At 39.4% G+C, this 51,594-nt stretch carries 39 protein-coding genes and 1 tRNA gene (1 of these 40 cut by a window edge); 33 read left to right on the top strand and 7 right to left on the bottom strand.

Annotated features, from left to right (window positions below; translation table 11 throughout):
- The first annotated feature begins 572 nt into the window (after positions 1 to 572).
- Entirely contained in the window at positions 573 to 7,838 is a 7,266-nt protein-coding gene (locus HT711_RS08085; RefSeq protein WP_173249983.1) for a YSIRK-type signal peptide-containing protein, read from the top strand.
- A gap of 521 nt (positions 7,839 to 8,359) precedes the next feature.
- Here the strand turns inward: HT711_RS08085 and HT711_RS08080 are convergent.
- On the bottom strand, positions 8,360 to 8,701 hold the full coding sequence (locus HT711_RS08080; RefSeq protein ID WP_164226856.1) for a type II toxin-antitoxin system RelE/ParE family toxin: 342 nt from the start codon (positions 8,699 to 8,701) through the stop codon (positions 8,360 to 8,362).
- On the bottom strand, positions 8,691 to 8,978 hold the full coding sequence (locus HT711_RS08075; protein WP_173235028.1) for a type II toxin-antitoxin system RelB/DinJ family antitoxin: 288 nt from the start codon (positions 8,976 to 8,978) through the stop codon (positions 8,691 to 8,693). The genes HT711_RS08080 and HT711_RS08075 overlap by 11 nt, the downstream gene beginning before the upstream one ends.
- Before the next feature lie 325 nt (positions 8,979 to 9,303).
- Here HT711_RS08075 and HT711_RS08070 point away from each other — a divergent pair, with 325 nt between their 5' ends.
- The 6 genes from HT711_RS08070 to HT711_RS08045 all read left to right on the top strand — a co-directional run bounded on the left by HT711_RS08070 (position 9,304) and on the right by HT711_RS08045 (position 20,158).
- The gene (locus HT711_RS08070) at positions 9,304 to 10,296 is read left to right on the top strand and encodes an ATP-binding cassette domain-containing protein (protein ID WP_173249981.1); all 993 of its coding nucleotides are present in this window, start codon (positions 9,304 to 9,306) and stop codon (positions 10,294 to 10,296) included.
- Between the two features lies 1 nt (position 10,297).
- A complete protein-coding gene (locus HT711_RS08065) occupies positions 10,298 to 11,116 on the top strand; it encodes an ABC-2 family transporter protein (RefSeq protein ID WP_000594187.1) in 819 nt (272 codons plus the stop codon).
- Position 11,117: 1 nt separating this feature from the next.
- Positions 11,118 to 11,903, top strand: a complete 786-nt coding sequence (locus HT711_RS08060) for an ABC transporter permease (protein WP_173235024.1) — start codon at positions 11,118 to 11,120, stop codon at positions 11,901 to 11,903.
- Between the two features lie 100 nt (positions 11,904 to 12,003).
- Positions 12,004 to 12,076, top strand: a tRNA-Thr gene (locus HT711_RS08055).
- A 722-nt stretch (positions 12,077 to 12,798) separates the two neighbouring features.
- On the top strand, positions 12,799 to 19,368 hold the full coding sequence (locus tag HT711_RS08050; RefSeq protein ID WP_173233637.1) for a S8 family serine peptidase: 6,570 nt from the start codon (positions 12,799 to 12,801) through the stop codon (positions 19,366 to 19,368).
- Between the two features lie 481 nt (positions 19,369 to 19,849).
- Positions 19,850 to 20,158 carry a hypothetical protein gene (locus HT711_RS08045; RefSeq protein ID WP_173213850.1) on the top strand — a complete coding sequence of 103 codons (309 nt, stop codon included), beginning with the start codon at positions 19,850 to 19,852 and terminating at the stop codon, positions 20,156 to 20,158.
- A gap of 239 nt (positions 20,159 to 20,397) precedes the next feature.
- On the opposite strand, the gene HT711_RS08040 is transcribed toward HT711_RS08045, so the two are convergent.
- The gene (locus tag HT711_RS08040) at positions 20,398 to 20,757 is read right to left on the bottom strand and encodes a DUF3397 domain-containing protein (RefSeq protein WP_173213848.1); all 360 of its coding nucleotides are present in this window, start codon (positions 20,755 to 20,757) and stop codon (positions 20,398 to 20,400) included.
- Positions 20,758 to 20,848: 91 nt separating this feature from the next.
- On the opposite strand from HT711_RS08040, the gene HT711_RS08035 reads away from it, so the two are divergent.
- From HT711_RS08035 to HT711_RS08020, 4 genes are read left to right on the top strand one after another with little or no spacing between them, the layout of a single operon-like run.
- Positions 20,849 to 21,805, top strand: coding sequence for a TIGR01212 family radical SAM protein (locus tag HT711_RS08035; protein ID WP_173233639.1), 957 nt, complete (start codon positions 20,849 to 20,851; stop codon positions 21,803 to 21,805).
- The gene (locus tag HT711_RS08030; protein ID WP_173233641.1) at positions 21,789 to 22,346 is read left to right on the top strand and encodes a class I SAM-dependent methyltransferase; all 558 of its coding nucleotides are present in this window, start codon (positions 21,789 to 21,791) and stop codon (positions 22,344 to 22,346) included. Before HT711_RS08035 ends, HT711_RS08030 begins: the two co-directional genes overlap by 17 nt.
- Positions 22,339 to 22,593, top strand: coding sequence for a hypothetical protein (locus HT711_RS08025; protein WP_000361085.1), 255 nt, complete (start codon positions 22,339 to 22,341; stop codon positions 22,591 to 22,593). Before HT711_RS08030 ends, HT711_RS08025 begins: the two co-directional genes overlap by 8 nt.
- 11 nt (positions 22,594 to 22,604) lie before the next feature.
- The gene (locus tag HT711_RS08020) at positions 22,605 to 24,659 is read left to right on the top strand and encodes a cation:proton antiporter (RefSeq protein WP_173249979.1); all 2,055 of its coding nucleotides are present in this window, start codon (positions 22,605 to 22,607) and stop codon (positions 24,657 to 24,659) included.
- On the opposite strand, the gene HT711_RS11315 is transcribed toward HT711_RS08020, so the two are convergent.
- Entirely contained in the window at positions 24,660 to 24,851 is a 192-nt protein-coding gene (locus tag HT711_RS11315; RefSeq protein WP_240148996.1) for a hypothetical protein, read from the bottom strand.
- 32 nt (positions 24,852 to 24,883) lie between these two features.
- Here HT711_RS11315 and HT711_RS08015 point away from each other — a divergent pair, with 32 nt between their 5' ends.
- The 13 genes from HT711_RS08015 (at position 24,884) to HT711_RS07955 (ending at position 43,607) form a co-directional block, all read left to right on the top strand.
- On the top strand, positions 24,884 to 25,744 hold the full coding sequence (locus HT711_RS08015) for a YihY/virulence factor BrkB family protein (protein WP_173233645.1): 861 nt from the start codon (positions 24,884 to 24,886) through the stop codon (positions 25,742 to 25,744).
- A gap of 209 nt (positions 25,745 to 25,953) precedes the next feature.
- Positions 25,954 to 26,664 carry a thiol-disulfide oxidoreductase-associated membrane protein CcdA2 gene (gene ccdA2, locus HT711_RS08010; protein ID WP_173217733.1) on the top strand — a complete coding sequence of 237 codons (711 nt, stop codon included), beginning with the start codon at positions 25,954 to 25,956 and terminating at the stop codon, positions 26,662 to 26,664.
- A 20-nt stretch (positions 26,665 to 26,684) separates the two neighbouring features.
- Entirely contained in the window at positions 26,685 to 27,251 is a 567-nt protein-coding gene (locus HT711_RS08005; RefSeq protein ID WP_173233648.1) for a redoxin family protein, read from the top strand.
- Between the two features lie 10 nt (positions 27,252 to 27,261).
- Positions 27,262 to 28,374: a peptide-methionine (R)-S-oxide reductase MsrB gene (msrB, locus tag HT711_RS08000; RefSeq protein WP_173233650.1), complete on the top strand. Its 1,113-nt coding sequence runs from the start codon at positions 27,262 to 27,264 to the stop codon at positions 28,372 to 28,374.
- A 70-nt stretch (positions 28,375 to 28,444) separates the two neighbouring features.
- Positions 28,445 to 29,182, top strand: coding sequence for a response regulator transcription factor (locus HT711_RS07995; RefSeq protein ID WP_173213831.1), 738 nt, complete (start codon positions 28,445 to 28,447; stop codon positions 29,180 to 29,182).
- A complete protein-coding gene (locus tag HT711_RS07990) occupies positions 29,179 to 30,870 on the top strand; it encodes a sensor histidine kinase (protein ID WP_173213828.1) in 1,692 nt (563 codons plus the stop codon). The genes HT711_RS07995 and HT711_RS07990 overlap by 4 nt, the downstream gene beginning before the upstream one ends.
- Positions 30,871 to 30,985: 115 nt before the next feature.
- Positions 30,986 to 31,549 (top strand): TIGR01440 family protein, encoded by a 564-nt coding sequence (locus HT711_RS07985; RefSeq protein ID WP_173233652.1) that lies wholly within the window; start codon positions 30,986 to 30,988, stop codon positions 31,547 to 31,549.
- Between the two features lie 21 nt (positions 31,550 to 31,570).
- Entirely contained in the window at positions 31,571 to 38,449 is a 6,879-nt protein-coding gene (locus HT711_RS07980) for a ZmpA/ZmpB/ZmpC family metallo-endopeptidase (protein WP_173213826.1), read from the top strand.
- A gap of 69 nt (positions 38,450 to 38,518) precedes the next feature.
- The gene (pabB, locus tag HT711_RS07975) at positions 38,519 to 40,240 is read left to right on the top strand and encodes an aminodeoxychorismate synthase component I (RefSeq protein ID WP_173213824.1); all 1,722 of its coding nucleotides are present in this window, start codon (positions 38,519 to 38,521) and stop codon (positions 40,238 to 40,240) included.
- A complete protein-coding gene (locus tag HT711_RS07970; RefSeq protein ID WP_164226712.1) occupies positions 40,241 to 40,858 on the top strand; it encodes an alpha/beta hydrolase in 618 nt (205 codons plus the stop codon). It begins immediately after the preceding gene.
- 49 nt (positions 40,859 to 40,907) lie between these two features.
- Complete coding sequence (locus HT711_RS11435) at positions 40,908 to 41,600, top strand: excalibur calcium-binding domain-containing protein (RefSeq protein WP_173249977.1); 693 nt, start codon at positions 40,908 to 40,910, stop codon at positions 41,598 to 41,600.
- Between the two features lie 110 nt (positions 41,601 to 41,710).
- Positions 41,711 to 42,670, top strand: coding sequence for an ROK family glucokinase (locus HT711_RS07960; RefSeq protein WP_033684051.1), 960 nt, complete (start codon positions 41,711 to 41,713; stop codon positions 42,668 to 42,670).
- Between the two features lie 97 nt (positions 42,671 to 42,767).
- Complete coding sequence (locus tag HT711_RS07955) at positions 42,768 to 43,607, top strand: thymidylate synthase (RefSeq protein WP_173233662.1); 840 nt, start codon at positions 42,768 to 42,770, stop codon at positions 43,605 to 43,607.
- A gap of 155 nt (positions 43,608 to 43,762) precedes the next feature.
- Here the strand turns inward: HT711_RS07955 and HT711_RS07950 are convergent, their stop codons facing one another.
- Positions 43,763 to 43,933, bottom strand: coding sequence for a DUF3042 family protein (locus HT711_RS07950; RefSeq protein ID WP_001051780.1), 171 nt, complete (start codon positions 43,931 to 43,933; stop codon positions 43,763 to 43,765).
- A gap of 120 nt (positions 43,934 to 44,053) precedes the next feature.
- On the opposite strand from HT711_RS07950, the gene miaA reads away from it, so the two are divergent.
- Genes miaA through HT711_RS07925 form a run of 5 tightly spaced genes read left to right on the top strand, consistent with a single transcriptional unit; the run spans position 44,054 to position 48,505 of the window.
- A complete protein-coding gene (gene miaA, locus HT711_RS07945; protein ID WP_173233664.1) occupies positions 44,054 to 44,938 on the top strand; it encodes a tRNA (adenosine(37)-N6)-dimethylallyltransferase MiaA in 885 nt (294 codons plus the stop codon).
- Positions 44,931 to 46,169 (top strand): GTPase HflX, encoded by a 1,239-nt coding sequence (hflX, locus tag HT711_RS07940; RefSeq protein WP_173233666.1) that lies wholly within the window; start codon positions 44,931 to 44,933, stop codon positions 46,167 to 46,169. Before miaA ends, hflX begins: the two co-directional genes overlap by 8 nt.
- Positions 46,162 to 46,785: a cystathionine beta-lyase gene (locus tag HT711_RS07935; RefSeq protein ID WP_173249975.1), complete on the top strand. Its 624-nt coding sequence runs from the start codon at positions 46,162 to 46,164 to the stop codon at positions 46,783 to 46,785. The genes hflX and HT711_RS07935 overlap by 8 nt, the downstream gene beginning before the upstream one ends.
- A 14-nt stretch (positions 46,786 to 46,799) precedes the next feature.
- A complete protein-coding gene (rnz, locus tag HT711_RS07930) occupies positions 46,800 to 47,729 on the top strand; it encodes a ribonuclease Z (protein WP_138700711.1) in 930 nt (309 codons plus the stop codon).
- A gap of 20 nt (positions 47,730 to 47,749) precedes the next feature.
- A complete protein-coding gene (locus HT711_RS07925; protein WP_173233670.1) occupies positions 47,750 to 48,505 on the top strand; it encodes an SDR family oxidoreductase in 756 nt (251 codons plus the stop codon).
- A gap of 53 nt (positions 48,506 to 48,558) precedes the next feature.
- Here HT711_RS07925 and HT711_RS07920 read toward each other — a convergent pair whose 3' ends face one another.
- On the bottom strand, positions 48,559 to 49,467 hold the full coding sequence (locus HT711_RS07920) for a LysR family transcriptional regulator (RefSeq protein ID WP_173233672.1): 909 nt from the start codon (positions 49,465 to 49,467) through the stop codon (positions 48,559 to 48,561).
- 62 nt (positions 49,468 to 49,529) lie between these two features.
- On the opposite strand from HT711_RS07920, the gene HT711_RS07915 reads away from it, so the two are divergent.
- From HT711_RS07915 to HT711_RS07905, 3 genes are all read left to right on the top strand, one after another.
- Positions 49,530 to 49,799 (top strand): YqgQ family protein, encoded by a 270-nt coding sequence (locus HT711_RS07915; RefSeq protein ID WP_033689072.1) that lies wholly within the window; start codon positions 49,530 to 49,532, stop codon positions 49,797 to 49,799.
- A complete protein-coding gene (locus HT711_RS07910; protein WP_000259256.1) occupies positions 49,799 to 50,179 on the top strand; it encodes a rhodanese-like domain-containing protein in 381 nt (126 codons plus the stop codon). The genes HT711_RS07915 and HT711_RS07910 overlap by 1 nt, the downstream gene beginning before the upstream one ends.
- A gap of 86 nt (positions 50,180 to 50,265) precedes the next feature.
- A complete protein-coding gene (locus HT711_RS07905; RefSeq protein ID WP_001088017.1) occupies positions 50,266 to 50,499 on the top strand; it encodes a hypothetical protein in 234 nt (77 codons plus the stop codon).
- A gap of 41 nt (positions 50,500 to 50,540) precedes the next feature.
- On the opposite strand, the gene HT711_RS07900 is transcribed toward HT711_RS07905, so the two are convergent.
- Positions 50,541 to 51,266, bottom strand: coding sequence for a 16S rRNA pseudouridine(516) synthase (locus tag HT711_RS07900; RefSeq protein WP_173233674.1), 726 nt, complete (start codon positions 51,264 to 51,266; stop codon positions 50,541 to 50,543).
- Positions 51,267 to 51,427: 161 nt separating this feature from the next.
- Here HT711_RS07900 and typA point away from each other — a divergent pair, with 161 nt between their 5' ends.
- Positions 51,428 to 51,594, top strand: the 5' end (the start) of a protein-coding gene (typA, locus tag HT711_RS07895) for a translational GTPase TypA (RefSeq protein ID WP_000164108.1). Its footprint extends 1,675 nt past the window's final position; the window shows 167 of its 1,842 coding nt (coding positions 1-167); it begins with the start codon at positions 51,428 to 51,430; the stop codon falls past the right edge of the window.

The following is a 51,594-nucleotide window of genomic DNA, read 5'->3' as shown; positions in this document are numbered from 1 at the left end:
AAACGATAAATACCAGGTTAAAAATTGAAGCACCAAAAGCATTGAAGAAACGTGACAAAGTCAAGAGTCGATAAGCTTGATTTCTAAACAATAGTTTCATAGATAATCTCCCTTCTTGTTCAAATACTCAATGAAAATCAAAGAGCAAACTAGGAAGCTAGCCGCAGGCTGTACTTGAGTACGGCAAGGTGAAGCTGACGTGGTTTGAAGAGATTTTCGAAGAGTATAAATTTAAGTTACTGCTGTTATTCTTAGGGTCCCGTGTTTCAATACAATACTCTTTAAGCGTATGTAAATTGGTTTTATACTAAAGCATTGATCATCGTTAATGAAAAATAGAAAAATCTCTAATAAAATTAAAAAACACTCATTCAAACTCAATAATTACCAGTTATAATACTTGAATGCTACAAATATAAATGCTATAATGAATTTAAGTGTGTACAATTATTTAGCAATCTTTTTTAAGATATTCTCCTCTTAATATTACTAAAAAATTTAAGGGGGGGCTTTTTATTTGCCCTAATGCTTTAAATCAACACGAATAAAATAAATCAAGGAGGTTGAATCTCATGAAGAGAGATCAACAAGATTTTAGAACTGAAAGATACCTTCGGTATGGTATTCGTAAGTATAGTTTTGGGGCAGCATCAGTGGCGATTGCGGCTGGTTTGATGTTTCTTGGAACTGGCGCGGTATCAGCAACAGAAGTAGAAGGAGGTAATGAAACATCTTCAACAACGACTCCAACACCAACTATAGGCGATGAGGGGGCTAATCACGGTGCTAACTCATCTAAATCCACTACTTATGACGCAGAGCCAGTTCTAACTAGAGATGCTAGTGAAGATACTGCCTCATCCCAAGCTAGCGATGAGAATACCGAAGCAGCGGCAACTAGCTCCTCTACAGAAACAGTTGCAGATAAGACTATTCTTAAGGATACAATCTCTGACTTGGAACTAGGATTATCTAAGATTGCTCGTTCTAAAGTTCCAGCATCTACTATTGCAAATGCAGAGAAAGTACTGGCAGATGCGAAAGCAATTCTTGCCAAAGGAAATGCAAGCCAATCAGAAGTGAACACAGTTGCTAAAGCGAGTCGTTCACAAGTCTCGATTATTGCAAGTATGCCTAAAGTTCTTGGAGAAACACCAGCTGCAGTGGAAAATAAGGTAGAAGCAGCACCAGCTACCCCAACAGCAACTGAAGCTGAAAAACGAGTTGAGGCAGCAAATGCAGAGTTGGCAACAGTGCAAGAAGACCTTGCTCGCTACTTACCGCAAGCAGAGAAGTTGGCTACAGATTCTGTAGTGATAGAAAGTGCAAAAGCAACTCTTCAACTGATCAAATCAAGCCTTGTGGATGCAAATATCACAATCCCTGAACTTGAAAAACGTGTGCAAGAAGCAAAACGTGTACGCAATAGCCTTGTAAATCTTGTAACAGGTTCCAACTCAGGTAGTCGTGACAGTCGCAATGGTCAAGCGATGAAAGAGGGAAGTCAGCTTCTGGCAGCTAGCGACTATATTTCAACTCCAAATGAGAATGGAACTTACACAACTATAGCTCACTCTCCAACAAAAGAGGATCATACTGGTGCAGATATCTATACATTTACTTCTACTGCAGCAAAGCAGGGAGATGTTTCTACTGACCTAAAGAATGGAGATATCAGCACTTTAGAAACTGTGGTTTATTCTACTCAACGTGACGGGGAAGCCAAAGATGCTAGTAACGCAGGTAATGGAGTTAACAATAGAGGACGTATGGATTATCCTCTAAGCAAGAAACAAGCAGAAGACTTGGCAGTAGAGGCAGATTTTTGGAAAAATAAAAAACGTATAGACGGTTCGACGATTTCGGGTGGCAACAATTCAAAATATCAAGCTAACGGTGGATATGAGTATCTAGCTACCCACATTTATCACTATGCCTATGAACAAGGTCAAGACCGCGTTTATATCAATAAAATCAAGGATCGTTTTGACCTAACAGGTAATGCTAAGGAAGCTGGTTGGACTATCTCAAAAGTTGAACCGACAAACTTACCAAGTGGCTTAAGTTACAATGCTGCTACTGATACGATTGAGGGCAAGATTGTTGTAAGTAATATTGCAAATGGGGTATACGATACACGAACCTATGTGACTTATACCAATACCAAAACCAATGCAAGTGTGCGTGTATTTTATCGAAACGTCCGTGGGGGTTGGATTGGTTGGCAAGATACTACGCCACCTACTATAGGAAGTGATAATACAGTTCATAAGGGAACGGTCGGAGAAGAGATTTCACCTGTAGACATCCATTACAATGATAATTCTGGTTCCCGTATAACCACTGAAAGAGCCAATGTTTCCTATACGTTGGCTAATGGTACAGATATCTCAATTCGTACTCAATATGGTAATGGGATTTCTGGAATTTCAGGAAATATCTCAACAAGTGGGTCAACGGTAGCTACAGCTATCCCTGGTTTGACTTATAAACCAAACGCAGGGACTACTCCTATTACTGAAAATGGTAAAATTGTTGGCTATGATGGGAAAGGGCTAATCTCTGGAACACCAACAAAGGCAGGTGTTTACCATGTGACTGCCTACGCGAAAGATTATAACCGTACAGAACGAGCAAGTGGTGTTTCTCCGAGTTGGAATCTTGATACACAAGAAGGTCGTGGAGAATTGACCTTTGTCATCGCACCTAAGGTAACGGTAAAGAACATAGCTACTTATGATACAACCGTACCGGTTACGATTTCAGATGGGGCAACCTATGCAGAAATTAAGACACCAGATGGCTCCAAGACTATCTTAAAAACAAATAAGGATGGCAAGTGGATTGTACAAGAGGGAACAACGAATACCGCGGTTTCTGTTGGAACTGAAGTTGGAACGGTAGGGAATGAATTTTCTCTATCAGTAAAACCTGAAGCGACGGCAACAGCTGGAGTTTCTAAGATTTCTGTATATGCTAAAACTGAAAATGTTACGGCTAATCTCATGAGAACCAAGGTGGAGTTGAACTCTGTAAACGGTACGAAGTATATAGCAGTTCTCAATCCTAAATCAGGTCGTTATGAATTAGCTGACTCTGATGCAACGGTGCGAACAGAGTTAAATGATGGCAAAGGTAATTACACAATCACCAAACGAGAAGTTTCAACCCGTGCCCAAACAGATGGCTCCATGAAGTTTGACTTGTACGAATATAACAGAAAATACAACAATGCTGACAAAGTGACTGCTGTTAACAGTGCTGATTTAACTGAGACAGTTTATAGCAAGGATAACACAAAAAACACTGCTACAGGTAATGGTATGTACATTACTGTTCAGTATGATAAAAATAGTAATGAATGGTCAGCAAGTGATAAGTCTACAGTAAAAGCCCATAAGACTGGTGATGATACATGGGAAATTGAAACTAGTTCGGGTTATACTGGGACTGTTAAGGGAATTATGGCTGAAAATACCAGCACTTCTACAATCATCAACTCGAAACCAACTGCTGCATCAACTTCTTACGAGAGTACCTTGAATACAACTGTTAACCTAATCGACCGCCCTGCAGCTGATACTGCGGTAGTTACTAGTGCTAACGTGAGTGTCAGAGATACTGAAGATAATAAGTTAGCTACAAGTACTGCAGAGCCTGCATTCAAGGAAAGTCATAAAACAAAAGTAACAAGTATTACTGTTAAAGATCCAGATGGCAACACTGTATTTGCAGAGACTACATCTGGAGATGCAGCCAACTATCCAACTGAAACATCTCTCAAACTGACAAAAGTTGGTAAATATAGTGTTACCATCAATGTCGTAGATAGTAATACAAACTTGGTTGATGAAACAACTGTAGGAGATACGACTGCTGGTACTGATCACGGAGTGAACACTTCTACAGCGACTACAACTTACACTATTACTGTTAAAGCTGGTATTGTAGGAACGCCTGCAACTACTAGCGATATTCAAGGAGCGGTTCAGAAAGGCACTCCAAGCTTCAATTTTGATGACGAAGAGAAAACTAAGATTTCTGCTACCACAAATGGTACAAAAGTTTATAGCTTAGAGTCAACAAATGCTACAGATAATACAGGAGCTACTGTAGGTACTTATGCAATCAATGAGGCTACGGGTGAAGTAACCTTTACTCCTAATCCAACATTTGTTGGAACACCAAATCCAGCCAAGGTGACTTTGACCTTGACAGTAGACGGAGTTGCCCCATTAACATCTAAGGCGGCTTACACACCAACAGTTATCGGAGTGAAGCCAGAAGGAACTAAGGTATCTTCAACAGATATTCAAGGGGAAATTCAAACAGGTAAACCGACCTTTACCCCAGGTTCTGCAGAAGTAAACGGAGCTAGAAAAACAGTCCCATTGAAGGCTGATAGCTATAAACTTCTTGATAGTACAGGTACAGAAGTAGCGGATGGCGCAACAACTCCAGCTTACGCTGCGGCAGATAATGGTAATGTTAAAGCTGGTGATGTGATTGGAACCTTCGGTATTGACAAGTCAACAGGTCTCGTGACCTTTACGCCAACCAATAAAGCTTATGTTGGAGCAGTAAAACCTGTCCAAGTTCTTGTTTCAGATAACAATGGTACGCAACCAGAAGACGATAAACGTGGTGAATACACACCAAACATTCTAGGTGTTACCCCAACTGCTAGCGAAGCTTCAACTACAGGTATTCAGGGAGCTGTTCAAAAATCTGAAGTTGTTCTTAATGCCAAAGATGAAAATGTAAACACCTTGAACTTTAGCAAAGGTAGTGAGATTGTAAATGGAACTGAAAAATCTGTTGATTTAAATGAAGCTACTCTGACTCTAGTAGGAGCTGATGGTGAAGGTAAAGTATCGGTAGCTGGTCAAGGAACATACTCTATCGTAAAAGAAGACGGTAAGTCTTATGTTCAATTCACCCCGGTAGCCACTTATACAGGAAATGTAACTCCAGTAACAGTGAAAATTGCTGATGCTAATGGAACTGAAGTAACAACAACCTATACTCCGAAGATTGTTGGAGTGAAACCAAGCGCAGAATCTTCTAAGACAAATGGAATTCAAGGCGAAACTCAAACTTCTAGCATCGTTTACAATCTAGTTAATAAAGATGAGAATGCTCTAAACTTCGTCAAAGGAACTGCGATTATAAATAGTGAGTCTAAATCAATCGAACTAGATAAAACATCTGTGAAGCTAGTAGGTGCAGAAAATGGAACTGTTAATGGTGACGGTAGCGTTACTGTAGCGAATCAGGGTACTTATAAGCTTGTTAAAGATGCAACTGGAGCCAATGCTGTTACCTTTACTCCTCTTGCTACATTTACTGGAAAAGCACATCCTGTAACAGTAAGTATTACTGATACCAATGGAACTGAAGCAACAACAACCTACACTCCAAGCGTCACGCCTGTTAAAGCTTCAGCTGAACCTGCAACGTCTACTGGAACTCAAGGTTCAACTCAAAGTGGTACGCCAATTTACACAGCTCCAGAAGCTGGTACGGGTGTTACCGTCACTCCAAGTTATACTTTGGATAACGATTCAACTACTAAAACTGTAGATGGTGTTGGTACTTATACAATTGATACAACTGGTAAAGTAACCTTTGTTCCCGTAGCTAGCTATGTATCAAGTGATGCCAATAAGACAAGTGTAGGAGTAAAAGTTACTTATAGATTAGAGACTGCAGATAAGTCGCAGGCGACAATCACCTCTGAAACAACCTATACTCCAACAGTAAATCCTGTAACCTCTGCAGGAAATGATGTTGCAACGACAAACATCCAAGGTCATGCCCAAAAATCAACAGATGAAGGGAAAACTCTGACTTATACTATTTCTGATACTAGTCATATCACAGCACGCACTTATGCATTGGAAGGTGCAGATAATGATGGTAAGGTAGTGGTAGAGAATGTTGGAACCTACACAGTAGACGATAAAGGTCAGGTAACCTTTGTACCAGTGCCATCTTATGTAGGAACACCGACTCCTGTGACAGTTGTTGAATCAGCGGTTTTAACTTCTGATGATAAGACTACAGCAATTATCACAACTAAGTCAATGTACACCCCAACGGTAACAGATGTAACTCCAACAGGTGCTTCATCGGTTACTGAAGGAGCTCGTGGAACTATTCAAACATCTCCTGTAGTATTTGATACGCCAGATCAAGATAATACAACAGTGAACTTTAATAAAGGTCATGAAAAAGTTGAACTTGATAAGTCTACTCTAACATTAGTTGATAAAACTGGTAAAGAAGTGAAAGAAGTTGTAGTTCCAGGAGAAGGAACATATGTACTTAAGGATGGAGTCGTTGAATTTACACCAGAAAAAGATTTCGTAGGCAAGGCAACTCCAGTAACAGTTCAAGTGAAAGACGTCAATGGTAAAGTAGTTTCTGAAACTTATACTCCAACTGTGCGTCCTGTAACGGAGTTTAAAGACACAGATGGGAATGTTGTTTCAGGAAGTACTACAGAAGATGGCAAAGTTGATAAGAAGGACTTCCCGGGCTATAGATTTGTTGAAACTAAAGTTGATAACAAAGGTAATACAACTCATATTTATGAAAAAGTAACAACAACATTCAAGGATAAGGAAGGCAATCTTATTACTGTTGATAAAGACAACAATCCTGTGAAATCAACAGAAAAAGGAGAAATCCTAGCTAAAACGATCCCAGGTTATAAATTCGTAGAAACGAAGAAATTACCAAATGGTGATATTGAGCATATCTATGAAAAAGTAACAACAACATTCAAGGATAAGGAAGGCAATCTTATTACTGTTGATAAAGACAACAACCCTGTGAAATCAACAGAAGAAGGAGAAACCCCAGCTAAAACGATCCCAGGTTATAAATTCGTAGAGACTAAGAAACTTCCAAACGGAGATATCGAACACATCTACGAAAAAGTAACAACTTCATTCAAAGATAAAGACGGAAACGAGATTCCAAACTATCCAAGTGAGCCAGGTACAGTCGATAAGAAAGACATTCCAGAATACAGATTCGTAGAGACTAAGAAATTACCAAATGGTGATACAGAACACATCTACGAAAAAGTAAGTACCTTCTTCAAAGATAAAGAAGGCAAAGAGATTCCAAACTATCCAAGTGAGCCAGGTACAGTCGATAAGAAAGACATTCCAGAATACAGATTCGTAGAGACTAAGAAATTACCAAATGGTGATACTGAACATATCTACGAAAAAGTAAGTACCTTCTTCAAAGATAAAGAAGGCAAAGAGATTCCAAACTATCCAAGTGAGCCAGGTACAGTCGATAAGAAAGACATCCCAGGCTACCGCTTCGTAGAGACTAAGAAACTGTCAAATGGAGATACTGTTCATGTTTATGAAAAAGTAACACCACCAGCTCCAACACCTTCACCTGTTCCTCAACCAAATCCAGGTAAGCAAAATACAACTACTTGGACTGATGAGAATGGAAATCCATTGAAACCAACTGAGCCAGGTTCTAAAGAACCGGGAACAATTCCAGGTTACGAATATGTGAAGACTGTGACAGATTCAAATGGAAATATCAGACATATCTTCCGTAAAGTTGAGATGCCAACTCCAACACCGGTTGAACCGACTCAACCAGCACAACCGGTAGAGCCAGCAACTCCAGCAATACCTGAACAGCCAGCTAAACCTCAAATGCCAGCAACACCTAAATATGTTGATGGTCAAAAAGAATTGCCTAACACAGGTACAGAAGTTAACGCTAGCCTCGCAGCACTTGGACTTCTTGGAGTTTTGAGTGGATTTGGATTTCTTGCTCGCAAGAAGAAAGAAGACTAATCTTTCTAATGGGTATAATTTGTTTGCAATGAACAGATTGTCCTTAATGAGGATGGGCAAAAACTTCATTTCAGGATAAAATGAAGTAAATATTCCCACAATAAAACGCATAGTATCAAGTTTCAAGACCTGATATTATGCGTTTTTTAATTTTACAGACTTTTTTCAGTCTCACTTATTGTACAGTGAAATGAGATAAAAAATGGACAAGTTGATTGGGGGATTTAAACCAATTTCTAACAATGTTTTAGAAAACTCGGCGGACTATTCCAGATTCAATCAACTAGAATGTTAAAAGTTATTGGGCCTGTAGAGGTTCCACAATCTCGTCATTTTGAGTCTAAAAAGAGAATGGTTTCCATGCTGTGATTGCTGCTCTCTACAAACGTGAGCTTGTGCATGAGTCGAACGTTGGGGAGCTCCTCGATATGTTAGAGGATTGGGAGTTTTAAAAAATCCTTGTTTATGTTTTTTTATATGCAATTGATTTACAGTAGATAAAAAGACTGAGGGATTACTTCTCAGTCTTGGATATGTTGAAAGAGGTGGTCGAGTTGGTTTAGGTAGTCGGTGCGTGAGTTGATAATTCTCAGGATATGGACTTCTTTTTCATGAATGAGGTAAAAGAGTAGGTATTGTTTAGAGACAATCATTCTGAGAGTATTTCCTGGATAGAGGGAGTATCCGATTTTATGGTCAAAGTTAATACCGCCCTCTGGTGAGAAGGTGAGTAGGTTGGTAATTTGTTGTAGACGAGTGATGACTTTCTTGGCTATGTTTTCACTGAACTCTGTGGAGTAGTAGATGAAAATATCGTCCAAGTCTTGTCTGGCTTGTTCTGTAAAGCGTACTTTATAGTCCATACTTTGAAAAGACCTCGTCTGTGTCGTAGAGACGCTCCTCGATGATGTCTTGGTAGCCTTTATCTAGTTCTGCTTTGAGTTCGACTAGGAAGATTTCTGCTTTGAGTTGGTCGGCTGTTTTAATTGGGAGACCTCTTTCAAGGACGATTTGTTCTACAAAGAGGTTGAGGGCATCTGAAAGGCTGATGTTTTGGCTTTCTAGGATGGTTTTTGCTTCTTCAAATAGTTGAGTATTGACGCGGAAGTTATAAACTCGGTCTCGTGTAAGTGTTGACATGGCATTTCTCCTTGTAATGATATGGTATAACACATATCTTACATAAAAAGATAGAGAAAGTCAAGGGCTGTTTTAGTAGGGAAGGGTGGAAGGGTGGTAATTTAAACTATTAAACAGAATTTTTGATTAAAAGTATTATTTTATGAGAGAAATCCTAATTTCACAATCTATAGGCAAACGCTTGCATTTCGTTTTTTATTGGACTATAATAGGTTGGTATAAAGCCTTTTGTAATAATAAAATGTAGAAGGTGTAGAAAGTAAGGATTTAGATTACTTGTATTGGAAAATACAATGTTGCAATTCCTTACCATAGGGAGATAGATATGGCAATGATAGAAGTGGAACATCTTCAGAAAAATTTTGTGAAGACTGTTAAGGAACCGGGTTTGAAGGGGGCATTACGTTCCTTTATTCATCCTGAAAAGCAGACCTTTGAAGCGGTCAAGGATTTAACCTTTGAGGTCCCAAAGGGGCAAATTTTAGGTTTTATCGGGGCCAATGGTGCTGGGAAGTCAACAACAATCAAAATGCTGACAGGGATTTTAAAACCGACATCTGGTTTTTGTCGGATTAACGGCAAGATTCCCCAGGACAATCGTCAAGATTATGTCAAAGATATTGGCGTAGTTTTTGGACAACGCACCCAGCTATGGTGGGATTTGGCCCTGCAAGAGACCTACACGGTCTTAAAAGAGATTTACGATGTGCCAGATTCGCTCTTCCATAAGCGCATGGATTTTTTGAATGAAGTCTTGGATTTGAAGGACTTTATCAAGGATCCCGTGCGGACTCTTTCACTGGGTCAACGGATGCGGGCGGATATTGCGGCTTCCTTACTTCACAATCCCAAGGTTCTCTTTTTAGATGAGCCGACCATTGGTTTGGACGTTTCGGTCAAGGATAACATTCGTCGCGCCATTACCCAGATCAATCAGGAGGAAGAGACTACCATTCTCTTGACCACTCACGACCTGAGCGACATTGAGCAACTTTGTGATCGGATTTTTATGATAGACAAGGGGCAGGAGATTTTTGATGGAACGGTGAGCCAACTCAAGGAAACCTTTGGCAAGATGAAGACGCTCTCATTTGAACTGCTACCAGGTCAAAGTCATCTCCTTTCTCACTATGAAGGTCTGCCTGATATGATTATTGATAGACAGGGGAGTAGCCTCAACATTGAATTCGATAGTTCTCGCTACCAGTCAGCTGACATTATCAAGCAAACTCTGTCTGATTTTGAAATTCGCGATTTGAAGATGGTGGATACGGATATTGAGGATATTATCCGTCGCTTCTACCGAAAGGAGCTCTAGGATGATCAAATTGTGGAGACGTTATAAACCCTTTATCAATGCAGGGGTTCAGGAGTTGATTACTTACCGAGTCAACTTTATTCTCTATCGGATAGGCGATGTCATGGGTGCTTTTGTGGCTTTTTATCTCTGGAAGGCTGTCTTTGATTCCTCACAAGAGTCTTTGATTCAGGGCTTTAATATGGCGGATATCACCCTTTACATCATCATGAGTTTTGTGACCAATCTGTTGACCAGGTCCGATAGCTCTTTTATGATTGGGGAGGAGGTCAAGGATGGTTCCATCATCATGCGCTTACTGAGACCAGTGCATTTTGCGGCCTCTTATCTTTTCACTGAGCTTGGTTCCAAGTGGTTGATTTTTATCTCTGTTGGCCTTCCATTTTTAAGTGTCATTGTTTTGATGAAAATCTTATCTGGGCAAGGCGTTGTTGAAGTGTTGGGTTTAACTGTCCTTTATCTCTTTAGTCTAACGCTAGCTTATCTGATTAACTTTTTCTTTAATATCTGCTTTGGATTTTCTGCCTTTGTGTTTAAAAATCTATGGGGTTCCAATTTACTTAAGACTTCCATAGTGGCTTTTATGTCTGGAAGTTTGATTCCCTTGGCTTTCTTTCCAAAGCTTGTTTCAGATATTCTGTCTTTCCTGCCTTTTTCATCCTTGATTTACACTCCGGTCATGATTATCGTTGGGAAATACGATGCCAATCAGATTCTTCAGGCGCTCGCTTTGCAGTTTTTCTGGCTCTTAGTGATGGTGGGCTTGTCTCAGTTGATTTGGAAACGGGTCCAGTCCTTTATCACCATTCAAGGAGGTTAGTATGAAAAAATATCAACGCATGCATCTGATTTTTATCAGACAGTACATCAAACAAATTATGGAATACAAGGTGGATTTTGTAGTTGGTGTTCTGGGAGTTTTTTTAACTCAAGGTTTAAATCTCTTGTTTCTCAATGTCATCTTTCAACACATACCATCCCTAGAAGGTTGGACTTTTCAAGAGATTGCTTTTATCTATGGATTTTCCTTGATTCCCAAGGGGCTGGACCATCTCTTTTTTGATAATCTCTGGGCTCTGGGACAGCGTTTGGTGAGAAAAGGGGAGTTTGACAAGTATCTGACTCGTCCTATCAATCCTCTCTTTCACATCCTAGTTGAGACCTTTCAGATTGATGCCTTGGGCGAACTTTTGGTTGGTGGAATTTTATTGGGAACAACCATGAGCAGCATTGCTTGGACTCTTCCAAAATTCCTGCTTTTCCTAGTTTGTATTCCTTTTGCGACCTTGATTTATACTTCTCTTAAAATCGCGACAGCTAGTATCGCTTTTTGGACCAAACAGTCAGGCGCCATGATTTACATCTTCTATATGTTCAATGATTTTGCCAAGTACCCGATTTCGATTTACAATTCTCTTCTTCGGTGGTTAATCAGTTTTATTGTACCTTTTGCCTTTACGGCCTACTATCCTGCCAGCTATTTCTTGCAGGACAAGGGTGTAATCTTTAACATCGGAGGTTTGATGTTGATTTCCCTCGCTTTCTTTGCTATTTCCTTGAAACTATGGGACAGGGGCTTGGATTCTTACGAAAGTGCTGGGTCCTAAGATGAAGAAACTCAAAGCCTTGTCTCAAGACAGGCTTTTTCTAATAGAGATGAAAATTCCTTGACATCTATTCTCAGAGTGCTATACTGTAAGTGTAATAGCCGATTTAGCTCAGTTGGTAGAGCAAGGCACTCGTAAAGCCTAGGTCACAGGTTCGATCCCTGCAATCGGCAAAGTGAAGAAGTCTCATCAGGCTTCTTTTTCTTTTTAAAGAAAATCAGACCACTTAGACTGATATAGAGACCAGATAGGCAAAAGAACTTGTTCTTGAGAAACTCCTCTGCTATAATGATTGTTGTAAGGGACGTGAGTATTCATACTCTTCGAAAATCTCTTCAAACAAAGTCAGCTTCACCTTGCCGTTTATATGTGACTGACTTCGTNNGCTAGTTTCCTAGTTTGCTTTTTGATTTTCATTGAGTATTAGTTGCTAGAGCAAGGCACTCGTAAAGCCTAGGTCACAGGTGAACATATGACTGAAGATTTGAAAAAATAGATATGTATAAATAACCGTTAAGCCTTATTCTTAGCGGTTATTTATATTGTTTAATAGCGCTGATATTTCATCAATGATGTTTGACTTTGTGATTTTGGTAGTGGTTCAATTTGATTGCTACTATTTTTGATGGTATGAATGTGCTTATAATGTATCCCCGTTAAGTACGAAACTTTTGCATCATTTATTAACATGCGTTAAAAATAAAATTAACCAGCCTTAATTTTTCTTGACTTAAATTTTTTAAATGATATACTATTTTTATGGAGAGCTAACAATTATATATAAATGTACTACTCTATTTCCTAGATAATACTTAGTAAAACTTTTTATAACAAAGGCTAGCAAAGTTAAAGTTTTCTATCTATTGGAAGTTAAATAAATATGTAAGGAATTAAAATGAAAAAAAGTACAGTATTGTCATTAACCACAGCTGCAGTTATTTTAGCAGCCTATGCCCCTAATGAGGTAGTCTTAGCAGACACATCTAGCTCTGAAGATGCTTTAACTATCTCTGATACAGAAAAAGTAGTAGTAGATAAGGAAGCAGAAAATAAAGAAAAACATGAAAATATTCATAATGATATAGAAACTTCCAAGGATACTGAAGAGAAGAAAACAACGGTTATTGAGGAAAAAGAAGTTGTTAGTAAAGAATCTGTGATAGATAACAAAACTAGCAATGAAGAAGCAACAATCAAAGAAGATTCCAATCAATCCAAAGAAGATAAAGCGGACTCGTCTGCAAGTAAAGACCCAGAAAGTCCCAAAAAAGAGGATAAACTTGTCTATATTGCTGAATTTAAAGATAAAGAATCTGGAGAAAAAGCAATCAAGGAATTATCCAATCTTAAGGATACAAACGTTTTATATACCTATAATACGATTTTTAATGGTGTTTCAATAGAAACAACTCCAGATAATCTGGATAAAATTAAACTAATAGAAGGTATTTCATCGGTTGAACGGTCACAAAAACTCCAACCCATGATGAATCATGCCCGAAAGGAAATTGGAGTTGAGGAGGCTATCGATTACCTAAAGGCCATTAATGCTCAATTTGGGAAAAACTTTGATGGTAGAGGTATGGTCATTTCAAATATCGATACCGGGACAGATTATAGGCATAAGGCCATGAGGATTGATGATGATGCTAAAGACTCAATGAGATTTAAAAAAGAAGACTTAAAAGGTACTGATAAAAATTTCTGGTTGAGTGATAAGATTCCTCATGCTTTCAATTATTATAATGGTGGTAAAATAACTGTAGAAAAAGCTGATGATGGAAGTGATTATTTTGATCCACATGGAATGCATATTGCAGGGATTCTTGCGGGAAATGATACTGAAAAAGACATCAAGAACTTTAATGGAATAGATGGAATTGCTCCTAATGCACAGATATTCTCTTATAAAATGTACTCTGACGCAGGATCTGGCTTCGCAGGAGATGAAACAATGTTTCATGCTATTGAAGATTCGATCAAACACAATGTCGATGTTGTTTCGGTATCATCTGGCTTTACAGGAACAGGTCTTGTAGGTGAGAAATATTGGCAAGCTATTAGAGCATTAAGAAAAGCAGGCATTCCAATGGTTGTAGCTACGGGTAACTATGCGACTTCTGCTTCAAGTTCTTCTTGGGATTTAGTGGCAAATAATCATCTGAAAATGACCGACACTGGAAATGTAACGCGAACAGCAGCACATGAAGATGCGATAGCGGTTGCATCTGCTAAAAATCAAACAGTTGAGTTTGATAAAGTTAAGATTGGAGGAAAAAGTTTTAAATACAGAAATATAGGAGCCTTTTTCGATAAGAATAAAATCACAACAAATGAAGATGGTTCAAAAGCTCCTGATAAATTGAAATTTGTATATATAGGCAAAGGCCAAGACCAAGAGTTGATAGGTTTGGATCTTAAGGGCAAAATTGCAGTAATGGATAGAATTTATACAAAGGATTTAAAAAATGCTTTTAAAAAAGCTACGGATAAGGGCGCACGCGCCATTATGGTTGTAAATACTGTCAATTACTACAATAGAGATAATTGGACAGAGCTTCCAGCTATGGGATATGAAGCGGATGAAGGGACTAAAAGTCAAGTATTTTCAATTTCAGGAGATGATGGTGTAAAGTTATGGAACATGATTAATCCTGATAAAAAAACTGAGGTTAAAAGAAATAGTAAGGAAGATTTCAAAGATAAATTGGAGCAATACTATCCAATTGATATGGCAAGCTATAATTCTAATAAACCGAATGTAGGTGACGAAAAAGAGATTGACTTTAAGTTTGCACCTGACACAGACAAAGAATTGTATAAAGAAGATGTCATCGTTCCAGCAGGATCCACATCTTGGGGACCAAGAATAGATTTACTTTTAAAACCCGATGTTTCAGCACCTGGTAAAAACATTAAATCTACTCTCAATGTCATTAATGGGAAATCAACTTATGGCTATATGTCAGGAACTAGTATGGCAACTCCAATCGTAGCAGCTTCTACTGTTTTGATTAGACCGAAGTTAAAGGAAATGCTTGAAAGACCTGTATTGAAAAATCTTGAGGGAGATGACAAAATAGATCTTACAAGTCTTACAAAAATTGCTCTACAAAATACTGCGCGACCGATGATGGATGCAACGTCTTGGAAAGAAAAAAGTCAATACTTTGCATCACCTAGACAACAGGGAGCAGGGCTAATTAATGTGGCCAATGCTTTGAGAAATGAAGTTGTAGCGACTTTCAAAAACAAGGATTCTAAAGGTTTGGTAAACTCTTATGGTTCTATTTCTCTTAAAGAAATAAAAGGAGAAGAAAAATATTTTACAATTAAGCTTCACAATACATCAAACAGACCTTTGACTTTTAAAGTTTCAGCATCAGCGATAACTACAGATGCTCTAACTGACAGACTAAAACTGGATGAAACATACAAAGATGAAAAATCTCCAGATGGTAAGCAAATTGTTCCAGAAATCCACCCAGAAAAAATCAAAGGAGCAAATATCACATTTGAGCATGATACTTTCACTATAGGCGCAAATTCTAGCTTTGATTTGAATGCGGTTATAAATGTTGGAGAGGCTAAAGACAAAAATAAATTTGTAGAATCATTTATTCATTTTGAGTCAGTAGAAGAAATGGAAGCTCTAAACTCTAACGGGAAGAAAATAAACTTCCAACCTTCTTTATCAATGCCTCTAATGGGATTTGCTGGGAATTGGAACCACGAACCAATCCTTGATAAATGGGCTTGGGAAGAAGGATCAAAATCAAAAACAATGGGAGGTTATGATGATGATGGTAAACCGAAAATTCCAGGAACCTTAAATAAGGGAATTGGTGGAGAACATGGTATAGATAAATTTAATCCAGCAGGAGTTATACAAAATAGAAAAGATAAAAATAGAACATCCCTAGATCAAAATCCAGAATTATTTGCTTTCAATAACGAAGGGCTAAATGCATCATCAAGTGGTTCTAATATTGCTAACATTTATCCTTTAGATTCAAATGGAAATCCTCAAAAGGCTCAACTTGAAAGAGGATTAACACCTTCTCCACTTGTATTAAGAAGTGCAGAAGAAGGATTAATTTCAATAGTAAATACAAATAAAGAGGGAGAAAATCAAAGAGACTTAAAAGTCATTTCGAGAGAACACTTTATTAAAGGAATTTTAAACTCTAAAAGCAATGATGCAAAGGGAATCAAATCATCTAAACTAAAAGTTTGGGGTGACTTGAAGTGGGATGGACTCATCTATAATCCTAGAGGTAGAGAAGAAAATGCACCAGAAAGTAAGGATAATCAAGATCCTGCTACTAAGATAAGAGGTCAATTTGAACCGATTGCGGAAGGTCAATATTTCTATAAATTTAAATATAGATTAACTAAAGATTATCCATGGCAGGTTTCCTATATTCCTGTAAAAATTGATAACACAGCCCCTAAGATTGTTTCGGTTGATTTTTCAAATCCTGAAAAAATTAAGCTGATCACAAAGGATACTTATCACAAGGTAAAAGACCAATACAAGAATGAAACCCTATTTGCGAGAGATCAAAAAGAACATCCTGAAAAATTTGACGAGATTGCAAACGAAGTTTGGTATGCTGGCGCCGCTCTTGTTAATGAAGATGGAGAGGTTGAGAAAAATCTTGAAGTAACTTATGCAGGTGAGGGTCAAGGAAGAAACAGAAAACTTGACAAAGACGGAAATACTATTTATGAAATTAATGGTGCAGGAGATTTAAGAGGAAAAATCATTGAAGTCATTGCATTAGATGGCTCTAGTAATTTCACAAAGATTCATAGAATTAAATTTGCTGATCATGCTGATGAAAAGGGGATGATTTCTTATTACCTAGTAGATCCTGACAAAGATGCTTCTAAATATGAAAAACTTGGTGAAATTTCTGAAGATAAACTCAAAAATGCAAAGAGCTCAGAGGAAAATACCAATAATAATCAAGCTAAGGATGAAGATTCAAAACCAGATGAAGAAAGTTCAGTTGAGGGAGAAGCTAGCCTTGAAATAAATAAAACTATTTCAACAATTAGAAACTTTGAAAATAAAGACCTAAAGAAACTCATTAAAAAGAAATATAGGGAAGAAGAGGACTTTGTAAATGGTGGTACAAGAACAGTAGAACTTGATTATCGATATGACGATAAAGGAAATATAGCTGCCTATGACGATGGTAGCGCCTTAGAATATGAAACTGAAAAACTTGACGAAATCAAATCAAAAATTTATGGTGTTCTAAGCCCGTCTAAAGATGGACACTTTGAAATTCTTGGAAAGATACGTAATGTGTCTAAAAATGCCAAGGTATATTATGGAAATACCTATAAATATATAGAAATCAAAGCGACCAAGTATGATTCCAATTCAAAAACGATGACATTTGATTTATACGCTAATATTAATGATATTGTGGATGGATTAGCTTTTGCAGGAGATATGAGATTCTTTGTTACAGATGATGGTCAGAGAAAAGCTGAAACGAAGATTAGAATGCCTGAAAAAAATAGGGAAACTAAGACAGAATATCCCTATGCATCAAGTTATGGGAATATAATAGAATTAGGGGAAGGAGATCTTTCAAAGAACAAACCAAATAATTTAACTGAAATGGAATCTGGTAAAATCTATTCTGATTCAGAAAAACAACAATATCTATTAAAGGATAATATCATTCTGAGAAAAGGCTATGCACTAAAAGTGACTACCTATAATCCTGGAAAAACGGATATGTTAGAAGGAAATGGAGTCTATAGCAAGGAAGATATAGCAAAAATACAAAATTCCAATCCTAATCTAAGAGCCCTTTCAGAAAAAATAATTTATTCTGACAGTAGAAATGTTGAAGATGGAAGAAGTACTCAAGCTGTATTAATGTCGGCTTTGGACGGCTTTAACATTGTAAGGTATCAAGTGTTTACATTTAAAATGAACGATAAAGGGGAGGCAATCGATAAAGACGGAAATCTTGTAACAGATCCGTCTAAACTTGTATTATTTGGTAAGGATGGTAAAGAGTACACTGGAGAGGATAAGTCCAATGTAGAAGCTATAAAAGAAGATGGCTCTACGTTATTTATTGATGCAAAACCAGTAAATCTTTCAATGGACAAGAACTACTTTAATCCATCTAAATTTAATAAAATTTATGTACGAAATCCAGAGTTTTATTTAAGAGGTAAGATTTCTGATAAGGGTGGTTTTAACTGGGAATTGAGAGTTAATGAATCTGTTGTAGATAATTATTTAATCTACGGAGATTTACACATTGATAACACTAGAGATTTTAACGTTAAGCTTAATGTTAAAGACGGTGACATCATGGACTGGGGGATGAAAGATTATAAAGCAAACGGATTTCCAGATAAGGTAACAGATATGGATGGAAATGTTTATCTTCAAACTGGCTATAGCAATTTGAATGCGAAAGCGGTTGGAGTACACTATCAATTTTTATATGATAATGTTAAACCAGAAGTAAACATTGATCCCAAGGGAAATACAAGTATCGAATATGCTGATGGAAAATCTGTAGTCTTTAACATCAATGATAAAAGAGATAATGGATTCAATGGTGAGATTCAAGACAAACATATTTATGTAAATGGAAAAGAATATAAATCATTTGATGATATTAAACAACTAACAGATAAGACACTAAATATTAAGATTCTTGTAAAAGATTTCGCAAGAAATACAACCGTAAAAGAATTCATTTTAAACAAAGATACGGGAGAGGTAAGAGAACTAAAACCTCATAGGGTAACTGTGACCATTCAAAATGGAAAAGAAATGAGTTCAACGATAGTGTCGGAAGAAGATTTCATTTTACCTGTCTATGAGGGTGAATTAGAAAAAGGATATCAATTTGATGGCTGGGAAATTTCTGGTTTCGAAGGGAAAAAAGACGTTGGCTATGTTCTTAATCTATCAAAAGATACCCTTATAAAACCTGTATTCAAGAAAATAGAGGAGAAAAAGGAGGAGGAAAATAAACCTACTTTTGATGTATCGAAAAAGAAAGATAAGGTACAAGCAAATCATAGTCAATTAGATGAAAATTACAAAAAGGAGGATTTACAAAGAGAACATCATTCACAAAAACCTGATTCAACTAAGGATGTCAAATCTACAGTTTCTGTACAAGTAAATTATAGTCAATTAGATGAAAGTCAAAGATCTGATTCAACTAAGGATGTTACAGCTCCAGTTCCTGATAAAAATGATAAAAACTTTGAAAATAAGAAGGAAGTTTATCTTAATGAACCAGAGAATATAGCTAATAAACATACCAATATCGATAGTAAATCGGATACTAACAATTCTGATAGATTGCCAAAAACCGGAACAGTTAGAGAAGGTTTTACACCATTCATTGCTGGAATAATGTTTACCTTAGGTGCATTTCTTGGATTAAAGAAAAAAGATCAAGATTAAGACAAAAGCTATAGAAAAATGGTTTGTGTACTGAGATAGTATGATGATGAAACAGTTTTGTAAAAATAGCTATTTATAACTTAATTATTTAGTTTACTTTACTATTGATACTCTTTTTTGGATCTATTAATAGACTTAGTTTCGATAACTAATGAATTGATTGAAAGGGTTAGTATTGACAATATTGGTCATATTGATTAGAAAATAGAGTCTATCAAAATTTAAAGGCTAATAGAGGTGATGAGACAATTTCAAGGAATTAAGTAGCGTTTGGTTGCTTAATTCCTTTTTATTTGGAAGGAAGTTTTTCACCTGCTTCCTTATTTTATCGCTATTATTGAACCATTTAGACCGAGATAAAGACCAGATAGGCAAAAGACCTTGTTCTTGAAACTGACCTCTGCTATAATGATTTTTGTAAGAGACGTGAGGCCTCACTATCAGATAACTAAAGTTCCTAAAAAAGAAATCGGAGATCAAAATGAAAAAATTATTAGGGATTGTATTTTTAGTAGCAGCAGCGACAGTAGTGTATTTTGGTTCTGTTGGCTGGCCAAGTTTAGATGTCAATCTCTGGTCACTGATTCCGGTAGGCTTGTTCCTCTTTTTCACTCTAGAGAATCTTTTAAAAAAGGATTACAAGGCTAGTCTGATGTGCTTCATTATTGCCTTTATCATCGCAAATGCAATTTTGGACCTTTTGCCAATTTCAAGTGGCTTGGTGATTGGAGCAGGCGTGCTGGCTTGTGTAGGTATTGGTTACCTCTTTCCTAATAAAGAAGGAAAATAATACTCTTCGAAAATCTCTTCAAACCACGTCAGCTTCCATCTGCAACCTCAAAACAGTGTTTTGAGCTGACTTCGTCAGTTCTATCTACAACCTAAAAGCAGTGCTTTTAGCAACCTGCGGCTAGCCTCCTAGTTTGCTTTTTGATTTTTATTGAGTATAAGAATTATTAAAAAAGATATAAAGAAAAACACTTCAATCACTGTATTTCAGTTTGATTGAGGTGTTTTCGATTTAGTTTTTTATTTCTGAGCCATCAATTCAACAATCATCTCGATATACATGAAAAGGGTTAATAAGAATCCTGCACGCCAGAAGAATTTGATGAATTTAGGATAGTAAAAGCTGCGTTTTTTAAAAAGGAAGAAAAAGACGAGAATAATGGCTAGGACTGAGAGGGCTAGGCCCAGTCTAGGGAGGAAATTATGGGTAAAGGTTTTAGCTGTGATCAGGTAATATTCAAATACCAAGACTGGAAAAGCCAAATCCGCAAAGTTTCGTCCTAGTTTTTTTAATCTAAAAAGTTTGGTTATGATAATGCAGACTACTAAGGTCAGTATCAATAATAAAATAGATGCTAATTTCATTAAAATCATATCCATATTGTATCATAAAAAATGGCTAATGGAAACGAGAAACAGAGGAATTTATAGGAAAGTCAGGCTTTTGAGATTGTGGGTGATTTTTGTTATAATGAAAGTTATGAAATCTTATAATACTTTGAATGATTATTATCGAAAACTATTTGGAGAAAAGACCTTTAAAGTCCCTATTGATGCGGGGTTTGACTGTCCCAATCGTGATGGGACTGTGGCTCATGGAGGCTGTACTTTTTGTACGGTTTCAGGTTCTGGAGATGCTATTGTAGCACCGGACGCGCCTATCCGTGAGCAATTTTATAAGGAAATTGACTTTATGCACCGTAAGTGGGCGGATGTGCAGAAGTATCTGGTTTATTTTCAAAATTTTACCAATACCCATGAAAAGGTGGAAGTCATCCGAGAGCGCTATGAGCAGGCTATCAATGAGCCAGGTGTAGTAGGAATCAATATCGGAACGCGCCCAGACTGTTTACCAGACGAAACCATCGAATATTTGGCTGAGTTATCGGAGCGCATGCATGTGACGGTTGAATTGGGCTTGCAGACCACTTATGAAACAACCTCTGACCTGATTAACCGTGCCCACTCCTATGAGTTGTACGTGGAAACGGTCAAGCGTTTGAGAAAGTATCCTAAGATTGAGATTGTTTCTCATTTGATCAATGGATTGCCTGGTGAAACCCATGAGATGATGATTGAAAATGTCCGCCGTTGTGTCACCGATAACGATATTCAAGGGATTAAACTTCATTTGCTCCATCTTATGACAAATACTCGTATGCAACGAGATTACCACGAAGGACGCTTACAGTTGATGAGTCAGGACGAATATGTCAAGGTCATCTGCGACCAATTGGAAATCATTCCCAAACATATTGTCATCCATCGAATCACAGGAGATGCACCTAGAGATATGCTGATTGGCCCTATGTGGAGCCTCAATAAATGGGAAGTCCTCAACAGCATTGAGATGGAGATGCGACGTCGTGGAAGCGTTCAAGGATGCAAGGCTGTAAAACAGGAGTTTGAAAATGAAAAGACCACTTGAGATGGCACATGATTTTTTGGCTGAGGTAGTGACTCAGGACGATATCGTAGTGGACGCGACCATGGGAAATGGTCACGACACGCTTTTTCTAGCCAAGCTAGTTAAGCAAGTTTATGCTTTTGATATTCAGGAACAAGCCTTGGAAAAGACCCAAGAGCGTTTGGACCAGGCTGGAATGACAAATGCCCAGTTAATCTTGCAAGGCCATGAGATACTGGACCAGTTTGTGACAGAAGCCAAGGCAGGGATTTTTAATCTAGGCTATTTGCCATCAGCTGATAAGTCAGTCATTACCAAACCTCAGACGACTATTGAAGCCTTAGAAAAGCTGTGTCATTTGCTTGTCAAAGGTGGACGAATTGCTATCATGATCTACTACGGTCATGAAGGAGGCGACCTAGAGAGGGATGCTGTCTTGGATTTTGTTAGCCAGTTGAACCAACAAGAGTACACAGCTGCCATTTACCGAACTTTAAACCAAGTCAACAACCCACCATTTTTAGTAATGATTGAAAAATTAGAGAGATATAGACATGGATAAACAATACCTACGTGAAAAGCTGGATGCCATGCGCCAGAATTTTGTTGAATCAACCCACCACGAACGAGCAGTGGGAGTGCTAGACCAAGCGCATATGAGCAAAAAAATGCTTAAAATCAAGAAAAAATTAGTTGCTCTTGAAATGGAACGGTGCCAGAGAAAAATTGAGCACAAGGATTGTTCCAAGATTGACCAAAAAATCAAAGAGCAGAAGGAGATTTTTGAATCCTGTTGTAAAAAAGATTAAGGAGGACGTGCGTGGAATTACTGATTTACCTCATCCTGTTTTTACTGGTCTTGATTGTTTCAAGTACAACCAATAAGCTCCTGCCCTTTTTGCCTCTCCCTTTGGTGCAAATTCTTTTGGGAATTGTGATTGGTCTCTTTTTACCCAATACCGACTTTCACCTCAATACGGAGTTGTTTTTGGCACTGGTTATCGGGCCCTTGCTTTTCCGAGAGTCCGAAGAAGCGGATATTACAGCTATTTTAAAACACTGGCGAATTATTATCTATCTCATATTTCCAGTGATTTTTATCTCGACTCTGAGTTTGGGTGGCTTGGCCCACCTTCTTTGGTTCAGCCTTCCTTTGGCAGCTTGTTTGGCTGTTGGGGCGGCCCTTGGCCCTACGGACTTGGTTGCCTTTGCCTCTCTTTCTGAGCGCTTTAGCTTTCCTAAGCGCGTGTCCAATATTCTTAAAGGTGAAGGACTCTTGAATGATGCTTCTGGTTTGGTGGCTTTTCAGGTAGCTTTGACAGCTTGGACAACTGGAGCTTTTTCTCTTGGGCAAGCTAGTAGTTCGCTCATCTTTTCAATCCTAGGTGGTTTTTTAATTGGATTTTTAACAGCCATGACCAACCGTTTCCTCCATAGCTTCTTGCTAAGTGTGCGCGCAACGGATATTGCTAGTGAGCTTTTATTAGAATTGAGTTTGCCTCTGGTGACCTTCTTCCTGGCAGAAGAAGTCCATGTTTCAGGGATTATTGCCGTCGTAGTTGCTGGGATTTTAAAGGCAAGCCGTTTTAAGAAAATTACGCTCCTCGAAGCCCAAGTGGATACGGTGACCGAGACGGTCTGGCACACAGTCAACTTTATGCTCAACGGTTCTGTCTTTATGATTTTAGGGATGGAGCTGGAAATGATAGCAGAGCCTATCTTAACCAATCCAATCTATAATCCCTTACTTTTATTGGGATCTCTTGTCGCCCTGACCTTTGTCCTCTTTGCTATTCGTTTTGTCATGATCTATGGCTATTATGCCTATAGGACTAGACGTCTCAAGAAAAAGCTAAATAAGTATATGAAGGACGTGCTTCTCTTGACCTTCTCAGGTGTCAAGGGAACGGTGTCGATTGCTACGATTCTTCTGATACCAAGTAATTTAGAGCAGGAGTATCCTCTCTTGCTTTTCCTTGTTGCAGGTGTGACGCTTGTCAGCTTTTTAACAGGCCTCGTGGTCTTGCCTCATCTTTCTGATGAACAGGAGGAAAGCAAGGATTATCTCATGCATATCGCCATTTTGAATGAAGTAACGCTAGAGTTGGAAAAAGAGTTGGAAGATACCAGAAATAAGCTTCCTCTCTATGCAGCCATTGACAATTACCATGGACGTATTGAAAATCTCATCCTGAGTCAAGAAAATAAGGGAGCTCAAGAAGACTGGGCTGCTTTGAAACTCTTGATTCTTAGTATTGAAAGTGATGGATTGGAACAGGCCTATGAAGAGGGAAACATTAGCAATCGTGCTTACCGAGTTTACCAACGTTATCTGAAAAATATAGAACGAGGCATCAATCGTAAATTTGCATCACGATTGACCTATTATTTCCTTGTTTCTTTGCGGATTTTACGTTTTCTCCTTCATGAAGTTTTTACTCTCGGAAAGACCTTCCGTAGCTGGAAGGACAAGGAGAAAAGCCGTCTCCGTGCTCTTGATTATGACCAAATTGCAGAGCTCTATCTTGCCAATACAGAGATGATTATTGAAAGTTTGGAAAACCTGAAGGGAGTATATAGACGCTCTTTGATTAGTTTTATGCAGGAGTCTCGTCTTCGTGAAACAGCTATTATCAGCAGTGGTGCCTTTGTCGAACGGGTTATTACACGTATCAAACCTAATAATATTGATGAGATGCTGAGGGGCTATTATTTGGAGCGCAAGTTGATTTTTGAATATGAAGAGAAACGATTGATTACGACCAAGTATGCCAAGAAATTACGACAAAATGTCAATAACTTAGAGAACTATTCTCTGAAGGAAGCGGCCAATACCCTGCCTTATGATATGGTGGAATTGGTAAGAAGAAATTAGTTAATACTCTTCGAAAATCTCTTCAAACCACGTCAGCGTCGCCTTGCCGTAGGTATGGTTACTGACTTCGTCAGTTCTATCCACAACCTCAAAACAGTGTTTTGAGCTGACTTCGTCAGTTTTATCTACAACCTCAAAGCAGGGCTTTGAGCAACCTGCGGCTAGCTTCCTAGTTTGCTCTTTGATTTTCATTGAGTATAAGATTATAAGTGAAGGAGTGTGACATGAAAAAGTGGTGGAAAGTGCTGATAGATAAGCCTCTATTAAAAGCCTTTTTACATTATTATCAAGCATCAGATAGTGAGTTGACCAGTGTTGCAGTAGCCTACTATTGGTTGATTTCGATTTTCCCCCTGCTTTTGGTGGTGGTCAATATCCTGCCTTATTTTCAGATTCCTGTGGGAGAATTTCTGGGCTTTGTGAAAGACGTCCTGCCCCCAAGCCTCTATGAAGGTGTGGAAAAAATAGCCAGAGAAGTCTTGACGCAACCTTCAACAGGTTTATTGAGTTTTTCTGTCTTGTCGGCGTTATGGAGTTTTTCAAAATCTATGAATTTCTTGCAAAAAGCTTTTAACAAGGCTTATGGCGTCGAAAAGAGTCGTGGACTTATTTCCCATCAGATGGTAAGTCTCCTAGTCAGTTTTGGTTTGCAGCTCCTCTTTGCTTTTGCCTTGTTTTTGAGCTTATTTGGGCAGATGATTTTGGATTTACTTGCTCATTATTGGACAAAAGATGGCATTATCTATCAGGCTTTACAAGGTTTGGCAGGTCCTCTGACTTACGCTCTCCTCTTTGCTATCTTGGTCATGCTTTATTATTTTCTTCCCAATCTATCTGACAGGAAAATTAGCTATACCCTACCAGGCAGTGCCTTTGTCCTCTTAGTGATTTTAGGTTTACTAACTCTGTTCTCTAGTTATCTCAATTACTATGTCCATCATTTGGTGGATGTCCGAATTTTAGGTTCCGTTCTTCTTGTTGTTATGATGTTTTGGTTTATCTTGATTGCTAAAATTGTTATCCTAGGCGCGGTGATCAATGCCAGTATACAGAGTTTGAAAGATCCGAGCTTTAGAAAAGACTAACTATTTATCTATTACAAAAACGCATAGTATCGAGGCTTTATAGAACCTTGATACTATGCGCTTTTGTGCTTTGGTAGTTTTTGTATAGTTTTTGTCTAAGATTTCTAAATCATCTGATTAAATTCCTATTTTTCCCTATCATTGTCCCTGTTTTTTCGAAAATGGAAGGAGTATAATAAACCTATCAATAAAATGATAGGAGGAACTTTATGGGTCATATTTTCTTTTTTCTAAGTGTCTTTTTGGCAGGGATTCTATCCTTCTTTTCTCCTTGTATCTTACCCTTGTTACCAGTTTATGCAGGGGTGTTACTAGATGATAAGGATGGTGCTCAGGCTTCTAGCAACAAATTTTCAATCTCAGTTACTAGTTTATTGCGAACGCTGGCCTTTATAGCGGGGATTTCCTTTATCTTTATTTTGTTGGGCTATGGAGCTGGTTTTTTAGGCGATTTGCTTTATGCTTCTTGGTTCCAATATGTGACGGGTGCGGTTATCATTCTCTTAGGCTTGCACCAGATGGAGATTCTACACTTTAAGGGGCTTTATAAGGAAAAGAGGTTACAACTGCAAAGACAGGGGCAACATGGTAAGGGCTATAGTCAGGCATTTTTGCTGGGTTTGACCTTTAGTTTTGCTTGGACACCTTGTGTGGGGCCGGTTCTGGGGTCTGTTTTAGCCTTGGCGGCTTCAGGTGGCTCAGGTGCTTGGCAGGGAGCTGGTCTCATGTTGGTGTATACGCTGGGTTTGGCGCTACCATTTTTGGTTCTAGCTCTGGCCTCTAGCTATGTTTTGAAACATTTCCGAAAACTCCATCCTTATCTCGGAATCCTCAAAAAAGTGGGTGGGTTTCTCATTATCCTGATGGGAATCTTGGTTCTGTTTGGAAATGCTTCAATTTTAAGTCAATTATTTGAATAAAAATGGAAAGGAATATCAGTATGAAAAAATGGCAAACATGTGTTCTTGGAGCAGGTTCGCTCCTTTGTTTGACGGCTTGTTCAGGCAAGTCCATGACCAGTGAACACCAAATGAAAGATGAGATGAAGATGGAGCAGACAGCTAGTAAAACAAGCACGGCTAAAGGGAAAGAGGTGGCTGATTTTGAGCTAACTGGAGTAGATGGCAAGACCTACCGCTTGTCTGATTATAAGGGAAAGAAAGTCTATCTTAAATTCTGGGCTTCTTGGTGTTCCATCTGTTTAGCTAGCCTTCCAGATACGGACGAAATCGCTAAAGAAGCTGGATATGACTATGTTGTCTTGACAGTAGTGTCACCAGGACACAAGGGAGAGCAATCTGAAGCGGACTTTAAGAATTGGTATAAGGGCTTGGATTATAAAAATTTCCCAGTCCTAGTTGACCCATCAGGCAAACTTTTGGAAAGTTATGGTGTCCGTTCTTACCCAACTCAAGCCTTTATAGACAAGGAAGGAAAGCTGGTCAAAACGCAACCAGGTTTTATGGAAAAAGATGCGATTTTGCAAACTTTGAAGGAATTGGCCTAGGAGGTGTTCTATGAATGATAAGTTAAAAATCATCTTGTTGCTAGGAGTATTTTTCCTAGCCATAACCGGTTTCTATTTTCTATTGATGCGAAATGCAGGACAGACAGATGCCTCGCAAATTGAGAAAGCGGCAGTTAGCCAAGGAGGAAAAACAGTGAAAAAAACAGAAGTTAGTAAAGACGCAGACTTGCACGAAATTTATCTAGCTGGAGGTTGTTTCTGGGGAGTGGAGGAATACTTCTCCCGCGTTCCCGGAGTGACAGATGCCGTATCAGGCTATGCAAATGGTAGAGGGGAAACAACCAAGTACGAATTGATTAACCAAACAGGTCATGCGGAGACTGTTCATGTTACCTATGATGCCAATCAAATTTCCCTCAAGGAAATCCTGCTTCATTATTTCCGCATTATCAATCCAACCAGCAAAAATAAACAAGGAAATGATGTAGGGACTCAGTATCGTACTGGTGTTTATTACACAGATGACAAGGATTTAGAGGTAATCAACCAAGTCTTTGATGAAGTTGCTAAGAAATACGATCAACCTCTGGCAGTTGAAAAGGAAACCTTGAAGAATTTTGTAGTGGCAGAGGATTACCACCAAGACTATCTCAAGAAAAATCCAAATGGCTACTGCCATATCAATGTCAATCAGGCTGCCTATCCAGTCATTGATGCCAGCAAATATCCCAAACCAAGTGATGAAGAATTGAAAAAGACCCTGTCACCTGAGGAGTATGCAGTTACCCAGAAAAATCAAACAGAGCGAGCTTTTTCAAACCGCTACTGGGATAAATTTGAATCTGGTATCTATGTGGATGTGGCAACTGGCGAACCTCTCTTTTCATCAAAGGACAAGTTTGAGTCTGGTTGTGGTTGGCCTAGTTTCACCCAGCCCATCAGCCCAGATGTTGCTACCTATAAGGAAGATAAGTCTTACAATATGACGCGCATGGAAGTGCGGAGCCGAGTTGGAGATTCTCACCTTGGCCATGTCTTTACGGATGGACCACAGGACAAGGGGGGCTTGCGCTACTGTATCAATAGTCTCTCTATCCGCTTTATTCCTAAAGATCAAATGGAAGAAAAAGGCTACGCTTATTTATTAGATTATGTTGATTAAGAAGTCTTTCCTAAGCAGTTAGAGGAGAATTTTGCTATACTGATACTAGTAAGTGACAAAGGAGAGAAGCATGACCTACACAATCTTAATCGTAGAAGATGAGTATCTGGTAAGACAAGGCTTGACCAAGCTGGTCGATGTAGCAGCCTACGATATGGAAATCATCGGTCAGGCTGAAAATGGAAGACAGGCTTGGGAATTGATTCAAAAGCAGGTGCCGGATATCATTTTGACCGATATCAACATGCCTCAACTAAATGGCATTCAGTTGGCCAGTCTGGTCCGAGAAACCTATCCTCAGGTTCACCTAGTTTTTTTGACAGGTTACGATGATTTTGATTATGCCTTGTCTGCTGTCAAACTAGGTGTAGATGACTACTTGCTCAAGCCCTTTTCTCGTCAGGATATTGAGGAAATGTTGGGGAAAATCAAGCAAAAGTTGGATAAGGAAGAGAAAGAAGAGCAGTTACAAGATTTATTGACTGATAAGTTTGAAGGAAACTTGGCCCAGAAAATTCAGTCTCATCTAGATGACAGCCAGTTTAGTTTAAAGGCTTTGGCCAGTGACTTGGGCTTTAGCCCGACTTATCTGAGCTCTTTGATTAAGAAAGAGTTGGGTCTACCTTTTCAGGATTACCTGGTGCGAGAACGTGTCAAACAAGCTAAGCTCTTGCTCTTAACAACGGATTTAAAGATTTATGAGATAGCTGAAAAAGTTGGTTTTGAAGATATGAATTACTTTACCCAACGTTTTAAACAGATTGCGGGTGTGACACCTCGTCAGTTTAAGAAGGGAGAAGGTCGATGAAGCGTTCTTCTCTCCTAGTTAGAATGGTTATTTCCATCTTTTTGGTCTTTCTCATTCTCCTAGTTCTGGTTGGTACGTTCTACTATCAATCTAGTTCTTCAGCCATTGAGGCTACCATTGAAGGTAATAGCCAAACGACTATCAGTCAGACTAGCCACTTTATCCAGTCTTATATCAAAAAATTAGAAACCACCTCGACCAGTTTGACCCAGCAGGCGGATGTCCTAGCCTATGCTGAGAATCCCAGTCAAGACAAGGTCAAGGGAATTCGAAATCTGTTTTTGACCATCTTAAAGGCAGATCAGGACTTGAAAACTGTTGTGCTGGTAACCAAATCCGGTCAGGTCATTTCTACAGATGACAGTGTGCAGATGAAAACTTCCTCTGATATGATGGCTGAGGATTGGTACCAAAAGGCCATTCATCAGGGAGCTAAGCCTGTTTTGACACCAGCTCGTAAGTCGGATAGTCAGTGGGTTATTTCTATCACTCAGGAACTTGTTGATGCAAAGGGAGCCAATCTGGGTGTACTTCGTTTGGATATTTCTTATGAAACTCTGGAAGCCTATCTCAAGCAGCTCCAGTTGGGTCAGCAGGGTTTTGCCTTTATCATCAATGAAAACCATGAATTTGTTTATCATCCTCAACACACAGTTTATAGTTCGTCTAGCGAAATGGAGGCTATGAAACCCTACATCGAGACGGGTCAGGGCTATACTCCTGGCCACAAATCCTACGTCAGTCAGGAAAAGATTGCAGGAACTGATTGGACGGTGCTTGGTGTGTCCTCGTTGGAGAAGTTAGACAAGGTTAGGAGTCAACTCATGTGGACCTTGCTTGGAGCCAGTTTCACATCTCTTCTTGCCTGTCTCTGCTTGGTGTGGCTTAGTCTCAAACGCTGGATTGCTCCTCTGAATGACTTGAGAGAAACCATGCTGGAGATTGCTTCTGGTAATCAGAATCTGCGTGCCAAGGAAACTGGTGCCCATGAACTGAGAGAAGTGTCTCGCCAGTTCAATGCTATGTTGGATCAGGTTGATCAGCTGATGGCAGATGTTCGTAGCCAAGAAGAAACAACCCGTCAGTACCAACTTCAAGCCCTGTCCAGCCAGATTAATCCGCATTTTCTCTACAACACCTTGGACACCATCATCTGGATGGCTGAATTTCAGGATAGTCAGAGAGTGGTTCAGGTGACTAAGTCTTTGGCAACCTATTTCCGCTTGGCACTCAATCAGGGTAAAGATTTGATTTGCCTGTCTGATGAAATCAATCATGTCCGCCAATATCTCTTTATCCAGAAACAACGTTACGGAGATAAGCTGGAATATGAGATTGCTGAAAATCCTGCCTTTGATAATCTAGTCTTGCCTAAACTGGTGTTACAACCTTTGGTGGAAAATGCTCTGTACCATGGCATCAAGGAGAAGGAAGGTCAGGGACATATTAGAGTTTCTGTCCAGAAACAGGATTCGGGCTTGGTCATCCGCATTGAGGATGATGGCGTTGGCTTCCAAGATGCTGGTGATAGTAGTCAAAGTCAACTCAAACGTGGGGGAGTTGGTCTGCAAAATGTTGATCAGCGACTCAAACTTCATTTTGGAGACAATTACCAGATGAAGATTGATTCTAGGCCCCAAAAAGGGACGAAAGTGGAAATATACATAAATAGAATAGAAACTAGCTAACTCCCAGTCAATTCTGGGAGTTTTATGCGTAATTGGGCAAGCTTTCTAGGTTGTCTATCTTGCTAAAAATAAGAAAAAACGGTATGATAGAAGAGTGACAAAAGAGGTGACAGAGATGAACGAGACACAGATTCAAAGAGAAACACGTCAGATAGTAGAAGATGTTTTAGAAAAGGCCAATTTGAAGCAGGGGGCCCTTTTTGTTTTAGGTCTATCTTCTAGTGAGGTGATAGGTGGTCAGATTGGGAAAGAATCCAGTCAAGAGATTGGTGAGCTGATAGTGGAGACTATCTTGGGTATTCTAGGTAGTAGAGGTATCCATTTAGCCGTTCAAGGTTGTGAACATGTTAATCGAGCTCTCGTCGTTGAACGTCAGGTGGCAGAGCAGTTTGGTCTGGAAATCGTCAGTGTCTTTCCTACTCTCCATGCAGGAGGTTCGGGTCAGTTGGCAGCCTTTAAGTTTATGCAAGATCCAGTTGAGGTTGAATTTATCAAGGCTCATGCTGGATTGGATATCGGAGACACTGCAATTGGCATGCATGTCAAGCATGTTCAGGTTCCGATTCGCCCTCTTTTGAGAGAGATTGGTCATGCACATGTAACGGCGCTGGCTAGTCGTCCAAAATTAATCGGAGGTGCGCGTGCGCACTATCCGCAAGATTCTATTAGAAAGTCGTGAGAATGAATAAAGGAGATGAAAGTGTTTAAAAAAGACCGTTTTTCAATTCGTAAGATTAAGGGAGTTGTAGGTTCTGTATTTCTTGGAAGCCTTTTGATGGCTCCTTCTGTAGTGGATGCAGCTACCTATCACTATGTAGATAAAGAGGTTATTTCACAAGAAGCTAAAGATTTAATCAAGACAGGAAAACCTGATGGAAATGAAGTTGTATATGGTTTGGTGTATCAAAAAGACCAGCTGCCACAAACAGGGACAGAAGCATCTGTTTTGACAGCTTTTGGTTTGCTGACTGTTGGGAGCTTGCTTTTAATCTACAAGAGAAAGAAAATTGCCAGCGTCTTTTTAGTTGGAGCTATGGGATTGGTAGTTCTTCCTAGTGCAGGGGCTGTAGACCCAGTTGCGACCCTAGCACCGGCTAGTCGAGAGGGTGTTGTTGAAATGGAGGGCTATCGCTATGTTGGTTATCTATCAGGCGACATCCTCAAAACGCTTGGCTTGGACACTGTTTTAGAAGAAGCCTCAGCTAAACCTGGAGAGGTGACTGTGGTCGAAGTTGAGAATCCCCAAGTAACAACAAATCAGGAGCAAGCTAAGCCAAAAAACCAAGCAGTAGAGACAGAGGAAGCTCCAAAAGAAGAAGCACCTAAAACAGAAGAAAGTCCAAAGGAAGAACCAAAATCGGAGGTAAAACCTACTGACGACACCCTTCCTAAAGCAGAAGAGGGGAAAGAAGCTTCAGCAGAATCAGCTCCAGTTGAAGAAGTAAGTGGAGCAGTTGATTCAAAAATAGATGAACAAGCACCAGTCAAGCCAGAAAGTCAACCATCAGATAAACAAGCTGAGGAGCCAAAAGTTGAACCACCAGTAGAACAAGCAAAAGTCCCAGAACAACCCGTGCAACCTACACAACCGGAGCAACCAAGGATACCAAAAGATTCATCACAACAAGAAGATCCTAAAGAGGATAAGGTATCGGAAGAGACACCGAAACAAGAAGATAAACAGCCAGAAGTAGTAAAAACAAAAGATGAGGCTGCTAATCAACCTGTTGAAGAACCAAAAGTTGAAACGCCTGCTGTAGAAAAACAAACGGAACCAGCTGAGGAATCAAAAGTTGAACAAGTAGGTGAACCAGTTGTACCAAGAGAAGACGAAACGGCACCAATAGCACCAGTCGAGCCAGAAAAGCAACCAGAAGCTTCTAAAGAAGAGAAGACTGCGGAAGAAACACCGAAACAAGAAGAGTCAACTCCAGATACCAAGGCTGAAGAAACTGTAGAACATCAGGACGAAACACCAAAAGTAGAACATAAAACAACTCCTGAAGAAGGTGTGCTAAATGTAATAGAGATTAAGCCTGAAGTTATAGTAACTAAAGAGTCTGTGCCTTTTAAGACAATTGAGCAAGACGATGAGAATCTCACTAAGGGAGAAACAAAAGTTATTCGAGAAGGTGTGGCAGGTGAACGCACTATTTTAACTGAAGTCACTACTATTGATGGAAAACAGTCTAGTAAAGTATTAGAGGATACAATAACAACCAAGCCAGTAGATGAAATAAAAGGTATTGGTACTAAAGAACCAGTTGATAAAAGTGAGTTAAAGAATCAAATTGATAAAGCTAGTTCAGTTTCTCCTACTGATTATTCTACAGCAAGTTATGGTGCATTGACTCCTGTTTTAGAAACTGCAAAAGGTGTCTATGCTTCAGAGTCTGTAAAACAGCCTGAGGTAAATAGCGAGACAGATAAACTTAAAACGGCTATCGATGCTCTAAGTGTCGATAAAACTGAGTTAAACAAAACTATCGCTGACGCAAAATCAAAAACTAAAGAGCACTACAGTGATGCATCTTGGGCAAACCTTCAAGATGTATTAGCTGAAGCTGAAAAAGTTACAAACACCCCAGCTACTAAGCAAAGCGAAGTTGATCATGTTTATGAAAAACTTAAAGCTGCTGTCGCTGGTTTAACCACAGATAAGACCGAACTTGAAAAACAACTTCACCTTGCAAACGAAAAAACTCAAACTGACTACAGTGCTACATCTTGGAACGCTTTGGAAGAAGCGAAAACTGACGCTCAAACTGTAAAATACAACGACAAAGCTACTCAAGTTCAAATCGATGAAACTGCTAAAAAACTTAAAGCTGCTATTGATGCATTAAAAACTGATAAGACTGAACTGGAAAAACAACTTGCTGATGCTAACTCTAAGACAGAAGCTGATCATAGTCCTGCGACTTGGTCTGCATTAGAAGAAGCGAAAAAAACTGCTCAAGCCGTAGAAGATAACGCTACTGCTACTCAAACTCAAATCGATGAAGCCGCTAAGAACTTGAAAGCCGCTATTGATGCACTTAATGTTGATAAAACAAAATTACAAGAGCAAATAACAGTTGCTAATCAAAAACAAGAAACTGACTACAGTCCAAAAACTTGGAACAACTTCAAACAAGCCGAAATCAAAGCCAAAGAAATCAACGATCAAACTACTCCACTTCCTAAACAAAGTGAAATAGATGCGGCTACTAAAGCTCTTCAAGCCGCTATAAATGCTCTTGCCGTCGATAAGACTGCATTGCAAAATGCTATTAACACAGCTAACAGCAAACATAAAGAAGAATACACTACTCAAACATGGAAAGCTTTAGAAGATGCCCTTGTAGCAGCAAACCCTGTAAATTCAGATGAAGCTGCCACTCAAAGTAAAGTAGATGATGCTACTAGAAGATTACAAGAAGCTATCAAAAACTTAGTTCCATTGACTGAAAAACCAGTATTAAAATTTGTAAACACTGATAAGAAAGTATTAGAACGTGAAGCAATTGCTAAGTATTCTCTAGAAAACCAAAATAAAACAAAAATTAAATCAATTACAGCTACTCTGAAAAAAGGAGAAACAGTTGTTAGCACTGTAGAGCTTACAGGCGATGATGTAAATAATGAAACTATAGACGCAGCATTTAAAAACCTAGAGTATTACAAAGAATACACTCTATCTACAACTATGGTTTACGATAGAGGTAACGGTGATGTAACAGAAATCTTAGATAATCAACCAATCCAACTAGACCTTAAAAAAGTTGAGATTAAAGATATTAAAGAAACAAGATTGATGAAAGTGGATGAGAATGGAAATGAAACAGATAGTAGCCTTCTAGAAACTGTTCCAGAAAATCTAACGTCATATTATCTAAAAATTACCACTAATCATAATAAAGTAACAAGGCTTGCCATTACTAATATAGAGGAAGTAACTGAGGAGGAGACATCCCTATTTAAAGTTACTGCTTCAGCTCCTGATTTAATCCAACGTGATTCAAATAATAGCTTGAGTCAAACGTACACTTATTACATAGAGAAACCCAAAGCATCGCAAAATAACGTTTACTATAACTTCAAAGATTTAGTAGATGCTATGCAGAAAAATCCTAACGGTGAGTTTAAATTAGGAAAAAGTTTAGATGCACAGTATCTAGATGTTAGTAGTAAATCATATGTAACAGGTAATTTTAAGGGTACGCTCTCTAGTGATGGCGATAAGCACTATGCTATTTATAATTTGAAAAAGCCTTTATTTCATTTAATTGATAATGGTAAAGTGCAAAATATTAATTTTGAAAATGTGAATATCAATCTTCCGTCAGAAGATCATGTTTCTGTCATCAGTCATAAAATGCAAGGTGACCAGTCTCTTATTAAAGATGTTAAAGTAACGGGTAATATTACAGGTCGTAATCATGTGGCTGGATTTGTGAACTGGATAGAGCATGCTTCAAGACTTGAAAATATAGCTTTTATAGGTAATATCCATACAACTGGTAATGGTGCTAACTCCTATATGGGAGGTATTGCAGGCCGTATGTACGAAGGTATTATTGATAGAGCTTATGTCGATGCTAATCTTACAGGTAATCGTGTACGTGTTGGTGGAATTGTTGCCGTCATGGAACATAGAATAAATGGTGCTGGACGTGATAGATTTACAAAATTACGTAAGTCAGTTATGAAAGGTGTGATTAATTTATCAAACCCTGTTGAAGCTGGAGGTTTAATCAGTAAAAACTGGCCTTGGGGAAATGCTGATGACAATGTGAGTTACGCTAAGGTAGTAAAAGGTGAAATATTATATGGTTCTCCAGATATTAATGACAGTGATTTTGCATTTCCATATATTAAAAACAACTATAGTGTTTTAGGAGTTAGTGTCGGTAGTAAGTCATATACTTTATCCCATAATTTGAAAGAAATTTCCAAAGAAGATGCTGATAAACGTGTAGCTGGTTATGGCATTACTGCAAATTTGTTTGAGAGTGAAGAACTTCAAACAAATAGATTAAACAATATTGAAACTAAAGATAAAGAATATAAACTGATTCAAAACTACAAATCAGAATATGACCAAGCTTATAGAAATATTGCTAAACTTCAACCATTTTATAACAAAGACTGGATTGTAAATCAGGGTAATAAGTTAGAGCAAGATTCAAATCTTGTGAAGAAAGAAGTATTATCTGTTACAGGTATGAAGAATGGTCAATTTGTTACAGATTTATCTGATATTGATAAGATTATGATTCACTACGCTGATGGTATAAAGGAAGAAATGTCCGTGGCAGTCAATTCTGATTCTGGAGTAGCTCAAGTGAAAGAATATAATATAGTCGGTCAAAATATTGTTTACACACCAAACATGGTTGTTAAAGATCGTAGTGATCTGATGACTAAGGTTAAGGAAGCCTTGACTTCAGTAGAACTTCAGTCTGCGGGTGTCCGTTCGATCTTGGATAGACGTAATGACAGTAAAGATAAGAGTGCAAACACAGAGCAACGCCAAAATGGATATATTCGTGACTTCTATTTTGAGGAACATTTCCAAGAATTGAAGTCTAATATGGATACGATTGTCAAACATCTTGTGGAATCAGAAGATCATCAATTAAACATATCAGACGCAACTCAAAGAGCTCTTGTTAAGAAAGTTCAAGACAATAGCGCAAAAATTATGTTAGGTCTTGCTTACCTAAATCGATATTATGGTATCAATTTTGATGGTAAAACCATTAAAGACTTAATGATGTTTAAACCAGATTTTTATGGTAAAAATGTAGATGTCTTAGATAGACTGATTGAAATTGGTTCAAAAGAAAATACTTTAAAAGGTCATCGTACACATGATGCATTTAGAGAGGTATTGGCTAAGAACACGGTGTCTGGAAATCTTATTGACTTCTTACGATATAATATGAAGTTATTGACAGCCGACACAAATTTGAATGATTGGTTTATTCACTCCACTGAAGGTAAGGTTTATGTAGCAGAACGTCAGTCACGTGAAGAGGCTATTAAAACTGCTAAGTATCGTGCTTTTGACAATTTATCTCGCGGATACCATCAAAAGATGATTTTACCGCTCCTTAACCTTAAACAAACCCAAGCATTCTTGATATCGACCTACAATACTATATCATTTGGGACTGCTAATAAATACAATACCACACTGGATAAGTGGAAGGATAATATTAATTTGGCTGCAGACAGACAAATTAACTATCTTGATTTCTGGTATCGTTTAGCAACAGATGCGGTAAAAAATAAGCTTGTCAAAGATATTGTAACTCCAGTATGGGAAGGTTACCAAGTTTGGGGTCATAAATGGGGGCAATGGATGGATAAATATGGTAAGTTCGAAGATGGAACAGGCATTTATCCACCTACTCGTGAGCTTTATGGTCCTGTCGGTGAGCATTACGGTCCTAATGGAGCTGTTGCTGGGGCATATGCTACATATTATGATGACAAGAATGATACTCGAGCTAAAGTTGTATTTGTTATGTCTGATATGATTAGTGAATATGGTGCGTCTGCATTTACGCATGAGACTACTCATATAAATGACCGCGTAGCTTACTATGGAGGATACACGCATCGTGAAGGAACATTCTTAGAAGCCTTTGCTCAAGGCATGTTACAGTCCCCAGCAGAACATGGACACCAAGGTGAATACGGCGCACTTGGATTAAATATGGCATTTGAACGTTCAAATGATGGTAATCAATGGTACAACTATAACCCTAATAAGCTTCAATCACGAGAAGCTATTGATAAATATATGAAGAACTATAATGAAGCTCTGATGATGTTAGATTCTCTTGAAGCTGAAGCTGTCTTACCAAAATTACAAGGTAACAATGATAGCTGGTTCAAGAAAATGGATAAACAAATGCGTAAGGACGGACAACCTCACCAGTTTGACAAAATTCGCGATTTAAATGACACTGAGAAAGCACTTCAATTAAATAACATTAATGATTTAATTGATAATAATTTCATTACCAAACATGGTGCTCCTGGAAATAACACATACGATCCATCTGATTTTAGAACTGCTTATGTGAATATAAATATGATGACTGGTATCTATGGTGGTAATACCAGTGATGGTGCTCCTGGGGCTGCATCATTTAAACATAATGCATTTCGTATGTGGGGATATTTCGGATACGAAAATGGATTCATCGGATATGTTTCTAATAAATATAAATCCGAAGCCAATAAAGCAAGTCAAACTCTAAGTGATAAATTTATTATTGATAAAGTTTCTGGTGGTAAATTTAAAACTCTTGAAGACTGGAAAAAAACTTGGTATGAGGAAGTTCTTACAAAAGCTCAAAGAGGATTCACAGAAATTAATATTGACGGTGAAAACATCTCTTCATATAGTAGACTACAAGCATTATTCAATGCAGCTGTGACTAAAGATTTACAGGAGTTAAATGACCCTAAAATTAAAGACAAATATACAAATACTGTAAATCTTAAAGCTAAAGTGTACAAAGCATTACTTAAAAACACAGACGGTTTCTCTGGTGATCTATTTACTGCACCACAAGCATAGGGATGAATAAAATCGTAAAAAGGTAGATCAGCTTTGTCTGTATCTGCCTTTTTATGCTATACTTAAGCTATGCATAGAAAAACAGTGATTGATTTTAGGGCTTTGGGGGAGAGATACATCTTTACCCAGCCTATCAAAGAGTTAAAAACGAGAGATTTAGCGGAAGTAACAGCCTTGCTGGCACAAGTGGAAAGCTACCAAGAGCAGGGCTACTATGTGGTGGGTTATGTCAGCTATGAGGCTGCACCTGCTTTTGAGGAGAAATTAGCAGTTCATAAAGCTCCTTTACTGGCAGAGTATCTGCTATATTTTACCGTTCATGATAGGGTAGAAACATCCCCTATTCCTCTGATTTATGATGAGGTTGATTTGCCTTCAAATTGGCAGGAAGTAACGTCTGCAACAGACTATGAAAAGGCGATTGCCCAGATTCACTATCATTTGCGGCAGGGAGACACCTATCAGGTCAACTACACTGTCCAACTCAAGCAGGAGTTGTCTGCCAATCCTTTTGCTATCTACAATCGTATGGTGGTAGAGCAGGAGGCGGGCTACAATGCCTATGTGGAACATGACGAGATGGCAGTGATTTCCATGAGTCCAGAGCTCTTTTTTGAGCAGAATGACCGCGAGTTGACAACGCGCCCAATGAAGGGAACGACTCAGCGTGGGGTAACTGACCAAGAAGATCTTGAACAGGCTAGTTGGCTGGAGCAGGATCCCAAAAATCGCTCTGAAAACATGATGATTGTGGACCTCTTGCGCAACGATATGAATCGTATTTCTGAGGTGGGGAGTGAGCACGTGGAGCGTCTTTGCCAAGTAGAACAGTATTCAACGGTTTGGCAGATGACTTCGACCATCAAGAGTCAATTGCGAGAGGATGTGGACCTTGTTGAAATTTTTCGCTCTCTCTTTCCTTGTGGATCCATAACGGGCGCACCGAAAATTGCGACTATGGAGATTATCAAGGACTTGGAGCCACAACCGCGCGGAGTCTACTGTGGAACGATTGGTCTCTTGCTTCCAAATGGACGACGGATTTTTAATGTTGCTATCCGTACTATTCAACTTCACAAAGGTCAAGCCATCTATGGAGTTGGCGGAGGTATTACATGGGATAGCACTTGGGAATCTGAATATCGTGAGGTTCATCAAAAGGCTGCTGTGCTTTATCGGAAACAAGCTCTTTTCCAAATAATTACAACTGGAAAAATCAGCCAAAAACAACTGCTGTTTGAAGAACAACATCTGGAAAGACTGAGAAAAGCTAGTCGGTATTTTGCCTTTCCATTTGATTCAGAAAACTTGAAACAAAAGATAGAGGAAGAGTGTCAGGATTGTGACATTGATCAAGACTACCGCTTGCGAATTAGCCTTAGCAAGTCTGGAGAGATAGAAGTCGATCGTCAAGTATTGGAACCTCTCAGTCCAACCTTCTGCCATGCCCAACTCTGCCTGCAGGAAGCCAATTTGCAACAAGCATTTACCTATTTTAAAACAAGCCACCGACCGCATTTGAGCCTAGGGGAACAAGAGAAGATATACCACAATAAGTCAGGAGAGCTACTTGAAACCTCTATTGGAAATTTGGTTCTGAAAATCGCTGGAAAACTCTACACACCGCCTATCAGACTTGGTATCTTGCCAGGAATTTACCGTCAGTATTTACTAGAAACAGGACAAGTAGAAGAGAAAGTCTTGACCTTGACAGACTTAGCCCAAGTTGAGGCTATATATGGCTGTAATGCAGTGAGAGGCTTGTATGAACTAAGACTTGAGGAGAATTAGATGAAACTGATATTTTTGCATGGGTTAGGGCAGTCCGGAGAGAGTTGGAAAGAAGTTCGGAATCTACTGACAGATTATTCTTCTGAGGCTATCGAGTTATTTCCTTCTGGAGTTGGCAGCTATCAAAAAGCCAAGGAGCGAGTTTATCAGCAACTAGCTCAAGAGATAGAACCTTTTGTTTTGATTGGATTGTCCTTAGGTGCTGCCCTGGCACTAGAACTTTCCAGTTACGATTTACCAAATCTTCGAGCTTTGGTTTTATCAGGATGCCCGCTTAAATTAGCAGGGAATATCCTATTTTATCTTCAGTTGCTGATTTTTAAACTACTTCCCAAAAGACTATTTGAAAAACAGGGGGCAGACAAGACTTTTATAATAGGTATTTCCAAAGAATTGAAGACACTTGATTTAACGGATATAGCAGGGATTTGCCCCTATCCAACCTTACTAATTTGTGGCAGCAAAGATAAACCGAATCTTAGTTCTATGAGAAGTCTTCATAAACTAATATCAGAATCCCAATTTCAGATTATCCCAGACGGCTCTCATGTCTTGAATAAGGAAAAACCAAAGGAGTTTGTAGAAAATACCAGAAGTTTCCTTGAATTGCTGAAATAAGTTTGATAAAATAATATTGAAATCGATAACATTCCTATAGGAGAAAGTAATGAACAAACGTCTATTTTTTAAAATGAGTTTGGCGACGTTGTCAGTTTTAGCCTTATTTTCACAACCAGTTTTAGCAGAGGAAAATATTCATTTTTCTAGTTGTAAAGAAGCTTGGGCGAATGGATACGCAGATATTCACAAGGGAGAACCTGGGTATTCTGCCAGGTTAGACCGCGATCATGATGGTGTGGCTTGTGAATTGAAAAATGCCCCTAAGGGTGCCTTTAAAGCAAAACAAGAGACTACAACCCAAACTGATACAAGTTCAGCAACAACAAGTGGCTGGGTTAAGCAGGATGGTGCTTGGTATTACTTTGATGTAAATGGCAATCCAGTGAAAAATGCATGGCAGGGAAGCTACTATCTGAAAGCAGACGGGAAAATGGCCCAGAGCGAATGGATTTATGATTCTTCCTATCAAGCTTGGTATTATTTGAAATCAGATGGATCTTATGCAAAGAATGCATGGCAAGGAGCTTACTACCTTAAGTCAAACGGTAAAATGGCACAAGGTGAGTGGGTTTATGACTCTTCTTATCAAGCCTGGTATTACTTGAAATCAGATGGTTCATACGCTCGCAATGCATGGCAAGGAAATTACTATTTGAAATCAGATGGTAAAATGGCTAAGAATGAGCGAGTTGATGGAGGCCGCTACTATGTAGATGCCTCAGATCTCTGGAAACCATAAATCAGATAAAATTTAGAAAGTTAATGCAAACCTTTGCATAAGTAAATGAATTTTGTTATACTAGTGCTGTAAGCATTTTCAATTACTATACAATGAAAAAGGAGAATATGATGAGTCAAAAGATTATTGGGATTGACCTTGGTGGAACTTCTATCAAATTTGCAATCTTAACAACAGCAGGAGAAATCCAAGAAAAATGGTCTATCAAGACTAATATTTTGGATGAGGGAAGTCATATCGTTGATGATATGATTGAGTCTATTCAACACCGTTTGGACTTGCTTGGATTGGCAGCAGCGGACTTCCAAGGAATTGGGATGGGATCACCAGGTGTGGTTGACCGTGAAAAAGGGACTGTTATCGGTGCCTACAACCTCAACTGGAAAACCCTTCAACCAATTAAAGAAAAGATTGAAAAAGCCTTGGGTATCCCATTCTTCATCGATAATGATGCCAACGTGGCAGCTCTTGGTGAGCGCTGGATGGGTGCTGGTGATAACCAACCAGACGTTGTCTTTATGACACTCGGTACTGGTGTTGGTGGCGGTATCGTCGCTGAAGGCAAATTGCTTCATGGTGTTGCTGGTGCAGCAGGTGAGCTTGGCCACATCACTGTTGACTTTGACCAACCAATCGCATGTACTTGCGGTAAGAAAGGTTGCCTTGAGACAGTTGCTTCAGCAACAGGGATTGTCAATTTGACTCGTCGCTATGCGGATGAATACGAAGGCGATGCAGCCTTGAAACGCTTGATTGATAACGGAGAAGAAGTAACTGCTAAGACTGTCTTTGATTTGGCAAAAGAAGGAGACGACCTTGCCTTGATCGTTTACCGTAACTTCTCACGTTACTTGGGAATCGCTTGTGCTAACATTGGTTCAATCCTAAACCCATCAACAATCGTTATCGGTGGTGGTGTATCAGCTGCGGGAGAATTCCTTCTACAAGGTGTTCAAAAAGTCTACGACGAAAATAGCTTCCCACAAGTACGCACATCCACTAAATTAGCTCTTGCAACTCTAGGAAATGACGCTGGGGTTATCGGAGCAGCATCACTTGTATTGCAATAAAATAATAAAAGAGGAAAAATGCTAACCTAGAGTTAGTAATGTTCCTCTTTTCTTTTTTATGCTATACTAGTTAGGACAATGAATGAGGTGAAACGAAATGACAAAAGCAGATACGATTTTTAAAGAAAATATTGAACGAATCCTCAAAGACGGTGTTTTCTCAGAGCAGGCTCGTCCTAAGTACAAGGATGGGACTGTTGCCAACTCCAAGTATGTAACGGGTGCATTTGCAGAGTATGACTTGGCCAAGGGGGAATTCCCCATCACAACCTTGCGTCCTATTGCCATCAAATCCGCCATCAAGGAAGTGCTCTGGATTTACCAAGACCAATCAAATAGCCTAGGTGTGCTTAATGACAAGTACAATGTTCACTACTGGAATGACTGGGAAGTGGGAGATACAGGAACTATTGGTGAACGTTACGGGGCGGTCGTTAAGAAACACGACATCATCAATAAGCTTCTCAAGCAGTTGGAAGCCAACCCTTGGAACCGCCGCAATATTATTTCGCTCTGGGATTACCAAGCTTTCGAAGAAACAGATGGCCTCCTCCCATGCGCCTTTCAGACCATGTTTGATGTCCGCCGTGTAGATGGGGAAATCTATCTGGATGCGACCTTGACCCAGCGTTCGAATGATATGCTAGTGGCCCACCACATCAATGCTATGCAGTATGTGGCTCTTCAAATGATGATTGCCAAGCATTTTGGTTGGAAGGTTGGGAAATTCTTTTACTTTATCAACAACCTTCATATCTATGACAATCAACTTGAACAAGCTCAGGAATTGCTTCGTCGTGAGCCGTCAAACTGCCAACCTCGTTTGGTTTTAAATGTGCCAGATAAGACCAATTTCTTTGATATTAAAGCAGAAGATTTTGAGTTGGTGGATTATGACCCTGTCAAGCCACAGTTGAAGTTTGACCTAGCTATTTAATATTCTTCGAAAATCTCTTCAAACCACGTCAGCGTCGCTTCATCTACAACCTCAAAGCAGTACTTTGAGCAACCTGTGGCTAGCTTCCTAGTTTGCACAGTATAGAAGAATAGAAAAAAGAAGTTGAGAAAATAAATCTCAACTTCTTTTGTTTCTTAACGTGATACGCGGCGGCGAGCTGCTTTTTTACGGTTTTCTTCGATGAAAGCTGCTTTTTGCTCTTCTGGTTCGATTACTTTCTTTTTAAATGCGTATACTGCACCTGCAACGGCAGCGACAGTTCCTGCGACACCTGTTACAAGACCTTTAGCGAATCCTTTAGCCATGAGTCTTCCTCCTTTATATTCTCAATCAGCCAGCCTCCTCAAGAGGTCACATTTTTCTGACTGACCTTTTTGTGTTATAATAATAGTAACGAAAAAATAGGAATTTTTCAAGGAAAAAAGATGAAAACAAAAATAATTGTGATTGTTGGACCGACTGCAGTTGGAAAGACGGCTCTAGCCATTGAAGTGGCCAAGCGTTTTAATGGCGAAGTGGTTAGTGGAGATAGCCAGCAAGTCTATCGAGGACTTGATATTGGGACGGCTAAGGCTAGTCCAGAAGAGCAGGCAGCTGTTCCTCATCATTTGATTGATGTTAGAGAGGTAACCGAGTCTTACTCGGCTTTTGATTTTGTTTCAGAAGCTAAGATGGCTATTGAGGATATTCACAGCCGTGGCAAGCTAGCAATTATCGCCGGTGGGACTGGACTTTATATCCAGAGCTTGTTAGAAGGTTATCACCTGGGTGGGGAGACTCCCCATGAGGAGATTTTGGCCTATCGGGCTAGCTTGGAGCCTTATACGGATGAGGGATTAGCCCATTTGGTAGAGCAAGCAGGCCTTGAAATTCCCCAGTTTAATCGTCGTCGTGCGATGCGTGCCTTGGAAATTGCCCATTTTGGTCAGGATTTGGAAAATCAAGAGACCTTGTATGAACCATTGATTATCTGCTTGGATGATGAACGTAGTCAACTTTATGAACGTATCAATCATCGAGTGGATTTGATGTTTGAGGCTGGGCTTTTGGATGAGGCCAAGTGGCTTTTTGATCATCACCCGGATGTGCAGGCTGCTAAGGGCATTGGCTACAAGGAACTCTTTCCTTATTTCCGTGGAGAGCAGACCTTGGAAGAAGCCAGTGAGAGTCTCAAACAGGCGACCCGTCGTTTTGCCAAGCGTCAGTTGACCTGGTTCCGTAATCGCATGCAGGTGACTTTTTATCAGATCGGAGAATCTGGTGTGCAAGACCGCATTTTAAGCCAGATAGAGGAGTTTTTAGATGATTGAAACGGAGAAAAAAGAGGAACGCGTCCTGCTTATCGGTGTGGAATTGCAGGGCATGGACAATTTTGACCTCTCTATGGAAGAATTGGCCAGTCTAGCCAAGACAGCTGGTGCAGTCGTTGTAGATAGCTACAGACAAAAACGTGAAAAGTATGACTCCAAGACTTTTGTTGGCTCTGGTAAGTTAGAAGAGATTGCCCTCATGGTGGATGCCGAAGAAATTACTACTGTCATCGTCAATAACCGCTTGACTCCAAGGCAGAATGTCAATTTAGAGGAAGTTCTGGGTGTCAAGGTCATTGACCGTATGCAGTTGATTTTGGATATCTTTGCCATGCGAGCTCGAAGCCATGAAGGGAAGCTCCAAGTCCACCTAGCCCAGCTCAAGTATCTTTTGCCTCGCTTGGTTGGTCAGGGGATCATGCTCAGCCGTCAGGCAGGGGGAATTGGTTCCCGTGGTCCTGGTGAAAGCCAGCTCGAACTGAATCGTCGTAGTGTTCGCAATCAAATCACAGACATTGAGCGCCAGCTCAAGGTGGTTGAGAAAAATCGGGCCACAGTCAGAGAAAAACGTTTGGAGTCCAGCACCTTTAAGATTGGTTTGATTGGTTACACCAATGCTGGGAAATCAACCATCATGAATACCTTGACCGCTAAGACCCAGTATGAAGCAGACGAGCTGTTTGCGACCCTGGATGCGACGACAAAGAGTATCCATTTGGGAGGTAATCTTCAGGTTACCTTAACTGATACTGTGGGCTTTATCCAAGATTTGCCGACAGAGTTGGTATCCAGTTTTAAGTCAACCTTGGAAGAAAGCAAGCATGTGGATCTTCTAGTTCATGTTATCGATGCCAGCAATCCTTACCACGAGGAACATGAAAAAACAGTCCTGTCCATCATGAAAGACCTGGACATGGAGGACATTCCTCGCTTGACCCTTTATAATAAAGCGGATTTGGTGGAGGATTTCACGCCTACCCAAACGCCTTATGCCCTCATTTCTGCCAAGTCTGAGGATAGTCGTGAGAATTTGCAGGCTTTGTTTTTAGAGAAAATCAAGGATATTTTTGAAGTCTTTACCCTGCGCGTGCCTTTTTCCAAGTCCTACAAGATTCATGATTTAGAAAGTGTTGCGATTCTTGAAGAACGTGATTATCAGGAGGACGGCGAAGTGATTACAGGCTACATTTCTGAGAAAAATAAATGGAGGTTAGAAGAATTTTATGACTGATATCAAAACCTTAGCTCTAAAATATGGGGGCTATACAAGTCTGGATAAGGTCTATCTGGATCAGCTTCTAGCTGGTAGAACAGAGCAGGAGCAGTTAACACTTATTACACCTCCGCCAAGTGTAGTCAATGCTTACTTTGCAGAACTATATCAAAAAAAGAGTCCTCAAGCAGCGACGGATTATTTTGCGGAACTCAGTCAGGAACTGAATCTTTACAATGCTGAACCTAGTTTCACTCTAGAAAATAAGCCTTTTATTCGACTTAATTTGTCTGGTAAATCCTTTGGTTTTTGTTATGAGAGTGAGGGTCTTGGTCAGATTTTCTCTGAAAATGAAGAGGTTATTTCAGAAGACTTGCTTTTTGAAATTGCGCAAATTTTCCCCCATCAACTAGTATTTGAAGAGTCTGGAAAGATTTACATGAAGCCTGTCGGAGATGAGGAAGTTGTTAGTGTGGAAAATCTCACAGCTTTGACAGATTTAGAAAGCTTGGCTGATGGTTGTAAGCGTCTCAAAGGCTACAGCCAAGAGGATTTACTGCAAGAAGCTACTGCTTTTTCTGGCAAGCGCTATTTCCGATCGGAAAACCGCACAGCCATGTTATATATTGATTAATTAGAAAGTATCGAATGGATATTCAATTTTTAGGAACGGGGGCTGGTCAGCCCTCTAAAGCCCGCAACGTTTCAAGTCTCGCCCTGAAACTCTTGGACGAGATTAACGAAGTCTGGCTCTTTGACTGTGGAGAAGGAACGCAAAATCGCATTCTGGAAACCACAATTCGACCACGTAAGGTCAGCAAAATCTTTATTACCCACCTACATGGAGACCACATCTTTGGCTTGCCAGGTTTCCTATCTAGCCGTGCCTTTCAGGCCAATGAAGAGCAGACAGATTTGGAAATCTATGGACCGCAAGGGATCAAGTCCTTTGTCTTAACCAGTCTTCGTGTGTCAGGTTCGCGCCTGCCTTACCGTATTCATTTTCATGAGTTTGACCAAGATTCTCTAGGTAAAATCCTTGAGACCGATAAATTCACGGTGTATGCAGAGGAGTTGGATCATACTATTTTCTGTGTTGGCTATCGTGTCATTCAAAAGGACTTGGAAGGAACGCTGGATGCTGAAAAGCTCAAGGCGGCAGGTGTCCCATTTGGCCCACTTTTTGGAAAAATTAAAAACGGTCAGGACGTTGTTCTCGAAGATGGGACTGAAATCAAGGCAGCTGACTATATCTCAGCTCCCCGTCCGGGTAAGATTATCACTATTTTAGGAGACACTCGAAAAACGGATGCTAGTGTGCGTCTGGCTGTCAATGCCGACGTCCTAGTTCATGAGTCCACTTATGGCAAGGGCGATGAAATAATTGCTCGTAATCATGGTCATTCTACTAACATGCAAGCTGCACAAGTAGCGGTAGAAGCAGGTGCCAAACGACTATTGCTCAACCATATCAGTGCTCGCTTTCTATCAAAAGATATCAGCAAGCTCAAGAAAGATGCGGCAACGATTTTTGAAAACGTCCATGTGGTCAAGGATTTGGAAGAAGTGGAAATCTAGCAGTCACAGAAAGGATAAGTATGCCTACTATTCTCATTACCGGAGCTAGCGGTGGTCTAGCTCAAGAAATGGTCAAACTCCTGCCAGATGACCAGCTCATCTTGCTTGGTAGAAATAAGGAAAAATTAGCCCAACTCTACGGAGACCATCCCCATGCAGAATTGATTGAAATAGACATTACCGATGACTCAGCTTTAGAATCTCTGGTAACTGATCTCTATCTCCGCTATGGCAAGATTGATGTCTTGATTAACAACGCTGGTTACGGGATTTTTGAGGAATTTGACCAGATTTCTGACCAAGATATTCACCAGATGTTCGAGGTTAATACCTTTGCCCTGATGAATCTGTCTCGTCGCCTTGCAGCTCGTATGAAGGAAAGCCGAAAAGGTCATATCATCAATATCGTCAGCATGGCAGGTTTAATCGCTACTGGCAAGTCCAGTCTCTACTCAGCAACCAAGTTTGCGGCTATTGGTTTTTCAAATGCCTTACGCCTCGAACTCATACCCTATGGAGTCTATGTGACGACAGTCAATCCAGGACCAATCCGAACAGGATTTTTTGACCAGGCCGACCCAGATGGCACCTATCTCAAGTCGGTTGAACGCTTCCTGTTGAAACCAGATGCAGTGGCTAAAAAGATTGTCAAGATTATAGGAAAAAACAAACGAGAACTCAATCTTCCTGTTTTGTTGAATCTAGCCCATAAGTTTTATACTCTCTTTCCCAAGCTAGCTGATAAGTTGGCAGGGGAAACTTTTAATTATAAGTAAAAAGAACCAATATGCAGGTTGTTGCTAGCCTACATATTGGTTCTTATGATTTCTCAACTATCAAACTGGACTTCTTCTAGTAGATAGTCGATAAAGCGTTCGCCCATCTTAGATAGGCTGGTTTTCTCATGCTGGATATAGACCAGTTCAATTGGGTCATCAATATCCAGTGGGATAGAAACGATATTGTCTCCGTTGAGGTTGCTGTTCAAAATCCCTGTTGCAATGGTATATCCATCCAAACCAATCAAGAGATTAAAGAGGGTAGCACGGTCGCTGACTACGATGGATTTCTTGTGGTGTTCTTGGGAAAGAATCTCTTCTGAAAAGTAGAAGGAGTTGTGCGTCCCTTGGTCATAGCTGAGATAAGGGAAGTTTTCCAAATCAGATAGTTTGACCTTGTCTTTCTTTGCCAGAGGATTGGTCTTGCTGACAAAGATATGCGGTTGTGCTGTGAAGAGATGGTGAGCCAGCAGCTGATTGTCATCCAGCATCTTGGTTAAAACATCACGGTTGTAGCTGTTCAAAAATAGGACACCGACCTCACTACGGAAGTTCTTGACGTCATCGATAATTTCCCAAGTACGAGTTTCACGAAGGAAGAGTTCGTATTTTTCCATATCGCTTTTCTTGAGTAGCGATACAAAGGCATTGACCACAAAGGCATAGTGTTGAGACGAAACGCTAAAGAGTTCACGGTGGGCGACAGGATTTTTATAGCGTTCCTCCAGAAGCTGAGTTTGCTCGACAACCTGACGGGCATAAGAGAGAAACTCCATTCCATCACGGGTCAGGGTAATGCCCTTGGGATTGCGGATAAAGATTTCAATACCCATTTCATTTTCCAAATCTCTCACAGCATTGGAAAGACTCGGCTGAGTGATAAAGAGTTGCTTGGCTGCCTCATTCATGGAGCCAGTTTCGACGATTTTGATAATATAATGTAATTGTTGAATTCTCATGTTTTTATTGTACCACACTTGCGTCAGAATCGCCAAGGAAGATAGGAAAATCAAGGTATTGTGTGAGTCTCTTCTTGAAAAAAACACAAAAATTTGCTAGAATGAGTCTTATGAAAACATTCTATGATGTGCAGCAATTCCTCAAACGATTTGGTATTATTGTTTATATGGGAAAACGCTTATATGATATTGAACTGATGAAGTTGGAACTCTCTCGGATTTACGATGCAGGGCTGATGGACAAACTGGATTATCTGGAAGCGGAAGCGGTTCTTCGCAGAGAGCACAAGGTAGAATTGGATTATATTGAGAAAAATGGAGAAAAGAACTAATGGTTACTTGGATTTTGTGGGCACTTATACTGGCAATGTTGGCGTGGATGGGCTTTAACTATCTTCGTATTCGCCGTGCGGCTAAAATTGTGGATAATGAGGAATTTGAAGCCTTGATTCGTACAGGTCAATTGATTGATTTGCGCGACCCAGCAGAATTCCACAGAAAACATATCCTTGGTGCCCGCAATATTCCTTCAAGTCAGTTGAAGACTAGTCTTGCAGCCCTTCGTAAGGATAAACCTGTCCTTCTTTACGAAAACCAACGTGCGCAACGTGTCACAAATGCAGCCCTTTACTTGAAAAAACAAGGTTTTTCTGAGATTTATATCCTTTCTTATGGTTTGGATTCTTGGAAAGGGAAAGTGAAGACTAGCTAACATTCTGTAAAAATCTGTCGAATGATAGATAAAGCTAGCATTTTATGGTATCATCATTTATATTAATTTTAAGGAGATTTTATAATATGAATTCACAAGAAAAGAAAAAACCTTCACTTATTTTAGGTATCTTATCTATCGTCCTTGGTTTGCTTTCTCCAATAGTGAGTCTGATTTTGGGGATCATAGGATTGGTTTTGGCTTTTTCATACCAAAAAGAATCTGGACTGGACTATAAAACAGAAAAAATTCTCAACATCGTAGGACTTGTAGTTTCTGTTCTTAACTGGATTCTAACAATCGCAGTAGTTTTTAGATAAGCAAAAAACAAAAAAGCTTTAAATTTAAAGCTTTTTTTATTTTATCGACTCATCTCTAAATAGTTTTTAATGATTTGTAACTCTTTTTGGTTCAAAGGGAGGTAGTTACCTTCTGCTAAATCTGGGTTCAATGTAAAGTCCCCAAATTGGCTTCTCTTGAGGCTAGTCACCTTAACACCAACCGAGAGGAACATTTTCTTGATTTGATGAAATTTTCCTTCTGAAATGGTGATAGAGGCTTGACTGAGGGAGGGACTTGCAGATAGAATCTCTAGTTTTGCGGGTTTACAGACAGTACCATCTAAAAAGACAATTCCCTTTTGAAAGGCTTGGATATGGTCAGGTGTCAGAAGTCCATTAACCTCAACCTGATAAGTTTTATCGACATGATATTGGGGATGGAGGAGCTGAAAGCCCAAGGGACCGTTATCGGTCACGAGGAGGAGACCAGTCGTATCTCGGTCCAGTCGACCGACGGCATAGAGTTTATCAGACTGGATGTCAGTTGGAAGGAGATCCATAACGGTTGGGAGTTCCTTGTCTTTATTGGCTGTCACGACACCGGCAGGTTTATGAAGCATGAGGTAGGTGTGTTCATATCCTTGAATGATTCGGTCCTGAAAAAGGAGTTCTTGTAGTCCTGTATCGATATTTTGGGCTAGGGAGCGGGCTGGGCAACCATCGACGAGAATATCCCCTTTAAGTAAGGCTTGCTTCATGGCCTTTCGACTGATTTTTTCTTGGGCTAATAAATTATCTAAACGCATACTGTGCCTATCTTATCATAAGTTGTTTGCTTTGAAAAGACTTGACGTGAAAAGAAAAGCAGAGTGAAAACATTTACACTTGCTTGAGTTATGTTATTTACTTGAAAATATGGTATAATCGTTCAGTTAGAAAATAAATTTTGAATACTATAGAGGAAATCATGACAAAATTAAGAGAAGATATCCGTAACATTGCGATTATCGCCCACGTTGACCACGGTAAAACAACCCTCGTTGACGAATTGTTGAAACAATCAGAAACGCTTGATGCACGTACTGAATTGGCTGAGCGTGCTATGGACTCAAACGATATCGAGAAAGAGCGTGG

It is taken from the genome of Streptococcus sp. 1032 (assembly GCF_013277015.1).
GTDB lineage: Bacteria > Bacillota > Bacilli > Lactobacillales > Streptococcaceae > Streptococcus.
Note: the sequence above shows the minus strand (reverse complement) of the source record. Positions and strands in the feature narration are given on the sequence as shown.

Bases quoted from the DNA above. Each gene is read 5' to 3' on its own strand.
- HT711_RS08085 (WP_173249983.1), top strand. From the start codon at position 573: ATGAAGAGAGATCAACAAGATTTTAGAACTGAAAGATACCTTCGGTAT.
- HT711_RS08080 (WP_164226856.1), bottom strand. From the start codon at position 8,701: ATGGACTATAAAGTACGCTTTACAGAACAAGCCAGACAAGACTTGGAC.
- HT711_RS08075 (WP_173235028.1), bottom strand. From the start codon at position 8,978: ATGTCAACACTTACACGAGACCGAGTTTATAACTTCCGCGTCAATACT.
- HT711_RS08070 (WP_173249981.1), top strand. From the start codon at position 9,304: ATGGCAATGATAGAAGTGGAACATCTTCAGAAAAATTTTGTGAAGACT.
- HT711_RS08065 (WP_000594187.1), top strand. From the start codon at position 10,298: ATGATCAAATTGTGGAGACGTTATAAACCCTTTATCAATGCAGGGGTT.
- HT711_RS08060 (WP_173235024.1), top strand. From the start codon at position 11,118: ATGAAAAAATATCAACGCATGCATCTGATTTTTATCAGACAGTACATC.
- HT711_RS08050 (WP_173233637.1), top strand. From the start codon at position 12,799: ATGAAAAAAAGTACAGTATTGTCATTAACCACAGCTGCAGTTATTTTA.
- HT711_RS08045 (WP_173213850.1), top strand. From the start codon at position 19,850: ATGAAAAAATTATTAGGGATTGTATTTTTAGTAGCAGCAGCGACAGTA.
- HT711_RS08040 (WP_173213848.1), bottom strand. From the start codon at position 20,757: ATGGATATGATTTTAATGAAATTAGCATCTATTTTATTATTGATACTG.
- HT711_RS08035 (WP_173233639.1), top strand. From the start codon at position 20,849: ATGAAAGTTATGAAATCTTATAATACTTTGAATGATTATTATCGAAAA.
- HT711_RS08030 (WP_173233641.1), top strand. From the start codon at position 21,789: ATGAAAAGACCACTTGAGATGGCACATGATTTTTTGGCTGAGGTAGTG.
- HT711_RS08025 (WP_000361085.1), top strand. From the start codon at position 22,339: ATGGATAAACAATACCTACGTGAAAAGCTGGATGCCATGCGCCAGAAT.
- HT711_RS11315 (WP_240148996.1), bottom strand. From the start codon at position 24,851: ATGAAAATCAAAGAGCAAACTAGGAAGCTAGCCGCAGGTTGCTCAAAG.
- HT711_RS08015 (WP_173233645.1), top strand. From the start codon at position 24,884: ATGAAAAAGTGGTGGAAAGTGCTGATAGATAAGCCTCTATTAAAAGCC.
- ccdA2 (WP_173217733.1), top strand. From the start codon at position 25,954: ATGGGTCATATTTTCTTTTTTCTAAGTGTCTTTTTGGCAGGGATTCTA.
- HT711_RS08005 (WP_173233648.1), top strand. From the start codon at position 26,685: ATGAAAAAATGGCAAACATGTGTTCTTGGAGCAGGTTCGCTCCTTTGT.
- msrB (WP_173233650.1), top strand. From the start codon at position 27,262: ATGAATGATAAGTTAAAAATCATCTTGTTGCTAGGAGTATTTTTCCTA.
- HT711_RS07995 (WP_173213831.1), top strand. From the start codon at position 28,445: ATGACCTACACAATCTTAATCGTAGAAGATGAGTATCTGGTAAGACAA.
- HT711_RS07990 (WP_173213828.1), top strand. From the start codon at position 29,179: ATGAAGCGTTCTTCTCTCCTAGTTAGAATGGTTATTTCCATCTTTTTG.
- HT711_RS07985 (WP_173233652.1), top strand. From the start codon at position 30,986: ATGAACGAGACACAGATTCAAAGAGAAACACGTCAGATAGTAGAAGAT.
- pabB (WP_173213824.1), top strand. From the start codon at position 38,519: ATGCATAGAAAAACAGTGATTGATTTTAGGGCTTTGGGGGAGAGATAC.
- HT711_RS07970 (WP_164226712.1), top strand. From the start codon at position 40,241: ATGAAACTGATATTTTTGCATGGGTTAGGGCAGTCCGGAGAGAGTTGG.
- HT711_RS11435 (WP_173249977.1), top strand. From the start codon at position 40,908: ATGAACAAACGTCTATTTTTTAAAATGAGTTTGGCGACGTTGTCAGTT.
- HT711_RS07960 (WP_033684051.1), top strand. From the start codon at position 41,711: ATGAGTCAAAAGATTATTGGGATTGACCTTGGTGGAACTTCTATCAAA.
- HT711_RS07955 (WP_173233662.1), top strand. From the start codon at position 42,768: ATGACAAAAGCAGATACGATTTTTAAAGAAAATATTGAACGAATCCTC.
- HT711_RS07950 (WP_001051780.1), bottom strand. From the start codon at position 43,933: ATGGCTAAAGGATTCGCTAAAGGTCTTGTAACAGGTGTCGCAGGAACT.
- miaA (WP_173233664.1), top strand. From the start codon at position 44,054: ATGAAAACAAAAATAATTGTGATTGTTGGACCGACTGCAGTTGGAAAG.
- hflX (WP_173233666.1), top strand. From the start codon at position 44,931: ATGATTGAAACGGAGAAAAAAGAGGAACGCGTCCTGCTTATCGGTGTG.
- HT711_RS07935 (WP_173249975.1), top strand. From the start codon at position 46,162: ATGACTGATATCAAAACCTTAGCTCTAAAATATGGGGGCTATACAAGT.
- rnz (WP_138700711.1), top strand. From the start codon at position 46,800: ATGGATATTCAATTTTTAGGAACGGGGGCTGGTCAGCCCTCTAAAGCC.
- HT711_RS07925 (WP_173233670.1), top strand. From the start codon at position 47,750: ATGCCTACTATTCTCATTACCGGAGCTAGCGGTGGTCTAGCTCAAGAA.
- HT711_RS07920 (WP_173233672.1), bottom strand. From the start codon at position 49,467: ATGAGAATTCAACAATTACATTATATTATCAAAATCGTCGAAACTGGC.
- HT711_RS07910 (WP_000259256.1), top strand. From the start codon at position 49,799: ATGGTTACTTGGATTTTGTGGGCACTTATACTGGCAATGTTGGCGTGG.
- HT711_RS07905 (WP_001088017.1), top strand. From the start codon at position 50,266: ATGAATTCACAAGAAAAGAAAAAACCTTCACTTATTTTAGGTATCTTA.
- HT711_RS07900 (WP_173233674.1), bottom strand. From the start codon at position 51,266: ATGCGTTTAGATAATTTATTAGCCCAAGAAAAAATCAGTCGAAAGGCC.